This window comes from Catellatospora aurea (genome assembly GCF_042663325.1).
GTDB classification, from domain to species: domain Bacteria; phylum Actinomycetota; class Actinomycetes; order Mycobacteriales; family Micromonosporaceae; genus Catellatospora; species Catellatospora aurea.
Window position 1 is genome coordinate 1 of the sequence record NZ_JBHTAC010000003.1, and the last position, 57,671, is coordinate 57,671.

The following is a 57,671-nucleotide window of genomic DNA, read 5'->3' on the forward strand; positions in this document are numbered from 1 at the left end:
GGCGTCGCCGGTCCGGCGGGCCTGCGCCCCGCCGCGCCCGTGTCCGGCGGCAGCCGGACCGCGTTCGCCGAGGACGAGGTGTTCGCCGGGCCGCCGCCGCGTCTCACGCCGTGACGGTCCGGGCGGGGTGGTGGCGGCTCAGCGGGATGACCATCGGGGTGCCGGTGACGGGGTCGGGCACGACCTGGCAGTCCAGCCCGAACACCTCGGTGACCAGCTCCGCCGTCACCACCGCGCACGGGTCGCCCTCGGCGGCGATCCGCCCGTCGCGCATCACCACGAGGTGGTCGGCGTACCGGCAGGCCTGGTTGAGGTCGTGCAGCACCATCACCACGGTGCGGCCGTCGCGCCGGTTCAGGTCGGTGACGGGCCGGTGGGCGTGCTCGGTCATGCCAGTGGCCGCGAGCGCCGCGGCGACGGCCTGCTCGTCGGCGGCGCAGGTCGAGCACCGGGAGCGGGGTCACGTCCACCTCATGGCCGTCATCTTAAGTGAGCTTGCCTTACCGTACGACCGGGCACTAGCTGGGCAAAAGCGGTGAATCTTGAAATTAGGTTAGCCTTACTTTACCATCCCCTCAGTTGTCCGTCCGCAGCCGAGGGGATAGTCATGTCCACCCTGCCGAAGCAAACCGGCGCACGTCGTGTGTGGCCGGTCGCCGGCCGGCTGACCGCGGCGCTCGCCGTGGCCGCGCTGGCCCTCACCGCGTGTGGCGGTGACCCGGCCGCGACCCCCGCGCCCGGCGGTTCCGCAGCTCAGGGCGCAGCGTTCCCCGTCACCGTGTCGCACAAGTCATGAGCCAGGAGCAGTGCACCAAGATCACCCAGATCGCGCCGACCGTGGCGCAGGTCAAGGGCTACGACGACTACAGCGCGCCCTGGCAGGAGATGACCATGCACGCGGGCCGCGCCCTGGGCCAGTCCGCCAAGGCCGCCCAGCTGATCGCCGACATCGACAAGCGGCTGGCCGACCTGAAGGCCAGGAACCCGCAGTTCGCGGGCAAGACCGTCGCGGTCGTCGAGCCGTACGAGCCGGGCAAGTACGCCGTGTTCGCCCCCAGCGACCCGAAGGTCGTGCTGATGACGCAGCTCGGCTTCACCGTGCCCGACGCCACGCTCAAGTTCGCCAAGGAGAACCGGGCCGTGTTCCTGCCCTACGAGACGCCGCCGCTCGGCGCCCCGCTGTCCTTCGGCACCGTGCTGAGCATCCCGTACGCGCTGGACCAGCTGGTCCCGCTGCTCGGCTGAGCCCGCCCCACCGCCACCACCACCGCGCCACCCGTACCGCCCCCGAAAGGTGTCTCCTCGTGACCGAGACCGTGTCCCAGCCCGTATCGGACTCCGAGCTGCACCGCATCCTCGTGGCGTGGAACGACACCGCCTGCGGGCAACCGCCCGCGACCTGGCCGGAGCTGTTCGCCGGGCAGGTCGCGGCGCGGCGGGACGCGATCGCGCTGGTGTACGAGCAGATCAGCCTCACCTACGGCCAGCTCGACGCGGCCGCGAACCGGCTCGCGCACACGCTGATCGCCCGCGGCGCGGGCCCGGAGCGCGTCGTCGGACTGTGCCTGCCCCGCTCCGCGGAGATGATCGTCGCGCAGGTGGCCGTGCTCAAGGCCGGCGCGGCCTACCTGCCACTCGACCCCGACTACCCGGCCGACCGCATCGCGTACATGGTCGACGACGCGCGCCCGGTGTGCCTGGTCACGACGACGGACCTCGCGTTCGTCCTGCCGCGACATACCGACCCGGCGGCCGCGCTGCCGGACGGGACCGCCCCGGCGCCGGTGCCGGCCCCGGCCGCGGTGCTGGTGCTCGACGACGCCGCGACCCCGGCCGAGCTGGCCGCGGCCCCGGAGACCGCACCCTCCGATGAGGACCGGGGCGGGCCGCTGAGCCCGCTCGGCGGGGCATACGTGATCTACACCTCCGGCTCGACCGGGCGGCCCAAGGGGGTCGTCGTGTCCCACGCCGGAGTGGTGAAACTGCTGGCCACGGCGACCGAGCGGCTCGGCGTCGGGCCGGACAGCCGGGTGCTGCAGTTCGCCTCGCCCAGCTTCGACGTGGCGTTCTTCGACCTGTGCCTGGGCCTGCTCACCGGGGCGCGGCTGGTCGTCGTGCCCGCCGAGCGGCGAGTGCCGGGGCCGGAGCTGACCGAGTACGCCCGCGCCCACGGCATCACCTTCATGATCCTGCCCCCGGCGCTGCTGGCCGCCCTGCCCGAGGGCTGCGACCTGCCCGAGGGGGCGACGCTGCTGGCGGGCACCGAGCGCATCTCGACCGCGTTGGTGGCCCGCTTCGCCCGCGGCCGGCAGATGTTCAACGCGTACGGCCCCACCGAGGCGACCGTTAACTCGACCCTGGGCCTGTGCGACTCCGACATGGACCCGCTGGCCAGCGTGCCCATCGGCGTGCCCGACCCGGGCACCCGCTGCTACGTGCTCGACGCGCGGCTGCGCCCGGTGCCCGTCGGCGAGCTCGGCGAGCTGTACCTCGGCGGCCCCGGCCTCGCCCGCGGCTACCTCAACCGGCCCAGCCTGACCGCGACCCGGTTCGTCGCCGACCCGTTCGGCGCGCCCGGCGAGCGCCTCTACCGCACCGGTGACCTGGTGCGCTGGCTGCCCGACGGGCGGCTCGACTTCACCGGCCGCACCGACGACCAGGTGAAGATCCGCGGGTACCGGGTCGAGCTGGGCGAGGTCGAGTCGGTGCTGCTGCAGCACGACGCCGTCGGGCAGGCCGTCGCGGTGGTCCGGCAGGACCGGCCGGGCGACACCAGGCTCGTCGCGTACCTGGTGGGCCGCGACGGGCAGGCCGTCACGCCGGCCGAGGTGCGCGCGTACGCCCAGGGCTTCCTGCCCGAGCACATGGTGCCCGCGGCCGTGGTGGTGCTGGACCGGCTGCCCGTGACGACCAGCGGCAAGCTCGACCGGGCCGCGCTGCCCGCGCCCGACTTCACGGCGATGACCGGCGGGCAGGCCGCCCGCGACGACCGCGAGCGGCTGCTGTGCGACCTGTACGGCCAGGTGCTCGGCCTGACCGGGGTCGGCGTCGACGACGACTTCTTCGCCCTCGGCGGCGACAGCATCGTGTCCATCCAGCTCGTCATCGCGGCCCGCCGCGCCGGGCTGACCGTCACCCCGCGGCAGGTCTTCGAGCAGCGCACCGTCGCTCGGCTCGCGCTGGTCGCGGTCGCCGCCGACCCGGCCCGCGCCGACGACCCGCTCGCCGGGGTCGGCGAGCTGCCGCTGACGCCGATCATGTCCTGGCTGGACGGCTGCGGCGGCGACATCGACGCGTTCAGCCAGTGGCTCGCCGTACGCGTGCCCGCCGGTGCGACTCGCGCCACCCTGGCCGCCGCGCTGCAGGCCGTCACCGACCGCCACGACGTGCTGCGCTCCCGCCTGGACCGGGCCGCCCCGGGCCGGGCCGGACGGCTCGTCGTCACCGCACCGGGAACCGTCGCCGCGGCCGACCTGCTCCACCGCATCGACGGCACACCGGACCCCGAGACGCTGCGCGAGCGGCTGGACACGGCCGCGCACGAGGCCGGGCAGCGGATCGACCCGACCGGCGGCGTGATGTTCCAGGCGGTATGGCTCGATGCCGGAGCCGACGCCCCCGGGCACCTGCTGGTCATGCTGCACCACCTGATCGTCGACGGGGTGACCTGGCGCATCCTGCTGCCCGACCTGGCCGCCGCGTACGCCGACGCCGCCGCGGGCCGCCTGCCCCGGCTCGCCCCGATCGGGACCCCGCTGCGCACCTGGGCCCAGCAGCTCACGGCCGCCGCCGAGCACCCCGACCGGCTCGCCGAACTCGACCTGTGGACCGGCCTGCTCGACGGCGGCGACCCGGCCCTGTCGCACCGGGCCCTCGACCCGGTCGCCGACCTGGCCTCCGTCCGCCACCTCACCCTGCACCTGCCCGCCGCCGCGACCGCACCGCTGCTGACCACGGTGCCCGCCGCCTGGCACGCGGGCGTCAACGACGTGCTGCTCACCGCGCTGGCCACAACCGTCAACCGGTGGCGGGCCGCCCGGGACATGCCGACCCCGCCCGTGCTGGTGGCCCTCGAAGGCCACGGGCGCGAGGAGGAGATCGTGCCCGGCGCCGACCTGTCCCGCACCCTCGGCTGGTTCACCAGCATCTTCCCGGTGCGGCTCGATCTCGGCCCGGACCCCGACGACCTGGGCGCGGCGTTGAAGCACGTCAAGGAGCGGCTGCGCGCCCTGCCCGACCACGGCGTCGGCTACGGCCTGCTGCGCCACGTGAACCCGGAGACCGCACCGCTGCTGGCCGCTCTGCCGCAGCCGCAGCTCAGCTTCAACTACCTGGGCCGGTTCGGCGTCGACGAGGCCGGCGACTTCACGGCACTGCCCGCCGTCGGCATGCTGGCCGGCGGGTACGACGCGGCGATGCCGGTCGCGCCGTACACGCTGGAGGTCAACGCGTTCGCGCAGGAGGGCCCGGACGGGCCGGCGCTCGGGGTGACCTGGGCGTTCCCGGCGGACCTGCTGACCGAGGACGCGGTGCGGGAGCTGGCCGAGGGCTGGTTCGCGGCGCTCGGCGAGCTGGCCGAGGCCGCTGCGGTGCCGGGCGCGGGCGGGCACACCCCGTCGGACTTCCCGCTGGTCGAGCTGGTCCAGGCCGACGTGGACGCGCTCGCGGCGCTGGTGCCGGGGCTCGACGACGTGCTGCCGCTGTCGCCCCTGCAGGAGGGGCTGCTGTTCCACGCGTACACCGGGGACGGCAGCTACCAGGTGCAGCAGGTCGTCGAGCTGCACGGGCCCGTCGACGCCGACGCGGTCCGCCGGGCCGTGGACACGATCGTGGCCCGGCACGCGCCGCTGCGCGCGTCGTTCCACGAGCTGGCCGACGGGCGGCTCGTGCAGGCGGTGTCGGGGACGGCGACCGCGCCGTGGCGGCAGGTGGACCTGTCGCGCATGGAGACCGCGTCGTCGGCGGAGCTGCACGCGCAGATCCTCGCCGACGAGAAGGCGGCCGTGTTCGACCCGGCCGTCGCGCCGCTGGTGCGCCACCTGCTGGTCGACCACGGCGGCGACCGGCACACGCTGGTGTTCACGCACCACCACATCGTCACCGACGGCTGGTCGGCCACGGTCGCGCTGCGGGAGCTGATGGCGCTGTACGCCACCGGCGACGTTCGGCTGCCCGCCGTGACGCCGTACCGCGAGCACCTGCGCCGCCTGGCGGCCCGCGACCAGACGGTGGCCGAGGGCGCGTGGCGTTCGGCGATGTCCGGGGTGGACGGCCCGACCCTGGTCGCCGGACCGGTGGCCGAGGACGCCTCCGGCGAGGTCCGGCTGGTGCCCGTGGCCGTGCCCGACGGCACCGGCGCACGGCTGTCCGCCGCCGCACGCGCGTACGGCGTGACCGCGAGCACCCTGCTGTACGGCGTGTGGGGCCTGCTGCTGGGCCGCCTCACCGGCCGCCGGGACGTGCTGTTCGGCAGCACCGTGTCCGGCCGCGACGGCGACACCCCCGGCGTCGAGTCGATGATCGGCCTGTTCATCAACACCGTCCCGGTCCGCGTGAGCTGGGCCCCGTACGAGCCGCTGCGCGAGGTCCTGTCCCGGCTCGCGGCGGCGCAGACCGCGCTGCTGGACCACCAGCACCTGGGCCTGACCGCGATCACCCGCCTCGCGGGCGGCGGCGAGCTGTTCGACAGCCTCGTCACCGTGGAGAACCTGCCCGCCGACGGCGACCTGCGCGACGCCTCCGGCGCGGTCCGCGTCGCGGACGTGTCCTACCGCGAGGCCACCCACTACCCGGTGAGCCTGCTCGCCACCCCCGGCGACGAGCTGTCGCTGGTCATCGAGCACGACCCGGCGCGCCTTCCCGCGGCGACCCTGGCCCGGCTGCGCACCGGGCTGCCCGCGCTGCTCGACGCCGTGCTCACCGCACCGGATGTGCCCGCGGGCGCGATCGACCTCGGCGACGCGCCCGCGCCGCTGCGCGGCGAGTCCACCGCCGATCCGCTGCACGAAGGGCCTCCGGTCCCCGGCGCACATGGCACCGGCTTGGCCGGGTTCGTCGCCGCGCAGGCCGCCCGCACCCCGCAGGCGACCGCTGTCATCGCCGCCGACGAGCAGCTCAGCTATGCCACGCTGACCGCCCGCGCAGCCGCGCTGGCGGCGCGCCTGGCCGCCCGGGGCGCCGGTCCGGAGCAGGTCGTCGCCGTCGCGCTGCCGCGCTCGGCCCGGCAGGTCACCGCCATGCTCGGCGTGCTGTACAGCGGGGCCGCCTACGTGCCGGTCGACCCGGCGTCGCCGAACCTCGACGCGGTGCTCGCCGACGCCGGGGTCGCCACCGTGGTCACCACCCCGGACCTGCTGTCCCGGCTGCCCCGCCGGGCCGGGCTGTCCTACGTGCTCGCCGGGACCGACGAGGCCGCGGGCACGCCGGCACCCGTGGACCCCGAGCACCCCGCGTACGTCATCTACACCTCCGGCTCCACCGGGCGGCCCAAGGGCGTGCTGGTCACGCACCGGGCGATCGGCAACCAGCTGGCGTGGTCGCAGCGCACGTTCGGGCTGCACGAAGGCGACCGGATGCTGCAGCTCGCCCCGGCCACGTTCGACACCTCCGTGTGGGAGCTGTTCTGGCCGCTGACCGCCGGTGCGGCCGTGGTGCTGCCGGAGCCCGGCGCGCAGCACGACCCGGCCGAGCTGGCCGCGCTCATGCGGGCGCACCGGGTCAGCGCCGCGACGTTCGTGCCGTCCATGGTGGAGGCGTTCCTGCTCGCCGACGACCTGCTCGCCGATTGCTCGTGGGCCCGCGACCTGCGCTGGGTCTCCTGCGGTGGCGAGGCGCTGAGCGGTGACCTGGCCCGGCGCTGGGAGTCGGCGACCGGCACCCGCCTGGACAACTTCTACGGCCCGACCGAGACCGCCGTGCAGGTCACCTGGTGGCCCAACGGCGGGGAGCATGGCCCGGCCGTGCCGATCGGCGGCCCCGTCGCCGACACCGGCCTGCACGTGCTCGACGACTGCCTGCGCCCGGTGCCCGTGGGCGTGCCCGGCGAGCTGTACGTCTCCGGCGCGCAGCTGGCCCGCGGCTACCTCGGCCGCGCCGCGCTGACCGCGTCCCGGTTCGTCGCCGACCCGGCCGGCGCGCCCGGCGAGCGCATGTACCGCACCGGCGACCTCGTCGTCCGCGCCGCCGACGGCACGCTCACCTACCTGGCCCGCACCGACCACGAGATCAAGATCCGGGGTGTACGCATCGACCCGGCCGACGTCGAGTCGTGGCTGACCAGCCGCCCGGACGTGGCCCAGTCCGCCGTCATCGCCCGCACCGACGGCCCCGGCGGCATCCAGCTCGTCGCCTACGCGGTTCCGGCCTCCGGTCGCGTCCTCGACCCGGCCGCGCTCCGTGAGGCGGCCACGTCCGCGCTGCCCCCGGCCCTGGTCCCGGCCGCGTTCGTCGTCCTCGACACCCTCCCGCGCACCTTCAGCGGCAAACTCGACCGCGCCGCCCTGCCCGCCCCCCGCCAGACCGCCCCCGGTCACCCGGCGCCGCTTGATCACCCGACTTGCCAGGTATGTGGGCGAAAGCACGGTCAAGATACGCACGAGTGCCAGGCAGGTCGGACGATCACCGGCGAGGCCGCGACCGGACCGGTCGCGGTGCTGTGCGAGATCGTGGGGGCGGTCCTCGGGACCGCGCCGGTCGGGCCGGACGACGACTTCTTCACCCTCGGCGGGGACAGCATCCTGTCCATCGGCGTGTCCAGCCGTGCCCGGCGCGCGGGGCTGCCGATCAGCCCGCGCGACGTGCTCGCCGCCCGCACCCCGCGCCGCCTGGCCGACCTCGCCGCGGCGGCAGGTGCTCCGCGGTCGCACCACATCGAAAATGATGTGGCCACATCAATAAAGCTGTACTCGCCCACCGGGATGTCCTCCGCTGCGCCGGAGACCGGTCCGGCTGGTGCCGGATCGGCAGGCCCGGCGTCGGCCGCTGCCGTGGCCGGGGCAGCGGTGACCTCGGGCGACGGGGTAGGGGACGTGCCGCTGCTGCCGATCGTGCACTGGCTGCGCGACACCGGCGCGGCGATCGACCGGTTCACGATGCCGATGCTGCTCGTCACCCCTGCGAGGGCCGATGAGCGGTCCATCGCCGCGACGCTGCAGAGCGTGCTCGACCACCACGACGGCCTGCGGCTACGCCTGCAGCGCATCGCGTCGGTGCTGTGGACCCTGCGCACCGAGCCGACCGGCATGCTCGCCGCCGACCTGCTGGCGCGCGTGGACGTGTCCGGCGTGGACGAGGCGGCGCTGCCGGAGCTGCTGGCCGAGCACGCCGCCGCGGCGACCGCGCTGCTTGCCCCCGACGCGGGCAGCATGCTGCGCGCCGTCTGGTTCGACGCCGGCGACCGGCCGGGCCGCCTGCTGCTGGCCGCGCACCACCTGGCCGTCGACGGCGTGTCCTGGCGCATCCTGTTCGAGGACTTCGCCGCCGCGTGGCACGCCGCCACGTCGGGCACCGCCCCGGCGCTGCCGCCCGTGGACACGTCGCTGCGCAGGTTCGCCCAGGCCGTGACCGCCCAGGCGCAGCAGCCGCAGCGCCTCGGCGAACTGGAGCACTGGGCGAAGACGCTCGCCCCCGGCGCGGACCTGCTGCCCGGTGCGGTCGCCGCCGACGCCGCCATCAGCCGGATCACCTCGCTGCCCGCTGAGGTGACCGCGCGGCTGCTGTCGGCCGTGCCCGCACTGGGTGGCGAGATCACCGATGGGCTGCTGGCCGCAATGGCCACGGCGGTACGGGGCTGGCAGGAACGCCACGGCCGGGCCGCCGGGGAACTGCTCGTGGACGTCGAGCGCCACGGCCGGGAACAGCTCGAACCCGACCTGGACCTGTCCCGTACCGTCGGCTGGTTCACCAGCGTGCAGCCGGTTCGGCTGCCGGTCGCGGACGCCGACCCGGTCGCGCTGATCGCGGCGGTCGGCGAGCGGGTGCGGGCGGTGCCCGACGGCGGCATCGGCCACGGCATGCTGCGCCATCTGAACGCGCAGACCGCGCCGCTGCTGGCCCGCCTGGCGACGCCGCAGGTGCTGTTCAACTACTTCGGCCGCTTCCCGGCCGCGACCGGGGCCGCGTGGACGCCCGCCCCGGAGTCCGCCGCGATCACCCTGGTCAACGGCGGCCTGCCCGCCACACACCTGCTGCAACTCGACGTCGTGGCCGCCGAGGGCCCGCACGGCACCACCCTCACCACCACCTGGACCTGGCCGGATGGCCTACTTGCCGCCACCGACCTCGACGAGCTGGCCGACCTGTGGCACCAGGCACTGATCGCCCTCGCGGCAGCGGCGCCCGCGCGGCGGGACACCCCGACGGGTCCGCTGCTGGAGCTGACCTCGGACGAGCTGGAGCGGCTGGCCGCGGTCAGTCCGGGGCCGGTGTCGGACGTGTGGCCGCTGTCGCCGCTGCAGGAAGGCCTGTTCTTCCACGCCGGCTACGACACCGCGACGCTGGACGTCTACACCGGACAGGACGCGTTCGACCTCGGCTACCGCGTGGACGTGGAGCGGCTGCGGCGGGCGGGGCGGGTGCTGCTGGCGCGCAACACGGCGATGCGGGCCGGGTTCACCAGTGAGGGGCTGTCCAGGCCGGCTCAGTTCGTCGCCGACGGGCTGGACCTGCCGGTGAGCGTTGCCGACCTGGCGGAGCTGAGCGACGAGCAGGCCGCGGCGCGTACCGCCGAGCTGATGGCCGCCGACCGGGTGGCCCGGTTCGACCTGGCCCGGCCGCCGTTGTGCCGGATGCTGCTGATCCGGATGCCGAGCGGCCGCGACCGCCTGGTCATCACGCATCACCTGATCCTGTGGGACGGCTGGTCCGAGGAGCTGTTCGTCGAGCAGCTGTTCACCCTGTACGAGCGCGACGGCGACGCGACCGGGCTGCCCGTGCCGGGCTCCTACCGCGATCACCTGGCCTGGCTGGGCGCGCAGGACGAGCAGGAGGCCGCCGCCGCGTGGCGGGAGTCCCTGGTGGGACTGGCCGAGCCGACGTTGATCGGCCCGGCGGACCGCACCCCGGCCCCGGCCGTGCCGCAGCGGGTCGAGGCGCGGCTGCCCGAGCAGGTCGGCGACCGGGTCCGGCAGGTGGCGCGGGAGCAGGGGCTGACCCTGAACACGGTGCTGACCACCGCTTGGGGCCTGACCCTGGGCGCGCTGACCGGCCGCCCGGACGCGGTGTTCGGCATGACCGTCGCCGGACGGCACAGCGAGGTCGAAGGGGTCGAGGACGTCATCGGCCTGTTCCTGAACACCGTCGCGATGCGGATCGCGCCGCAGGCGGGTGAGCGGGTCGGCGACCTGCTGCGCCGCGTGCAGGAGCAGCGCCTGGCGCTGATGCCGTACGACCACGTCGGCCTGGGGCAGGTGCAGCGCGACAGCGGGCACGCGACCCTGTTCGACACGCTGTACGTGCTGCAGAACTTCGTGGACGAGGACGGCAGCGCCGACCTGCGCGCCCGGCACGGCATCGAGGCCGTCGACGGCGTCGACGCCACCCACTACCCGCTGACGCTGGTGGTGACCCCGCAGCGGGCGATCCGGTTGGCGCTGGACCACCGACCCGACATCGTGGACGGCCCCGCCGCCCAGGCGGTCCTGGACCGGCTGCTGGCCGTGCTGGACCGGCTGGTGTCCGACATGGACTTGCCGGTGCGGGAGCTGGACCTGCTGCTGGCCGGCGAGCGCGACGCGCAGACCGCCGAGTGGGCGCGCACCGAGCACGGCATCGGCGAGCTGACCGTCGCGGACCTGCTCGCCGAGCAGGCGGCCCGGACACCGGACGTCACGGCGCTGGTCGACGGGGCGCTGACGCTGACGTACGCCGAGTTCGACGCGCGGATCAACCGGATGGCGCGGCTGCTGCTGGCGCGGGGCGCGGGCCCGGAGACCGTGGTCGGGCTGGCCCTGCCGCGGACCGTGGACATGGTGGTGGCGCTGTTCGCGGTGCTGCGCACCGGTGCGGCATACCTGCCGCTGGAGCTGGACCTGCCCGCCGAGCGCCTGGGCTTCATGATCGAGGACACCGCGCCGATGTGCGTGCTCAGCACGTCGGCGGTCGCCGGCCGGCTGCCCGGCGGCCTGGCGAACCTGGTGCTGCTGGACGACGTGGTCACCCGGGCCGAGCTGGCCGCGTACTCCGGCGAGGGCCTGGCCGACGCGGAACGGCCGCTGTTCGCGCCCGGGGTGGCGGGGCGGCTGGACCACCCCGCGTACCTGATCTTCACCTCGGGCTCGACGGGCCGCCCGAAGGGCGTCGTGACGGCGTACCGCGGCCTCACTAATATGCAGCTCAACCACCGGGAGGCGATCTTCAACCCGGTGATCGAGGCCGCGGGCGGGCGCCGCCTGAAGGTCGCGCACACCGTGTCGTTCGCGTTCGACATGTCGTGGGAGGAGCTGCTCTGGCTCGTCGAGGGCCACGAGGTGCACGTCTGCGACGAGCAGCTCCGACGCGACGCGCCCGCGCTCGTCGCGTACTGCGACCGCCACGGCGTCGACGTCGTCAACGTGACCCCGACGTACGCCCAGCACCTGATCGAGGAAGGCCTGCTCGAAGACGGGCCGGGCCGGCACCGGCCGCCGCTGGTGCTGCTCGGCGGCGAGGCCGTCTCCGACGCGGTCTGGGCCGCACTCCGCGACACTCCCGGCACGCTGGGCTACAACCTGTACGGGCCGACCGAGTACACGATCAACACGCTCGGCGGGGGCACGCTGGACAGCGACACCCCGACCGTCGGCGCGCCGATCTGGAACACCCGCGCGTACGTGCTCGACGCGATGCTGCGCGAGGTGCCGCCCGGCTCGCCCGGTGAGCTGTACATCGCGGGCATCGGCCTGGCCCGGGGCTACCACCTGCGCCCCGACCTGACCGCCGAGCGCTTCGTCGCCGACCCGTTCGGCGCGCCGGGCGAGCGCATGTACCGCACCGGTGACCTGGTGCGCCGCCGTGCCGACGGGAACATCGACTTCCTCGGCCGCACCGACGACCAGGTGAAGATCCGCGGTTACCGGGTCGAGCTGGGCGAGATCGAGTCGGCGCTGGGCGCCCACCCGGCCGTCGCGCACGCGGCGGTGATCGTGGACAGCTCCGGCGACGGCGCGAAGCGGCTGGCCGGCTACGTCGTACGCGGCCCCGGCTGGGACGGCGCGGACGAGACGGTGTTGCCCGCGCTGCGTGAGCACCTCAAGCGCACCCTGCCCGACTACATGGTGCCCGCGGCCCTGACGGCCGTGGACCGGCTGCCGCTGACCGTCAACGGCAAGCTCGACGTGCGCGCCCTGCCCAAGGCGACCGTGCTCACCGGCGCGGCGAGCCGTCCCCCGGCGACCCCGGCCGAGGAGACGCTGTGCGAGCTGTTCGCGCAGCTGCTCGGGGTGCCCGCGGTCGGTGTGGACGACAGCTTCTTCGAGCTGGGCGGCCACTCGCTGCTGGCGATCCGCCTGGTCAGCCGGGCCCGCACCGCGCTGGGCGCGACGCTGTCCATCCGGGACCTGTTCGAGGCCCCGACCGTGGCGCAGCTGGCCGCCCGGATCGACCCTGCCGCCTCGACGGCACGGGCCGAGCTGGTGGCCCGTCCCCGCGAGGGCGAGCTGCCGCTGTCGGCGGCCCAGCAGCGGCTGTGGCTGCTGGAGCAGCTCGCGGGGCCGTCGGCGGCGTACAACTTCCCGCTGGTCGTCCGCCTGCGCGGGCCGCTGGACCGGGCCGCGCTGCACGACGCCCTGCACGACGTGGTCGCCCGGCACGAGTCCCTGCGCACCGTGTTCACCGCGGTCGAGGGCGAGCCGTCGCAGCGCATCCTGCCCGCCGACCAGGCCCGCCCGGTGCTCGACCTGGTCATGGCGGCGGACGTCGCCCGGCGCGGGCTGCCCGGCGGTGACGCTCTGACGCAGCTGGTCGACGAGGTGCTGGCGCGCCCGTTCGACCTGGCGAGCGAGCTGCCCGTGCGGGGCACGCTGATCGAGGCCGGGCCGGACGAGCACGTGCTCGCGCTGCTGCTGCACCACATCGCCACCGACGAGTGGTCCGACGGGCCGTTCCTGCGCGACCTGACCACGGCGTACGAAGCACGCCTGGCGGGGCATGCCCCGGACTGGACGCCCCTGCCGGTGCAGTACGCCGACTACACGCTCTGGCAGCGTGACCTGCTCGGCGACCCGGCCGACCCGGACAGCCTCGCCGCGCGGCAGCTCGCGTACTGGACGAAGGCCCTGGCCGGAGCACCGGAGGAGCTGGCCCTGCCGACCGACCGGGCCCGCCCGGCGACGCCGGACGCCCGTGGCGGCGCGGTGAGCCTGACCCTGCCCGCCGCGACCGGAGCCCGCCTGCGCGAGCTGGCGTCGTCGTCCGGGGCGAGCCTGTTCATGGCCGCGCACGCGCTGGCCGCGACCCTGCTGCACCGCCTCGGCGCGGGCGACGACCTCCCGCTCGGCGCACCCATCGCCGGCCGTGGCGAGGAGGGCCTCGACGACCTGGTCGGCTTCTTCGTCAACACGCTGGTGCTGCGCACCGACCTGTCCGGGTCACCGTCGTTCACCGAGCTGCTGGCCCGGGTACGCGAGACGGACCTGGCCGCGTTCGCCAACGCCGACGTGCCGTTCGACGCGGTCGTCGAGGCGGTCAACCCGGCCCGCTCGCCGGGCCGCAACCCGCTGTTCCAGGTCATGGTCGTGCACCGCAACCACGCCGCGGACTGGGCCGGGCTGTCCGGCCTGGACTGCTCGGATGAACCGCTGGAGACCACCACGGCCCGGTTCGACCTGGTGGTGGAGGTCCTCGAAGGCGCGGGCGACGAGCTGGAGTGCCTGCTGACGTACCGCAGCGCGCTGTTCGACCGGGCCACGGTCGAGCTGCTCGGGCGGCGGCTGGCGCGGCTGGCCGACGCGGTCTGCGCCGAGCCGGACCGGCCGCTGGCCGACCTGGACCTGCTCGTCGAGGGCGAGCTGGACCAGGTGCTGCGCGGGTTCAACGAGACCGCGCGGCCGGTGGCCGAGCTGACCCTGCCCGAGGCGTTCGCGCTGCGGGTGGCCCGTGCTCCGGAAGCGGTCGCGGTCGTCGACGGGGAGCGCGAGGTGTCCTACGTGGAGCTGGCGGCGCGCGCCGGGCGGCTCGCGCGGGTCCTGGCCCATCAGGGCGTACGCCCCGAGAGCGTGGTCGGCGTCGCCGTGCCCCGCTCGCTGGAGACCATCGTGACCGTGCTCGCCGTCAACCGGCTGGGCGCCGCGTTCCTGCCGCTGGACCTCAACCACCCGGCCGACCGCCTCGCGTACATGATCGAAGATTCGGGGGCGGCGCTGGTGGTGACCACGGGCAAGGCCAAGGGCCTGCTGCCCGAGACGGACACCCCGGTCCTGGTGCTGGACGACGTCACCGACACGGCCCCGGTCCGCCCGGTGCTGCCCGCGCCGACGGGCCTGGACCACGCCGCGTACGTCATCTACACCTCCGGCTCCACCGGCCGCCCCAAGGGCGTGACGGTGTCGCACGAGGGCATCGGCAGCCTGGTCGAGACCGCGGTCGACCCGATGGGCGTCACCGCGGACAGCCGGGTGCTGCAGTTCGCCTCGATCGGCTTCGACGTGTTTGCGTTCGAGGTGTCGATGGCGCTGTGCACCGGGGCCGCGCTGGTCATCACCCCGGACGAGGCCCGCACCCCGGGCGCGGCGCTGTCCGAGCTGCTGTACGCGCACGGGGTCACCCACGCGATCCTGCCGCCGTCGCTGGTGTCCATCCTGCCGCCCGACGCCGACCTGCCCGAGGGCCTGTGCGTGCTGGTCGGCACGGAGACCGTGCCGGCCGGCCTGATCAACCGCTGGGCCGGCCACCTGAAACTGTTCGCCGCGTACGGCCTCACCGAGGCCACGGTCAACTCGACCCTGTGGCGGGCCGTGCCGGAGTGGGACGCGCCGGTGCCGATCGGCCGCCCCGACCCGAACACGGTGACCTACATCCTCGACGAGCGGCTGCGACCGGTGCCGGTCGGCGTCGTCGGCGAGCTGTACGTCGGCGGCCGCGGCCTGGCCCGGGGTTACCTCGGCAAGCCGGGGCTGTCCGCGTTGCGCTTCGTCGCCGACCCGTTCGCCGGGCCGGGGGCGCGCATGTACCGCACCGGCGACCGGGCTCGCTGGAAGGCCGACGGCAACATCGACTTCCTGGGCCGGGCCGACAACCAGGTCAAGATCCGCGGCTTCCGGATCGAACCGGGCGAGATCGAGGCGGTGCTCGCCGGCCACGACACGGTCCGGCAGGCCGCCGTCGTCGCCGACCGCACCGGCGACACGACCAGGCTCGTCGCGTACGTCTCCCCGGACGGGGCGGCGGACCCGGCGGTGCTGCGCGCGCACGTCGGCGCGGTGCTGCCCGAGTACATGGTGCCGTCGCTGGTCGTGGTGCTCGACGGCCCGCTGCCGGTCAACCCGAACGGCAAGGTGGACCGCAAGGCGCTGCCCGCGCCGGACTGGGGTTCGCTGGCCGGCGACGCCAAGCCGGCCACGGCCCGGCAGCACCAGTTGGCGGAACTGTTCGCGGAGGTCCTCGGCCTGCCCGAGGTCGGCGTCCACGACAACTTCTTCTACCTGGGCGGCCACTCCATGGCCTCGATGCGCCTGATCGGCCGCGTGCGCACCGCGCTCGGCGCGGACCTCGCGATCCGCGACGTCTTCGACGCCCCGACCGTCGCGGAGCTGGCCGAACGCTTGGATCGTGCAGCCGCGGGCGACCGCCCGCAGCTCGTCCGCACCAGCGCCGCCGACCAGGCGGCCCGCGGCGCGATGGCGGAGTCCGGCGGCGACCTGGCCGACCGGCTCGCGCCGGTGCAGCTGCACCCGTGGCGGCTGCACCGGGCCGTCGACCGGCCCGGCTGGGACATCGCGTTCGCGGTGCCCGCGTCCGACCTGGACGCCGTCGCCCTGGACGCGGCCCTGCGCGACGTGATCACCCGGCATCAACCGCTGCACACGGTGGCCGGCGCCGACGGCGCGCTGCGCCGCTCGCTGGGGGAGCGGGTGCTCGAACCGGTCGCCGACGACGGCACGCCGCTGGCGTTGCGCCTCGACGCGCTGGCCCGGGAGACGATCGACCTGGGCGAGCAGCCGCCGCTGCGGGCCCGCCTGGTCATCGGCTCCGACGAGCACGGCACGCCCCGGCGCACGCTGCTGCTCACCACGCACCACCTGGGCGTGGACGAGTGGTCCGTGGTCCCGCTGCTGCGCGACCTGGCCACCGCCTACGCGGCCCGGAGCGCGGGGCTCGCCCCGGCGTGGCAGCCGCTGCCGGTCGACTACGCCGACTACACGCGCTGGGCGTACACCCTGCTCGGTGACCCGGAAGACCCGGCGAGCCGGCACGCGCGGCAGCTGGCGTACTGGACGCGGACCCTGGCGGGCATGCCCGACCTGGACCTGCCCGCCGACCGCGCGCGCGACGGCGTCGTGTCGCGGCGCGGCGAGACGGTCGAGTTCCTGCTCGACACCGGCCTGCACCGCGGCGTCGACGAGCTCGCCAGGCGCACCGGCACCAGCATGTTCATGGTGGTGCAGGCCGCGTTCGCGACCCTGCTCACCGGGTACGGCTGCGGCACGGACCTGCCGATCGGCAGCCTCGTCGCGGGCCGCACCGAGGAGGCGCTGACCGACCTGGCCGGCTGCTTCTACAACACCGTCGTCATGCGCACCGACACCTCCGGCGACCCGGCGTTCACCACGCTGCTCGACCGGGTCCGGGCCGCCGACCTGGCCGCGCTCGACCACCAGGACGTGCCGTTCGCGGCGGTGCTCGACGCCGCCGCGCCGGGCCTGGACGGGCCGCGGGTGATGGTGGTGCACCACGAGGAGGCCCGCCTCGGCGACGGCGTGCTGCGCTTCGACCAGATCCCGACCGGCACGGTACGTGCCGAGCTGACCGTCAGCTTCTACGAGCCCGCCGGGGACACCCCGGTGCACGTGGAGCTGGAGTACGCCACGGCCCGCTTCGACCGGGCCACCGCCGACCGGATCGCTGCGGACCTGGTGAGCGTGCTCACCGCCGCGGTGGCCCGACCGGATTCGACCCTGTCCGGGCTCGTCCCGGCGACCGTAAACCCGCCGGCTCAGGCCAGCGCTGATGTTCAGGAGAAGTCATGACCAACCCGTTCGAAGACGCCGACGGCCGCTACCTCGTGCTCGTCAACGACGAGGACCAGCACTCGCTGTGGCCCGCCTTCGCGGCCGTCCCGGCGGGCTGGCACACCGTGTTCGGCGAGGACACCCGCGAGGCCTGCCTCGCCTACGTCGAGACCAACTGGACCGACCTGCGCCCCCGCACCCTGCGCGAGCGCATGGCGGCCGCCGCGGCCTGACCGCCCCACCCCAAGATCGTCCGACTTGCCAGGCACCTGTGCGTATCTTGCACGTCGATTCGCGCAGGTGCCCGGCAAGTTCGGCGATCACCGCGGTACGCCCGGCGCGGGCGGCGGCTCCGTCGGAGCGTGCTTCAATCGGGTCATGGGCCTCGGTGAACTGCGCGCGTTGCTGGATCGGCACGCCCGGCCCGACATGACCACCGCCATCGACGGCGTGCTGATCTCGAAGGTCGACCGGCAGAGCCGGCCCGCGCCGTCGATGACCGGCAGCGTCATGGCGCTCATCGCGCAGGGCGCGAAACGCATCGCGCTCGGCGACCGGGTGTACGAGTACCACGCCGGGCAGTACCTCGTCGCGTCCGTGGACCTGCCGGTCACCGGCAACTTCACCAAGGCCGGCCCGGACGAGCCGGCGCTGGGCTTCGGCCTCGTCCTGCACCCGCCGACCGTCGCCGAGCTGCTGCTGCAGGCCGCGCCTGGCGACGTGCCGCCCACCGGTGCCGCCGCGCCGTCCGCGATGGTCGTCAGCGACGCGCCCGCCGAACTCGTCGACGCCGTCGTCCGGCTGCTGCGCCTGCTCGACCGGAAGCGGGACGCGGCGGTGCTCGCGCCGCTGATCAAGCGGGAGATCGTGTGGCGGCTCGTCACCGGCGAGCAGGGCGCCGTCGTACGCCAGCTCGGCCTGGCCGACAGCAGCCTCACCCACGTCGCGCGGGCGGTGCGCTGGATCCGCGAGCACTACGCGCAGACGTTCCGGGTCGAGGACGTCGCGAAACTGGCCGGGATGAGCGTTTCCGCGTTCTACCGCAACTTCCAGGCCGTCACGGCGATGAGCCCGATCCAGTTCCAGAAGCAGATCCGGCTGCAGGAGGCGCGGCTGCTGCTGGCCACGCACCCCAACGACGTCACCGGCGTGGGCCTGCGCGTCGGCTACGACAGCGCGTCGCAGTTCAGCCGCGAGTACCGCCGCCAGTTCGGCGCGCCGCCCAGCCAGGACGCGGCCCGGCTGCGCGACTCGCCGCTCGGCACGGCCTCGGCCCTGGTGTGACACGGCGTCCCGCGACGCCGCGCCACACCGGCGGATCACAGGTTGTATCCGCCCGCGACCTCGATGTTCTGCGCGGTGACCCAGCGGCCCTCCTCGCCGAGCAGCGCCGCGATCAGCAGGCCGATGTCGTCGGGCTCGCCCATCCGGCCGAGCGCCGTCCTGGCCTCGATCGAGGCGACCGCCTCGGCATACAGGCTCCAGTCGGCGATGGCGGTGCGGGTCGGGCCGGGGGAGACCACGTTGACCCGGATGCCGCGGGTGCTCAGCTCCTTGGCCAGGTACTTCGTCAGCACGATGAGGCCGCCCTTCATCGACCCGTACGCGGAGTAGCCGGGCTCCATTCCGGACGGCATCGCCGAGTTGCTGGCCACGTTGACGATCGCGCCGCCGTCGGCCAGTAGCGGCAGCAGAGTCTGGGTCAGGAAGTAGGGCCCTTTGAGCAGCACCCGCATGAACCGGTCGAACAGCTCCTCGGACGTGTCGGCGAACATCGACATCTGCCCGAAGCCCGCGTTGTTGACCAGATGATCGAACGTGTCCCGCTGCCAGGTGTCGCGCAGCGCCGCGACGACCGACGCGCGGAACGCGGGGAAGCTCGCGCTGTCGCCCATGTCCAGGGGCAGCGCGACGGCCGTGCCGCCCTCCTTCTCGATGCTCGCCACGGTGTCCAGCGCCCCGGCCGGGTTGCCCCGGTAGGTCAGGATCACGCCCGAGCCGCGCTTGGCGGTCTGGACGGCGACACTCTGCCCGATTCCGGAGCTGGCCCCGGTGACGATCGCGATCTGCATGGTTCCGCCTCATTGATTCGCGGAGCACTCTCGCACCCCTGAGATATCGACAAGACCAGCTAACCAGCGTGAGCAGGGCGGACGTTAGAACCATGCTCGCTACCTCTTGCCTGATCCTACTAACCACGCGAATCGGTGGGTCCGAAGCCAGGGCGGCCGCCGTCGGTGCCCGAGGCCGCAACGCGTTGATCGGCGGGGACACGGGCTGGCAGGATGATCGACATGACGGGACGCGCGGTGTTGGTGACGGGGGCCTCGCGGGGCATCGGAAAGGCCGTGGCGGAGGCGTTCGCGGCCGGCGGTGACCGGGTGGCGATCCACTGCAGAGCGTCGGTGCGCTCCGCGGAGCAACTGCGGGACACACTGCCCGGCGACGGTCACGTCGTCGTCCAGGCCGACCTGGCCGACCCGGCGGCGGTACGCGCCATGGTCGACGGCGCGGCCGCGGCGCTGGGCGGGCTCGACGTGCTCGTCAACAACGCCGGAGTGTTCACCCCGCACCCGATCTTCGACACCTCCTACGAGGACTGGCAGCAGCAGTGGCGGGCCACCCTCGACACGAACCTGGTCGGCGCGGCCAACGCGATCTGGTGCGCCGCACGGCACATGCGCGGGCGCGGCGGCCGGATTGTCAACGTGTCCTCGCGCGGGGCGTTCCGCGGCGAACCCGGCCAGGTCGCGTACGGCGCGAGCAAGGCGGGGCTGAACTCGCTGACGCAGTCGCTGGCGGTCGCGCTCGCCCCGCACGGCATCGCCGTCGCCGCGGTCGCGCCGGGTTTCGTCGAGACGGACATGGTCAGCGAGCACCTCAAGTCCGACCGGGCCGACGAGATCCGCGCGCAGAGCCCGTTCGGCCGGGTCGCGCAGCCGGAGGAGGTCGCCGCCGCGGTGCACTGGCTGGCCTCGCCGCAGGCGGAATGGGCGTCGGGCACGATCATCGACCTCAACGGCGCGTCGTACCTGCGCACCTGATCCACCGATCTGCCGCGGTCACCGCGGCAGCGGTATGTAGAGGCAAGCCCCGGTAGGGGCCTGCCGTCCCCCGGACAACGGCCGCGAGATCCTGATCTTCACGGTGTCCACGGCGTCGTTGTCGAGCGGCAGCGTGAGCACCCGGCGGTGCCTGCCCTTCGGCACGGTGAACGTGGTGGCCCCGGGCGGGTTGAGCGGGGCCAGCAGCGCGGTCAGCCCGCGCAGGTACGGCGCCGAACCCGCCGCCGCGGTCGGCGGCCCCACGGACGGCAGGACCACGCCGCGGCAGTGCAGGATCCGGTCGTCGTGCACGGTCAGGTCCAGTGCCAGCTCGACGATGGGTGTCGCGCTCGCGGAGAGGCCGACCCGGCGCTGCTCCACCCGCAGACTCAGGCCGAACCCGCGGACCGGGGCGTCGCCGGCCAGCGTCGTCACGGCCTTGGCGTCGAGACCGCCTTGCACGGTCTGGCCCGTGGGCTGCGTCCACAGCACCGGGTGGGCCCCGTCCGTGCCGGCCAGGAGCGCGGTCTGCACCTCGCTGTACAGGGCTGTCAGCTCCTGCAGTTCGCGCTGCAGGGTGTCGGCTGCCTTGCCTGCCGCGTCGAGGTCGCGCTGACTGATCAGGTTGCGGTCGGCGGCGCGGGTCAGCCAGCTCGTCACCGAGCCGTCCTGGGTGAACTTGGCCTCGTGCAGCATGCGCCAGCGGTATGCGGCTCCGGAGGTGTCGATGGCTTCGATGGCCCCTTCCAGTGCCGCCGTCGCGCGGTCGAGCGCCATCGCGGCGTCCGCGGGCGCGGCGAGCAGCGCGTCGCACTTGGCGACGGCGTACTCCGCGTTGGCCACCAGCATCGGCACCTCCATCGCCTCCGCCGCCGAGGCCGCGGCGACGAGCTGCGCGCGGGCCAGGTGGAGCCGGTCGGTGCGCAGGGTGGGGCCCAGGTGCGCCTCGGCGAGATAGCGGTGGCCGGCGGCCATGGCCTGCTTGTAGTCCCTGATGTCGAGCTTCTCGGCCAGCTCCAGCACTTTGAGCAGCACCGGATCGGTGGGCGACGCGGTGCGCAGCAGCCCGCCCAGCACGGTGGAGACGACGTCGGCGCCGAGCTTGCGGTCCAGATCCTCGCCCGCGAAAGCAGCTTTGAACAGCAGCAGCACGGTGCTCAGCACGGTAAGTTCCACCACTCGGTCATCATCGGTCCGGCCTGCTCGGCGCACCACCGCCCGGGAGGCTGAAACTTCCCGCTGGGCGGGGCGGCGGCCACGGTCCATCATGGACGGTGACTGAGGAGGATGCCCATGCAGCCACACCCGGACGGCCTACACGACCCGGCGGCACGGACGACGATCGAACTCGACCACCACGGCGCGGACTACCGCGACCGCTGGCAGGAGATCTCCGACGGCAACGTCGAGTCCTGCCCGGTCGCGCACACCGCCGCCCACGGCGGGACCTGGGTCGTCTCCGGGTACGAGCACGTGGTGGAGGCCCTGCGCGACCACGCCGTGTTCTCCTCGTACCAGGATCACACCGACCCGGCCGGGCCGATGCGCGGCACCAGCAACCCGCCGATCCCGGCCCTGAACGTGCCGCAGGAACTGGACCCGCCGCTGCACACCGTCTACCGCCGGCTGCTCAACGGCCCGCTGTCGCCGGAGCAGTCCCGCCGCCGCGAGCCGTTCATCCGTCAGGTCACCGCCGCCTGTCTGGACCGGTTCTCCGAGAAGGGCCAGGCCGACCTGGTCGCCGAGCTGACCAACCCCGTTCCGGCGATCGTCACCCTCGGCATCCTCGGCGTGCCGCTGACGGAATGGGAGCGGTACGCCGGGCCGATCCACCTGCTGACCTACTCGCCGCCCGGCAGCGCGACGTGGACGGAGGCGATGAGCGCGGTCGGCGAGATGATGGCGGTGCTGGGCGCGCTGGTCGTGGCCCGCCGGGCCGAGCCCACCGACGACCTGATCAGCGTGCTGGCCACCGCGACCGGCGACGACGGCGAACTGCTCCCGCTGGACCACGTCATCGCGACCGCGGGGCTCGTCGTCGCCGGGGGAGTGGACACCACCACGGCCCTGGTCTCGCACGCCCTGCACTGGCTGCACCGCAACCCCGCCGAACGCGACCGGCTGATCGCCGACCCGGGGCTGCTGCCCACGGCCGTGGACGAGTTCCTGCGGGTGCTGGCCCCGGTGCAGTTCATGTCGCGTACGGCGACCCGGGACACGGTGCTCGGCGGTCAGCGCATCGCGGCCGGGGAGCGGGTGATGCTGGCATTCGCCGCCGCCAACCGCGATCCGGCGGCCTTCGACTGCCCGGCCGAGATGCGGCTGGACCGCACACCGAACCGGCACGTCGCGTTCGGTTCGGGCGTGCACCGCTGCGTCGGCGCGCACCTGGCGAAGGTGGAGGCGGTGGTGATGCTGGACGAGATCCTGCGCCGCATCCCCGACTACGTCGTCGACGAGCAGGCCGCGTTGCGTTATCCGTCGATCGGCGCGATCAACGGTTACATCGGCATGCCTGCGACGTTCACCCCGACCCCGGCGGTCGGCGCGGTCTTCCCCGCATCGGAGTCCGTTTGAGCTGGTGTCCGGAATAGATGACGGACGGCGATCGCCGCGACCACGTATAGTCCCGCCGCGATGATCTATCTTGGGCGAGGAGCTGTATAGGTGAGAAGGCGTGCAGTAGGTGCCATGGCCGTGCTGGCGGCTGCGGCGATCGGGTTGTCGGGCTGCGGCTCGGACGGCGACGCCGCCCCGGCGACGTCGGCGCCCCCGGCGTCGGCCGAGGAGCAGTTCGCGAAGGCTTCACTCGCCTTGACGACCCAGCCGGTCCAGTTCTCGATGGAGGTGGGCGGCCAGGTCGCGGCGAACGGGTGGCTGGACGTGACCGGTCGCCAGGCCACCGTCGTGGCCTCGCTGCCGTTCGGCGGCAAGACCACCGAGATGAACGCGCTGATGATCGGTGACGACGTCTGGCTGAAGGTGAAGGCCAACCCGCGGCTGGCGAAGTGGATGCACACGACGGCTGCCGACGTCGCGGGCACCACGTTCGACATGGCGAACCCGAAGAACCCGGGTGGGGTGCTGGGCCTGGTCAACGCCGTCAACAAGGTGCAGCTCGCCGGGCCTGGACTGTTCCAGGGCACGGTGGACATGACCACCTCGCCGACGTATGACCCGAGCAAGGTCGGTGCGCACGCCGAGAAACTGCGGGCAGTGCCCTTCGTCGCGAGCACCGACGGTGAGGGCCGGCTGACCAGCTTCGAGGTCGACCTGTCGCAGTTCGTGCCGGGTATGGTGATGGCGGCGACGTACAGCTACGTCACCCCGGTCACGGTGAGCGCGCCGCCTGCGGACGAGGTCACGGCGATGCCGGCCGACCTGCTGGCGGCGATCCGCGGCTGACGGCAGCCGGGCCATCCGTTGCCGGCGGACGGCCCGGCCTTCGCGGCAGGTCAGCCGTAGCGGGCGGCTACCACGGCGGGCGGCGGGGGATTCGGTCCGGGGCCGGGTGGCGTGCTAGGCTGCGGACTGGTCGGCGTCTGGGGCGGGGCGCTCGGCTTGGCCTTGCTGCCGTTGCTGACCTCGATCACCACGATGCCGTTCTTGATGGTGCGGCCCGACGGGTTCGTGCCGGACGCGGTGCCCTTCGGGCAGTCCGAGTCGACCTGCTTCGGCGCGATCTCGACCTTGAAGCCCTTGCCGTTGAGGATCGACCGGGCCTGCGGCACCGTGCGGCACTTGACCGCCGGGATGGCGACCTGCGAACCGGTGACCAGCCGCAGGTTGCTGGGCCGCTGGAACTGTATCGACTCCTTGCCCTTCATCGCGTCGCGCAGCGCGTACTGCACCGCCGGGTTGATGACGCGGTGCGACATGGCGTGGTTGACCTGCGCCCAGTCGGGGTCGGTCTGGAAACCGGAGATCGCCAGCTGCTTGGTGGTGATGGTGAGCGTCACCGACTTGGAGTTGTCGGTGGTGCCGGTCTTGCCGGCGATGTGCTTGCCGATGATCTCGCGGGAATCGCGGGCCGTGGCGCCCTGGCACTTGCCGTACAGCGAGCGGTCGCCGACCGGGCACCGGGCCGCGTCGATCGCGGCGCGGGCCACGTCCACCGGGATGTTCTGCTTGCAGCGCCGGTCGCCGACGGCCAGCCTCTCGCCCTTGCTGGTGGTGATCGACTCGACGGGGATCGGCTCGCAGTAGACGCCGTCGGCGGCCAGGGTGGCGAACGCGTTGGCGATCTGCAGCGGCGTGTGGTCGGACGCGCCGAGCGTGAACGGCCCCCAGCCGTCGGCTGCCTGGGTGGAGTAGTAGTAGTCGTCGAGGGTCGAGCGCGGGTTGTCGTAGAAGGTCAGGCCCATGCGCTTGGCGGTGTCGATGACCCGCGCGCCGCCGGTCATCTCGAACAGCGGCACGAAGAACGTGTTGATGGAGCTGCCGAAGCCGTTCCACATGTTCTGCGGGCCGAAGTTGCGCCCGCCCGAGTTGGTCGGGCACCAGTAGCCGCCGCAGTTCGGGGTGCCGGTGATCCGGGTCCGGGAGACGTACGGCGCGCGGGTGTTGATGACCGTGGACAGCGGGTAGCCCCGCTCCAGCGCCGCCACCATGGTGAAGATCTTCATGACCGAGCCGGGCTGGTATCCGCCGATGTCGGGTCCGCCGGTCAGCAGCGGGTTGGTGGTGTTCGGGTAGCTGCCCCGGATGCCGCGGCGGGCCAGCGCCGGGTTGGACGCCTTGCCGTTCTGCGGTTTGGTCTTGCTGTCGATCCGAAAGTTGCGGTTGGCGGCCAGGCCGCGCACCTTGCCGCTGCCCGGCTCGACGGCCGCCAGCAGGACCGCGTCGGACTTGTACTTCCACTTACCACCGGGCAGGTCCGGGTTCTTGTTCACCGAGCGGTCGATGCTGCGGTCCATCGCGGACTGCGCGGTGAGGTCCAGCGAGGTCACGATGCGGAAGCCACCCGACTTCAGCGAGCGCTCGCGGTCGTACGGGGTGACCCCGAACACCGGCTGCTGGTTCCACCAGCGCTGGAAGAAGTCGCAGAAGAAGCCCCACTTGATGTTGGTGCTCTGCACGCAGCCGTTGGGGGTGAACTTGCCGGTCACCTTCAGTGGCTCGTTCTTGGCCACCGCGCCCTGCTGCGCGGTGAGCGCGCCGGTCCCGACCATCTCGTCGAGCACGTAGTCGCGCCGGGCGACGGCGAGCGCCTGGCCCTTGAGACTGATCACGTCGAAGTCGCCGGGGAACTTCACCAGCGCGGCCAGGAACGCGGCCTCGGCGGCGGTCAGCGTCTTGGGCTCCTTGCCGAAGTACACCTGCGCGGCGGCGAAGATGCCGTACGCCCGGTTGCCGAAGTAGGCGGTGTTGAGGTAGCCCTCGAGGATGTCGTCCTTGGTCATACGCTGCTCGATGGCCATGGCGTAGCGCATTTCGCGGATCTTGCGTTTGGCGGTGTCCTCGGTGGCGTCGACGACCTCCTGCGCGGTGTCGGCCGAGTACGAGATGGACAGCCGGACGAACTGCATGGTCAGCGTCGAAGCGCCCTGCTCCACGTCGCCGGCCCTCTTGTTGGCGATGTACGCGCGGGCGATGCCCTTGATGTCGACGCCGTTGTGCTCGTAGAACTTCTGGTCCTCGGCGGCGAGCACGGCCTGGCGCACGATCAGCGGCACGTCGGCCAGCGGCAGGTCGCGCCGGTTCTCGTCGTACATCGTGGCGAGCAGGGTCTTGCCGTCGGACGCGTAGAGGTAACTCAGCTGGGGCGAGCGTTTGACGATCAGCTCGTCGGGCAGCTTGCCGAAGGCGTCGCCGCCGACGACCGCGGCCATGCCGGACAGCGCCACCGCGGGGAAGACCCCGGCGGCGACGACGACCCCGGCGAGCAGGCCGCAGACGAGCATGGACGCGATGTTGACCAGTGGGTTGCGGTAGCGCGAGCTCATCAGGTCACCGCCTCACATCAGGTGCGTTGGCCCGAGCCCCCGCAAACCACTTCAGATCGGGCGATCATCGGGCAGTGCGGTCATGCCGTCAAGGGGATCCGCGCGCCACCCGCGATCACCTTGAGGATGGGCCTGTGACGCAAGCCGCACAAGGGCTTTCGGCGGGTCGTCGGCGACCGGATGCCACTAGGCTGAACGCCCGCTTGAGACGGCATAACGCTTCGGCATGGGCCCGCTGCCCTGAGTTGTGCGGAGCCGCCCGGCGCAGGCATGATCTGCAGTGCGCTAGAGGAAACCGTATTCATCGCCGACCTGCCGCACGAGACGTAAGGGAATCCATGTTCGCCGCTGCCTCCGTGCCGACCCAGCCGCGGGGACCGGCCCGGCTGACCCGGCTGCGGGTGCTGCTGGTCGAGGACGACGAAGGCGACGCGTTCCTGGTCGAGGAGCTGCTGCGCGAGCAGGACGCGGCGATTCAGCTCACCGTCGCGCGCACGCTGCGTGACGCCCGGGACCAGATGGGTGAGGTCGACTGCATCCTGCTGGACCTGGGCCTACCGGACGCGCAGGGCATCGACGGCCTGCGCCGGGTGCTCGCGGCCGCGCCCGGCACCGCGGTCTGCGTGCTCACCGGCCAGCAGGACGCCCACATCGGCATCACCGCGGTCGCCGAGGGCGCGCAGGACTACCTGGTCAAAGGCCAGGTCGACGGGGCGCTGCTGGAGCGCTCGGTGCAGTACGCCGTCGAGCGCAAGTACGCCGAGGAGAACGCGCGCCGGCTGCGTGAGGTCGAGCTGCGCCAGGCCGAGTCGGCCCGGCTGGAGCGCGGCCTGCTGCCCCAGCCGCTGATGACCACGGACCGGCTGGCCGTGCACACGTTCTACCGGCCCGGCCGCTACGAGGCGCTGCTCGGCGGGGACTTCTTCGACGTGGTGCAGACCAGCCCGGAGCTGGTGCACGTGATGATCGGCGATGTGAGCGGCCACGACGTCGACGGCGCGGCGCTGGGCGTCGAGCTGCGGGTGGCCTGGCGGGCGCTGACCCTGGCCGGTGTCGCGCCCGAGCAGACGCTGACCGCGATGGAGCAGGTGCTGTGCAGCGAGCGCAGCCATCCGAGCACCTTCGCGACGATGGCGGTGCTGCGGATCGACCTGGCCGCCGCGCGGGCGTCGTGCTGGCTGGCCGGGCACCCGCCGCCGCTGCTGCTGTCCGGCGGCCGGGCCGTGCCGGTCGAGGTGCCGTACGGGCTGCTGCTCGGCGTGGGCGACGCGCCCCGCGAGCGGGCCGACGTCGAGCTGCCCGAGGACTGGTCGCTGCTGCTCTACACCGACGGGCTGGTCGAGGGGCGGCTGGGCGACAGCCCCGACCGGCTCGGCGACGAGGGCCTGGTCGGGCTGTGCGCCACCAGGCTCGGCCGCGGTGACACCATGGAACGGCTGCCGGCGAGCCTGGTCGAGTCGGCCGAAACGCTCAACGGCGGTCCGCTGGCCGACGACGTCGCGATCGTCCTGCTGAGTAAGGAACCGAACTCTTGATCAAGGGTATGACGTTCACCCACCCGCGGACCTGGTCGCTGCGCGCCCGGGTGACGGCGCTGGCCACGACCACCGCCGCGCTGCTGGCCGTGCTCGCCGTCAGCGCCGCCCTGCTCGCCACGGCGAACCTGGACCAGCTCGACGTGGTGCTCAACAAGACCGGCGTGCTGCGCCTGTCGGGCGAGCAGCTGGGCATGGCGCTGGTCGACCAGGAGACCGGGGTACGCGGCTACGCGCTCAGCGGCGACGCCGCCGACCTCGGCCCGTACCGGACCGGCCGGGAGGCCGAGGAGCGGCTGTACACGACGATGATCCCGCTACTGGCCGACCAGCCGGAGATCCGGGCGCAGCTGGAGCGGGCCCGTGCGGCGGCCACCACCTGGCGCACCGGGGTGGCCGAACCGGGCATCACGGAGACCCGCGACCACGGCCCTGCGGCCGGGCAGCAGCTGCTCAACCAGGTCGGTGGCCGGGAACGCTTTGACCAGGCACGCGAGCAGGTCGCGCGGCTGCAGGAGGAAATCGTCACGCTGCGTAACGCGGCCGTGGCGGCGGTCCAGTCGACCAGTGAGAGCCTGGTCGTGCTGCTCGTGGTGGCGGGCCTGGTGGTGGTCGTGATGGGCACCGCCCTGGTGGTGCTGATCAACCGGATGGTCACCGTGCCGGTGACGAAACTCGCGGAGCAGGTGCGCCACGTGGCCCGCGGCGCGTACGACACGGAGATCGTCGCGACGGGCTCGCCGGAGTTGGCGCGGCTGGGCCGCGACATCGACGGGATGCGCCGCCAGATCGCCGCCGACCTGAGCGAGGTCCGCGAGGCCAGGCAGGCCGTCGAGGTGATCAACCAGCAGCTGCAGCTGCAGGCGTCCGAGCTGACCCGCTCGAACCGTGACCTGGAGCAGTTCGCCTACGTCGCCTCGCACGACCTGCAGGAGCCGCTGCGCAAGGTGGCCAGCTTCTGCCAGCTGCTGCAGCGCCGCTACGCCGGGCAGCTCGACGAGCGCGCCGACCAGTACATCCTGTTCGCGGTCGACGGCGCGCAGCGGATGCAGCGGCTGATCAACGACCTGCTGGCCTTCTCCCGGATCGGCCGCAACACCAGCGGCTTCCAGCAGGTCTCGCTGGACACCGTGATGAGCGACGTCGCCGAGCAGCTCAATGTCGAGGAGAAGTACGGCGCGGACGCCGTCACCTGGCACGACCTGCCGACGGTGGCGGGCGAGCAGGCGCTGCTGGAGACGCTGCTGGCGAACCTCGTCGGCAATTCGCTCAAGTTCCGCCGCACCGACGTGCCGGTGCGCATCGAGGTCAGCGCCGTGCGCACGGACGACTCCTGGGACATCACGGTCAGCGACAACGGCATCGGCATCGAGGCCGAGTTCGCCGAGAAGATCTTCATCATCTTCCAGCGGCTGCACGCCAAGGACGCCTACCCGGGCACCGGCATGGGATTGGCCATCGCCAAGAAGATCGTGGAGTATCACGACGGGCGCATCTGGGTGGACGACTCCCGGACCGACGGTGCGGCCATCACGTTCTCGCTGCCGATCAGCGAGAACCCCGGCGCGGCGACCCTGCCCGCCGTGCCGACCCAGCACAAGGAGCTGACCGCATGATCGACGACAAGGGTGGCCGGCCCATCGAGGTGCTGCTCGTCGAGGACGACCCGGGCGACGTGCTCATGACGCGCGAGGCGTTCGAGGAGTACAAGATGCGCAACACCCTGCACGTCGTCAGCGACGGCGTGGAGGCGCTCGCGTACCTGCGCAAGGAGGGGGAGTTCGCCGAGGCCAACACCCCCGACCTGATCCTGCTGGACCTCAACCTGCCGCGCCGCGACGGCCGCGAGGTGCTCCGCGAGATCAAGAACGATCCGGACCTGTGCCGCGTGCCGGTCGTGGTGCTGACCACCTCGCAGGCCGAGGAGGACGTGCTGCGCAGCTACCAGCTGCACGCCAACGCGTACGTCGCCAAGCCGGTCGACTTCGAGCGCTTCATCTCGGTCGTCAAGCAGATCGACGACTTCTTTGTCAGCGTGGTGCGCCTGCCGAGCCGCCACTGACCCGTCGGCTGATCCTGCTCACCAGGGCGTCCGCGGCCAGCGCCACCGCCAGCCCGGCGGCGGCGTCGGCCGTGTAGTGGTAGCGCGTGTACACCACCGACACCGTGAGCAGGATCGTCGGCAGCAGCAGACGGAGGAATACGGCCCGCCCCCAGATCCGGCGGGCCGCCAGCACGACCGCCCACGCCCCGGCGACGTGCGCCGACGGGAAGCAGGTGCCGACCGGGTCGGCGTGCGCCATCAGCCACTGCTGTGCCGGTGCCAGGACGTAGCTACGGTGCGCGTGGGCCCGGCGTTCACGAGTGGCGGTTCGGGCCGCGTCGTACATGGTGGCCACGGTTCGACCGTACCCGCATAACGACGCAACAAACGACGCAACGTGAGCCAGAAAAGCGGTAAAGAGTGCGGTTAACGGTAGACCGGGCGCAAACCTCCGCCCGCTTCGCGCGGGATCCGCAATGGACAGACGGCCCTCGGCTCGGTCGCGGGCATGGGCTAGGGTCGCGCCCGTGGCGAACTGCGTACAGTGCTCGAACGAGGCCGTCGTCGACGACCGGTGCCTGGTGCACCACCTCGAAAGCCGCCCGACCGACGAGCAGGGCCGCCGCGTGCTCGCCGACCTCGATCTCAGCGGCCTGCGACTCGACGACGTGCACCTCGCCGACCTGGCTATCACCGGGGACCTGCGGTGCACCCGCACAGTCTTCGACGGGCCCCTTCGGATCAGGCACATCGAGGTCGCCGGAAACGTGATCTTCGATGACGCGGCCATGTATGGCTTCGTGGCGATCGCCGGACTCAGTGTCGGCGGCATGCTGCGCCTGCGCGACGCGACCCTCAACCGCGACGTGGAGATCACCGACGTCACCTGCGCCGGCACGGTGTCGCTGGCCCGCGCCACGCTCGCCGGCTCCGTCGAGGTCAGCGGCCTGCGCACACCCCATCTCGACCTGCGCCGCACCACGTTCCAGCACCGGGCCCTGATCGAACTCGGCGACGTCGACCGCGCCAACCTGCACCGGGCCGGCTTCCACCGCGGCGTACGCCTCACCTGCGCCGGCCCCACCCGGCTTGACCTGCTCGAAGTCGACCTCGGCGGGCCGTCCGCGATCGCCGCCGCCGCCTCGACCGTCGAAGCGTGGCGGATGCAGGACCGGCCGGTGCTCGGGCGCACGCTCGGCACCGACCTGAGCCAGCTGCGGCTGTCGTACGTGGACCTGTCCGAGTGCTCCTTCGCGGGCGCGCACCACCTGGACAAACTGACCGTCGACGACTGGCACAGCTGGCGCACCTCGCCCCGCGACCTGTGGGTCACCCACCGCGTCACCCTCGCCGACGAGCACCGCGTCCGCGGCCACGCCCGGTGGGCGCTGCCCGGCGACGCGACCCGGGAAGCGCCCTCGGTCGACAGCGTGCAGGCCGACTATCACGCGCTGCGCAGCATGATGCAGGACCGCAAGGACCAGCGGGCCGCGTCCGACTTCTACTACGGCGAGATGGAGATGCGCCGCATCGGCCTGCGCCGCGCCGTGCGCGCCGGGCTCAACGCCCGGGACTGGCGGGCGGCGGTGAGCACCCTCGGCGAGTGGCTGCTGCTGTGCCTGTACTGGCTGCTGTCCGGCTACGGCCAGCGGGCCTGGCGGGCCTTCGTGACCCTCGGCGTGGTCGTCGCCGCCGCGAGCGCCGCCCTGGCCCGCTGGGGCTTCCAGACCCCCACCGGGTACGCCGACTCGCTGCGCTACACCCTGCGCGCCGCGTCCACGCTGCTGCGGGGCTCGGACGTGGCGCTCACGCCCACCGGTGACTGGATCGAGCTCGTGCTGCGCCTGATCGCACCGCTGCTGCTGGCGCTGGGCCTGCTCGCCATCCGGGAACGGGTACGGCGTTAGCGCTCCCTCAATCAATTGCCTTACATCTATCTGTCCTCATCGGAACGCCTCAGATATACAAGGGCATCAGTGCATTGCCGGCACTGTCATGTCTTCGGGGAGGAATTCCATGAGAGGCAACCTCACCACGACCCTCGTCGTTGCCCTGGCGGTCGCCACGGCCGCGGCGATCACGAGTCCGGCGGGCGCGGCCGGCGACCCCGTCCGCGCCGCCGACTCCACCACGGCCGCGCTGGCCGCGCTCGGCGCACGGCCCGACGGCTCGTCGCCGGACGGCGGGGCGTACACCGTCTCGCGCACCGTCACCGACCCTGACGGGCGCACGCATCTGCGCCTGCGGCGCACCCTGCACGGGCTGCCCGTGCGCGGCGGCGACGTCGTCGTGCACCTGGACCGGGCTCACCGCGTGACGGGCGCCGACGGCCTCACCCCGGTCGCGCCGCATACGCTCACGCCGCAGGTGAGCGCCGCCGACGCCACCCGGTCCGCCAAGGCCGCGTTCAGCGGCACCGTCACCGGCGTCGGCACGCCGCAGCTGGTCGTCGACGCCGCCGACGGCGGCCGCCTGGCCTGGGAGACCGTGGTACGCGGCTGGGCGCCCGACGGGCAGACGCCGTCGCGGCTGCACGTGCTCGCCGACGCGGCGACCGGGGCCGTCTACGCCACCGACGACGAGGTCAAGACCGTGCTCGGCACCGGGCGGGCGATCTACGCCGGACCGGTGCGCATCGACACCACGCTGTCGGGCACCGCGTACCAGATGATCGATCCGTCGCACGGCGGCAACCGCACCTGCGACATGCGCAACACCACCTCCGGGCCGTGCGTGCTCTTCGTCGACGCCGACAACCTGTGGGGCAACTACGCCACCACCGACCGGGCCAGCGCCGCCGCCGACGCCCACTTCGCCTCGGCCAAGACCTACGACTACTTCAAGTTCGTGCACAACCGCTCCGGACGCACCGGGACCGGTGCCGGGATCACGTCGCGGGTCCACTACGGCAACAACTACGTCAACGCCTTCTACGACGGCACGCAGCTCACCTTCGGCGACGGGCTCGGCAACATCCACCCGCTGACCTCGATCGACATCCTCGCCCACGAGCTCGGCCACGGCTACACCGACGCCCTGGTCGGGCTCGTCTACAGCGGCGAGTCCGGCGGCATCGACGAGGCCAGCAGCGACATCTGGGGCGCGATGGTCGAGTTCTACGCCGCCGCGCCCGGCGACCCCGGCGACTACCTGATCGGCGAGGAGGCCGACATCCTCGGCACCGGCGAGCCGTTCGGCAACCTGTTCGACCCGTCGCTGGACGGCTCGTCGCACAGCTGCTTCGGTCCGGGCACCCCCGGGGCCCCACCGCACGTGTCGGCCGGTGTCGGCAAGCACTTCTTCTTCAACCTCGCCGAAGGCACCGGCGCGACCGCGTACGGCTACAGCCCGCTCTGCGGGGACGTCGCCGACGTCGTCGGCATCGGCCGGGCCAAGGCGGAGAAGATCTGGTACCGGGCGCTGAACGTGTACGCGGTGTCCACCACGACGTACACGAACATGCGGGCGTACACGCTGGCGGCGGCGGCCGACTCTACGGCAGCTGCTCGATCGAGCACAAGACCGTGCAGGCGGCCTGGAAGGCGGTCAATGTCGCAGGCGTCACGGTCTGCGGCGGCCCGTGAGCAAGCAAGTCACGGCAGCCGGCACCCGCTAACCTGTGCGCATGTCCGAGCCCCTCGACCTGCACTTTCCGCCAAGCCCCGCGCGCTGGATCCTGCACGCCCCAGTCGATCCGTGGGGAGACGGGTACGTGGCGCGGGTGCAGGTCGAGATCCGGGACAGCGGGCTGCGTGCCGAGACCGGGACCTCGATGTCCATCCCACCGGCTGCCAGGACTGGGACCTGGTCGCGTATGTGCAAGGGCTAGCCGACGGTCGGCAGGGCTGGACCGGTACGCGTACCTGGCGGTCGCTGGACGACGACCTGCGCCTCGACGCCGTCCACGACGGCAGGGGCCACGTCACCCTGGGAGTCACGCTGCGACCGAAACGTGACGACGGCTGGCAGGCGCGGGTCGCGCTCGTGGTGGAAGCAGGCGAACAGCTCAACCGGCTCGCCCAGGATCTTCGATCGCACCTGGCCCTCCAGCGTATCCAGCGGTCTTAGCCCGGAGGCAAGCCCGATCACGTGTCACAACAATGGCGGCGCGGAGAATGGAGGGCGGGCCCGCAAGCCGCTGGGAGATGGATTTGCGAGCCCGCCCGGCACTCGTCGTCGCAGCACTGTCGGCAGTACGTCGGCGAGGCCACCCGTTTATTCACGTCGACCAAGGCGCGGATATCCAGGCGACCAGGGCGGACGTGTCGATGGTCCGCATCCGGTGGCCCGGCGGGACATGTCGTACGCGACCCCGGCATGTGATCGGATGGCCTGGTGAGCGATGAGAAGGGCCTTCCCGCCGCGCAGGTGGCGCGTCGGTCGACGTCGTACGACGGCCTGTCGGCCTGGGGCGATCGCCTGCACTGGCTGGAGGCGCTGCCTGCCAGCGGTGACCTGGTCCTGGCCACGTGGACAGCCGAGCATGGGGTGACACTCGACGGGCTGCCCATCGGAAACAGCGTGCACGCGTACGGAGGCGGTTCGATCGTCGCCAATGATGTGGGCACATGGGTCGTCGGCGCGTCCGATGGGCAGATCCGAAGGGCAGACAATGGTGTCGCATGCACGGACTCACCCCATCCGCACGGTGATCTCGCCTTCGGCGACGGCCTTCTGGTGTGTGTGCGGGAGACCGAGTCGGGTGATCAGCTGCTTGCCATCAGCCCGCAGACGGGGAAGGAACAGGTGCTTCGGCGAGCGCCCTTTCTGGCTTCTCCAGGCTTGACCGCCGGTCGGCTCACCTGGTCGCAGTGGGGCTCCGATGCCATGCCGTGGGATTGCTGCGAGGTTTGGGTCGCGGACTACGACGGCCGACGGATCGGCGGTGCGCGGCGGGTGGCCGGCGGTCTGACTGAGTCGGCCGTCCAGCCGCGATGGGGCCCGGACGGGTACCTGTACTTCATTTCCGACCGGACCGGTTGGTGGAATCTCTACCGCGATCGTGCAGGGAGGGCGGAACCCGTCGCGCCGGTGCAGGCCGAATGCGCGGCCGCGCCGTGGGAGCTGGGCTACGCCAACTACGCCTTCTTGCCGGATGAACGAGTCGCGATGACGGTCCAGCAGGGCCCGTCATGCCGCTTAGCCGTGGCAGAACCCGGTTGGCCCGTACGAACGGTCGAGCTTCCTTACACCTCGTTGAAGCCCTACCTGGCTGTGGTCGGCGACCGGGTGGCAACCATCGGCAGCTCGCCGAACCGTGCACCTGAGGTGGCGCTGGTGGCTGTCGACGGCTCCGGAGAGGTCGAGATTCTGCGCTGTCCGGAGCTGAAGGACCAGTCCGTGGACCTTGCTCTGCCCGAGGTGATGCGGGTTTGCTCCGCAGGCGGCGAGGTGACGGTGTTGTTCTACCCGCCCGCCGGGCATGCCTCCGGACCTGTCCCGATGATCCTCCGGCCGCATGCCGGGCCGACCCACCACAGCGACCTGCGTCTTGACTGGCAGGTGCAGTACTTCACCAGCCGCGGCTTCGCCGTGGTGGACGTCGACTACCGAGGTAGCACCGGATACGGGCGACCGTTCCGTCAGGCGCTCGACGGACAGTGGGGCATCAGGGACGTCGAGGACTGCCGCAACGTGGCATGGCATCTGCTGGCCATCGGCCGGGCCGCGCCGGGCGCGGTCTTCATCTCCGGAGCCAGTGCGGGCGGCTACACGGCGCTGCGCGCGGTGTGCGAGGACGGGCCCTTTGCACTGGCGGTGGCCCGCTCCGCGATCATCGACCCGGTGCGCTGGACGACGACAGCACCACGTTTCCAGCGTGCGCACGCCGCCTGCCTGGCCCACGCCGGGTCGGCCGTGCGGGCCCACGAGTTCAAGGCTCCTGCCCTGCTTATCCACGGCGAACGGGACGAGGTCGCGCCGATCGGCGACGTGCTGGCACTGGCGCACAGCCTCCGTCGGCACGATCGGCTGGCCGGCCTGATCAGCCTTCCCGGCGTCGGCCACTCCCTGTCGAGTTCGGCGGCGTTGGTATCGGCTCTGGAGGCGGAGTTGGGCGCTTACCGAGCCGTGCTCGACGGCCGGTGGACGGTCGCATAGGCAGCCGGGCTCAGGTCCGCGGAGCGGGCGAAGGCATACTCGGCGACCTCGTGCACGGCGGGTAGGTCCCGGTGCCTGTGCAGTTCGGCCAGCATCATGGCGACCCGGTGTGCGGCCCGGAAGGATGCCGTCCTGACAGCGAGGTCGACAGCGTGCCGTGCCTGCACACATGCCTGTTCGAGGTCGCCTGCGCGGGCGAGCGCCGACGCGAGCAGTGCGGTGTCGATGCCGAGGCGCCGCACACGGCACGGGTTCAGCAGGGCGACGGCCCGCGTGGCTTCACGCTGAGCCGGTTCGTACCATCCGAGGTCGAAGAAGCAGTGTGCCTTCTCGTCAGCGACCTCGGCTTCGCCGAAGTAGCTGATCCAGGCGGGTTCGTCGGCCGGATCGCGCCGTGCCAGGTCCGCGTCGGCTTGTAGCAGCGCGGTGCAGCAGGCGGCCTTGTCGCCGCGGCGGGCGTGTGCGCGGGCCAGCACGAGCCGGAAAGCAGCACTGACACCGGGGCTGGCGAGTGATGCGGAGCCGCGCAGCGCGGCTGTTGCCAATCTGGCCGCCTGTTGGGCGTCGCCGCAGTGCAGGGCCAGATGACCGAGGCTGACTGCGATGAGGTATCCGCCATAAAGCCGTTGGCCGGAAGCGACGGCCAGGTCCAGGGCCCGGAGATAGTGCAGCTGGGCGACTCCGTCGGCACCGAGGTCGACAGCTTGGTAACCGGCCAGTTCGAGGGCGCCTCCGACCAAGTCGGTGTCGTCGGTGTCGAGCAGGTTGATCACGTCGGAGTAGGTCGCACCACCGCCTTCTGCGTGGTCGCGCTGGCGGAGCTGCGCAAGCGCATGAACACCCGGCAGGGCGGATCCACTGGTTGTGGCGGCTGGCCGCAGGTGGCGGGGCTCGAACAGCAACCAGTCCAGCACGCTGCGGTCGGCTGCCTCCGACCGGTACACCATCGCGTCGTTCGCCGATCGTAGGCTGCGTTCGCGCTCCAACATCGGCCACATGCCGAGCAACGCGCCGTGAGCGTCCAGCACCTCGTCGCATCGCTCGACGAACTCCTTCGTCGGCATGCGTTCCGCCGCCTCGATCTTGCGAACGAGATCCCGGTGCTGAAACAGCATCCTGCCCAGCGCGGCCTGCGAAAGCCCGAGCAGGCAACGCCTGCGGCGTACCTCGGCCCCGAAGAAGTGCAGAAGCGAAACCGTCGGGTCGAGATCCCTGGGCGATTGACCCACCTCATGCCTCCCAGCCGCCGGAGAACGACCTGCAATAGAAGTCTCGGTACGTGGGGCAGCAGGGGCAACACCTCGCCAAACGGTGATGAGGACATGCTGGCGGTCCGCATGTGCTCGCTGGCGGTCCTGGCGGTGATGCCATCTGATCGAGGCATGGATGACCGACAGTCATTGATGGAAGGCGGCCAGGCTGTGGCCGTGCCTACGTTCGGGCCGCAGTGGTTCGTCGCCGATGGAAGCCGCGTAGTGATCGGGAGCAAGGTCCGCACCGACTTCGGACCGCATGCGTTCGGGACGGTGACTGGTGTCGACGCCGACCACGGACTGCCGATCGTACGGCTCGACGCAGGTCTGCTCGCGGGTCAGGAGCACAGGCTTTGGCCAGGCCAGCTGTTCAGCGTACGCAGCTGAACCGTGCGCCCCTGGCCTGGCCGTCTGCAGTACCCGGGAAACTGATGAGCCCGCGCCATGTACACCACGATGGACGTGGCATGAGTATAGGCGAGGTGCACCGGGACGATCTGCTCGACGCTCGTAACGGCGTCGCAGTTGACGCAGGCTGAGGAGAGATGTCGTGCGTCAATTGAACGCGGACCTGCAACTGCGGTTCGAACGCACATTTCAGCCGTGGATGTACACCGCGTCTCACCGCACACTCGTGCTGCGCAGCCACGGCCGGGCCGATCCCGGCCATGAATCGGCTGAGTTCGCGGAGGCGATCGACGTCATGTTCGTGAACGTGATCGCCATGAGCACCCGGGTTCGCTACCGGCCGCTGCTCATCGCCGCCCTGAGCGACCTCACTGAGGTCGAGGGCTTCCCGGAGGTGCCGGAACGGCTTCGGGCCGGATTCGTGTATCTGTCGGTGTCCGACGGAACGCACGACGGTTTCGTGGTCTGCGGCAACCTCCAGGTGGACACGACCGGCGAGCTGGGCCTGCGCTGGGCGGCCCGGATCAAGAGTTAGGAAGGGCACCTTCTACAACGCGGAGCGTTGTAGAAGGTGCCCTTCCTTTGTCCTTACTGGAAGCGGGTGCCGGTGGTGGGGCTCCAGGCGCCGTCGACGATGACGGGGGCGGCGGGCTGGGGCGTGAGGGACTGGGCGGTGAAGGCGCCCGCAGGGGCGATGGGGAGGTTGAGGACGGTGCCGGCGAGGTCGATGGTGGCGGTGGCGCCGGTGGAGTGGGCCGTGACGAACTCGGGGTCGGTGAGGGTCAGGACCAGGCCGAGGCGGTGGCCGGCGGGGATGACCTGGTCGATGGGGCGCAGCTTCCAGGTGATCGTGTAGTAGGTGCTGGTGTTCATGGCGGTGGTGCTGGTCAGCGAGTCGCGGTGCTGGCCGTCCATCCAGCCGCGGGACAGCACCTGGTATGCCGCGCTGGACACGACCTTCGCCGTGTTCTTGTAGCAGGCGTCGTCGGTGCTGGACGAGGAGCCCCAGCAGGACTCGGTGCTCAGGGTGCTGATGCCCTCGCCTGACGCGCGGTAGTTGACCCGGGTGGCGGTGCCGTACGTGACGAGTTTCGCGGTCAGGGTGGTGGTCGCCTTGCTGGAGCGGACCCGCAGGGTGATCGTCGGGGTGCCGGAGATGCGCAGGTCAGAGGTCAGCACGGGGGTCTGGTAGACCTTGCGGCCGGTGCGGGCGGTCGTCGGCGAGCTGACCGCGTTGGCTTCGCTGAGTGACGGCGCGTCGGTCAGCGACAGGCTGCCCGAGCCCGCGCCGGACGTGGTGAGCACGCCCGGGTTGCCGGTGCCCTGCAGCACGTAGTTGGCCGTGGCGGTGCCTGCGGGCGGCCATACGGTGCTGGTCTGCCACACGTCGGCGGCCCGTTCGACGTCGGCCATCGGCTCGCTCATGATGCCGTTGTCGATGCCTTTGAGCCAGTAGTCGAACCAGCGGTGCAGCGTGTCCACCCAGGCGGCGCGGCGGAAGTCGAACGGGTCGACGTGGCCCTCCTGGGACAGCCAGATCTTGCGCGGCACGTTGTTGGCGGCGAGCGCGTCCCACCACTGTCCGAAGTGCACGCCCTGCACGTTGAGGTCGTTCATGCCGTGTACGACGAAGACGCTGGCGTGCACGGAGGCCGCGGAGGTGACGTAGTTGCGGGCGGCCCAGAACGAGTTGTAGTTGCCGTTGCTGACGGCTCCGCTGCTCAGGGCGCTGGACACGGCGGTGCAGGTGCCCGACGGGCGGCCGTTGACGGTGTTGTGCAGGCTCGGCACGGAGCTGACCTTCGGGTTGACCATGCCGTTGGCCCGGTTGTAGTCGTACCAGCTGGAGATCGCGCCGATCGGCACGATGGTCTCCAGGCCCTGCACGCCCGTGGCGGCGACGGCGTTGGCGACGGTGCCGTCCCACGACTTGCCGATCATGCCGACCTTGCCGGTGGTCCAGGTCGTCGCGTTGACCACGGCGCCGCTCGCGGTACGCCCGACGGCCCGGCCGTTGAGCCAGTCGATCACCGCCTTGGCGCCCTGCACCTCCTCGGTGCCGCCGACGTCCTCGCAGCCGGTGGAGCGGCTGGTGCCGGCCAGGTCGGCGGCGATGAACGCGAAGCCGCGCGGCACGAAGAAGTTGTCGTAGTACAGCGGGAACTTCGACACGGTGCCGTCGGCGGCGTACACCTTCTTCTCGGACTCGTTGCCGCGCCCGCAGCACTGGTAGTAGGGCGAGGCGTCCATGATGACGGGCACCTTCACCCCGGCGGTGGCGGCCTCGCGCGGCCGGATGATGTCCGCGACGACCTTGTCGGGGGTGCCGTTGCCGTCGTTGTCGAGGGTCGTCTCGACGTACACCGTCTCGCGGATGGCGGTGGTGTAGTCGTAGGCCGGGTCGCTGAGCGGGGCGACAGGTGCCGCTGAGGCGGGTGCGGCCAGCGCGGTGGTGCCGAGCATGGCGAGCACGCACAGAAGGGGTATGCGACGCATCGACACATGGTGTCATTGCCATGTATCACTGTCCATGCTCGTTCCTGCATCTCAGGCCGAGGCCATGCACTTCGCGCCGGAGATGCCGATGGCCAGCTCGGCGCCCGAGGCGGCCAGCACGGTGACGGCGTTCACGTCCCCGGTGTAGGCGACCTCGGCGGCGGACTCGCAGAACCGGAGGGCCGCCGTGGCGGCGTCGTCGCCCAGGGTCGTGGTGATCACTACCGAGGTGCACTGGCCGTTCACGGCGACCGAGCTGACCTCGGCGCTGTTCAGATGGTCCTTCACCCGGTCGCCTGCCCCGCCGCAGGAGTCCGGCGGCGCGGCGGCCGAGGTGCCGGCCACTGCCGGTGGCACCGGGTCCGCCTCGTCGCCGCAGGCGGTCAGGCCGAGGGTCAGGCCGAGGATCGTCGACGCGAGCAGGGAGATGCTTCGGCTGCGGGTTCTCATGTGGTCTACCGTTCTGGAGGAGTAGGACGTGCTCGAAGAAGTGGGCTCGGGAGGCGTCACGGTGCCGTCGCGGTGATGAGCCAGAGTCCGACCGGGAGCCGGTAGCCGGTCCCGGGTCCGTGGAACCGGTCGAGCAGCCTGGCCGTAGCAGCACGGGCGGCCGCCTGCTGCGGAGCCGGGGCGGCCCGGTAGGCGGCTCCGGCGGGTCCGATCTCGATCAGCCACTCGGCCGTCGTGTCGGGGTCGCCGGGTGCGGTCATGACCACGTCGTGCGGTTCGATGGTGATCCCGTCGAAGCCCGCCGTGTCGAGGATCCGCCGCACCCGGGCCGGGTCGGCGAACGCGAACGGGCCGGGCTCGTCGCCGACGGGAAGCGGCGGCAGTGCCGCCACGTGCGGCGCGGCACCGACCACCGCGAGCGTCAGCCACGGGTTGGCCTGGCCGTCCCGGAATACGGTCGCGGCCAGCCGTCCGCCGGCACGCAGCGCGCGCCGGACGTTGGCGCAGCCGGCGACCGGGTCGGCCAGCAGCATGAGCGTCATCCTGGAGTACGCCGCGTCGAACGGCGCTCCCGGCAGGTCACCGGTGGTCTCCACGTCGGTGGCGGTGAACCGCAGACCAGGGTGGCGGTCGGCGGGAAACCGGGCGGCCGCTGCCTCCACCATCGACTCCGCCAGGTCCACGCCGAGCACGGCGCCCGTCGGTCCGACCGCTGCCGCCAATTCCGCGGTGGTGCCGCCGCAGCCGCAGCCGACGTCGAGGACGCGCTCGCCGGGACGCGGACTCAGCCGGGCCATCGCGACCGCGCCCAGTGGGCTGCCGAGTTCGTCCTGGCGGTCGGCGTGCCGGATCCAGCCGGGCGCTGCCTGCGTCCAGAACGCGGTGTTGCGGGCACGCAGCCCGGCGGTGTCGGCCATCAGAACGGCAGTTCCGCGCCGTCGACGGTCATCGCCCGGAATCCGGCGCTCTTGCCGGCGTCGAAGCCGTCCGACTGGGCGGCCAGGCCCGCGGCCCGCACCAGCCGCTCGGACTGGAAGCGCCGGAACGCCGCCTCGTCCTGCCACACGTTGATGATCCGCCAGCCGTCCTCGGTCGGCCCGGCGACGTGCGCCAGCAGGCCCGGCGGCCGGTCCGGGCCGAGATGCTGCTCGACCAGCCGGTATTCGGCCTCGCTCACGCCGGGCATCTCCTGGAGCACACCGAACGGCATACGATCACATCCTTTGGATAGAGTGACACTCTAACCAATAGAGCACTACAGTGAGGCGGTGGCTGTCAAGAGGCGGTACGAGTCGGAGCGGCGACAGGAGCAGGCCCGCCAGACCCGCCGCGCCATCCTGGACGCGGCCGGGCGGCTGTTCGTCGAGTCCGGATACGCCGCCACACCGCTGACCGCGGTCGCCACCGAGGCGGGCGTCGCGGTGCAGACCGTCTACGCGGTGTTCGGCAGCAAACGCCAGTTGCTGTCCGATCTGGTCGACGTGACCACGGCCGGCGACGACGAGCCGGTGGCGCTGCCCGACCGCGCCTTCGTCGCCGAGATCCGGGCGCTGGCCGACCCGCGGGCGAAACTCGTCCGCTACGCCCGCCAGCTCACCGAGGTGCACGAGCGCAACGCCGGGGTGATGATCGCGCTGGCGGGTGCGGCGACGGCCGACGCCGACGCCGCCGCGATCTGGTCCAAGAGCGTTGAGGAACGGCGGCGCGGCATGGGCATGTTCGCCGCCGAACTCGTCGCGACCGGCGGGGTGCGCCCCGAGCACGACGCCGGCAGCGTCGCCGACGTGCTGTGGCTGGCGATGGACGCCCGCAACTACGACTGGCTGGTGCGCACCCGCGGCTGGTCCGCCGAACGCTTCCAGCGCTGGTACGTCGACACCGTGAGCGCCGCCGTGCTGGCGTGACCCGCATGGGGCCGTGTCAACGCGGTGACCGGCGCAAGCGCGTGTAGTCCGGCAAGTCGATCTTCTCGGCCGGTGGGGACAGCACGTGCCCGGCGACCCGCTGCACGGCGGGCTTCGCGGCCGTGGCCAGCAGCGTGTTGAGGACAGCGATCCCGGCCCGGCTGCGCGGATGGGCGATGCGCGGCACGAACGGCGGGAGGTGCTGCGCCTGCGTGACGTACGGTCGCATGATCCGCTCGTAGGACCGGAACGCGGCGCGATGACCGTCGTGCGAGGCCAGCTCACCCGCCAGCACGTACGCCCCCACCAGGGCCAGGCTGGTGCCCATGCCGCTGATGGGCGAGGCGCAGTAGCCGGCGTCACCGAGCAGCGCGACCCTGCCGCTGCTCCAGCGCGGGGCGCGCACCTGGCCCACGAGTTCGAAGTAGAACTCCCTGGTGGCGTCCAGCTCGCCCAGCACCCGCGGCGTCTCCCAGCCGACGCCGGTGAAGACGTGGCGCAGCAGGTCTTTCTGTTCGGCGACCGCGAGCCGCTCGAAGCCGCGGGGCGGGCACAGGAACGACATCAGCGCCCTGGTCGTGCCGAGGTTGTCCGGGCGCAGTGCGAGGACCCGGCCGCCGGGTGCGTTGTGCCAGCGCGCCCACGACCCGTCCGACGCGGCGCGGGGGATGGTGAGGTAGGCCGTGTAGAGCCCGAGCGGTGTCACCCGCGCCTCTTCGCCGAACACCAGCGCGCGCGTCGTGGAGCCGATGCCGTCGGCCGCGACGACCAGGTCGAAGGCCTGATCGGGACGGTGCGCGAAGGAGACCCGGACCTCGTCGTCGCGGTCGTCGAGGGCGGTGATGCGGTCGCCGAAGACGTAATCGGTGTGCTCGCGGGTGCGCTCGTGCAGCAGCCGGGCCAGCTCGCCGCGCAGGATCTCCAGCTCGGCGACGAAGCCCTCCCCGCCGAACGCGTCGGCGGCGAACGCGGCCCGGACGCGGTCGCGCGCGTCGACGAAGGCGACCCCGTCCTCCCCGGTGGAGGCGGCCCGGACGGCATCCTCGACGCCCATCCGCCGGGCGACGGTGCGTCCTGCCCCGCGCAGGTCGACGGTCTGCCCGCCGAGACGTATGCCCTCGTGGCGCTCGACCACCACCGCCGTCATGCCGTACTCGTGCAGCCAGTGGGCGAGGGAGGGACCCGCGATGCTCGCGCCCGAGATCAGGACCCGGCGACCGGCCGTCCACGCTGTGCCCACATCCTGCGCAACGAGAGCCGGGTGGGCCGGCAACGGCCGGCTCAGCCGATGTCGATGAAGCCGTCGACCTGCCTGGCGATCCGGATCGCCGTACGCATGTGATCGGCGCGTTCCAGCAGCTGGGTCAGCGGCTACGGGTCCTGCCCGCCATCCTCGTCCGGCGGTGGATAGAGGCGTCGCCACTCCGCGACGAGCTGATCGAGTTCGCGCTCCAGCGCGTCCAGGCCCGCGCCCTCGACCTGCACACCGTGGGTGAACCCGACCTCGTACAGCGACGCCAGGATCGGCCGAGACGCTCGGCATGATCGGACCAGTGGTCGCCGATCGCCCAGTTCGCGCCCAGGAACTCGTCGAAGACCGTCAGGTCCGCACGGTCTGCCATCCATGCGTACAGCGCCCCGATATCCGTCGGCGGCCGCTCCTTCAAGAGCTCGCGGTCGGCGATGCGGTACACCGAGATGTGAAATGTCATGCGGTCATCCTGCCGCCCGGCGGGGCAGGGACGCCGTCGCGCCGAGGACAGCACCAGGCGGCACCGGCCGCGGCGGCGGGGACTACCGTTGCCGGGTGAACCCTGATCAGCGCGCACTCATGGACGGCGACCTCGACCAGCGCGAGGAGCACCTGTCCCGGCTCCTCAACCGTGTGAAGGAAGGCGGCGACGATTCCGCGCTGGAGGCGCTGCGCGCGCTCGTCGGCGACTACCCGCACTACCACCGCTCGCTCTACTGCCGGGCGCTGAACCACGCCGCCGTATTCGTCGACGACTCCCTGGCGGAGCCGTTGCTCGCCGCGCTGGCCGACACCCGCTACAACTGTCAGGCCTGGGCCGCGATGGGCTGTTCGGAACTGCGTCTTCGGGCCGCGGTGCCGGGCCTGCTGGCACTGCTGGAACGTGGCGACTGGATGGGCCAGGAGCACGCCGTACGCGCGCTCGGCCGGATCGGCGACGAGTCCTCGGTGCCCGCGCTGGCCGAGGTGCTGTGGTCCGAACCCGAGTGGCTGCGCGAGCGTGCGGCCGACGCGCTGGCCGCGATCGGTGGCGACGAGGCGCTCGCGGCCCTGTGGGACGCGTTCGAGCATCGGGGCTACACCCGGATCGGCTACCTCGCGAGCGCCCTGTCGAAGTTCGCGCCGGACGTCCTTCCCCGGCTGCTCGCGGCCGCCGAGGACGACGACCCGGACCTGCGGTACTGGGCGGCCGTCGCGCTCGGCTCGACCGGCGACGAGAGCGTGGTGCCGACGCTGGAACGGCTGATGGCGCAGGACAAGGGCCAGACGGTCTTCGACGGCTGGGTCAGCGTCGCGGCGAAGAAGGCCCTGCGCACGCAGCGCCGTATCCAGGCCGCGGTCGCCGCCCGCTCCGGGCAGGACGCCGGGCAGCACGACGGCGGTGATGACGCGCGGGCGTCGTGATCCGAGGCCGGGTCAGTCGTCCGGCTCCGTCCCGTCGTCCGCGCGCAGCGGCCAGGCCGCCATCTCGGCGACGCCGGCGCGCACCTTCGCCCAGTCGACGTGCCGGGGTGTCGCCAGGCGCCGGGCGAGCCACTCGGCACGCTGCCCGTGTTCGAGGCGCAGTTGTTCGAGGTCGAGTTCGACGTCCGGGGGAGGGCCGGTCCGCTCCAGTTCGGCGACCCGCTCACCCATCGCGGCGATGAGCCGGCGGTCCAAGTCCGCGACGGCGGCGAAGAACTCCTCTGTCGGCACGGTGACGACCAGCCGTTCCGGGCCCTCGAAGTAGCACTCGCCGGCCGACCGGATGCGCTGGCCGGCGCTTACCAGGTCTTGGCCGTCGGTGATGTGCCGCCAGACCGTCAGGACCGGCGCGTTGGTCAGGTAGCTCAGGTGGAGGCTGTGGTCGCCCTCCAGGTCGATCGCCGCGTCGACGGCGTCGCTCCACTCGTCCGGCCACTCGCGGGGCGGATGCGTGTCGGCGACGAGGTCGATGAGGTCGTCGGGCACCGGCTCGTGCAGCGCCCAGCGGAGCGTCAGCAGGTCTTCCCACAGCCTGACGACGTAGTAGTCCGGGTACGGGCGTTCCAGGTCCCAGCGCGCGACCACCTCGTCCCGGTACCGCAGCAGCTGATGCCCACCGGCCTCGATCCAGTACCAGCCGTCGGTCAGGCCGAACCAGTGCAGGTTGGCCACGTGGCTGCCCCAGGGCCGCACCTCGGCCAGCGGGCGCAGTTCGAACCGGAACCGGAGGGTGTCGCCGCTCATGCGGTGCGGTCGGCGTCGCGGCGGCCGGACCAGGCGCGCCAGAGTTCGGCGTAGCGGCCGTCGGGGGTTTCGCGCAGCTCGTCGTGGGAGCCGCTCTCCACGATGCGGCCCTTGTCGAGCACGACCACGCGGTCGGCGAGCGCCGCCTGGGTGAGCCGGTGCGCGACCAGCAGGCCGGTCCGTCCTTGCAGCGCGGCGACGACCGATGCCTCCAGGACCCGGGCTCCGGCGCTGCCCGCCTCGGCGGTGGCCTCGTCCAGCACGGCGACGGCCGGGTCGGCGAGCACCAGCCGGGCCAGGGCGAGCTGCTGCGCCTGCGCGGCGGTCAGCCGGTGGCCGCCCTCGCCGACCACGGTCGCCAGGCCCTCCGGCAGCGCCGCCGCCCACTCGGCCGCCCCGACCTGCTCCAGGGCGGCGGTCAGCTCGTCATCGGTCGCGTCGGGGCAGGCCAGGCGTAGGTCCTCGGCGAGCGTGCCCGCGAAGACGTACACCTCCTGCGTGATCAGCGCGACGGCCCGGCGGCCGGCCGGGTCGAGGTCGCCGATGCCGACGCCGCCGACCCGGATGCTGCCCGACGTCGGCTCGTGCACGCCCGCGACCAGGCCGGCGAGGGTGCTCTTGCCGGCGCCGCTCGCGCCGACCAGCGCGACCCGCTGCCCGGCGGGCACCGCGATGGTGACCTCGTGCAGTACGGGACGGTCGGCGGTGTAGGAGTGGCTGACCGCGTCGGCGTGCAGGGAGGCGTCCGCGGGCGTACGCGGCGCGGGCGGCGCGGCGGGTTCGGGCAGGTCGGCGACGCCGACGATGCGGACCAGCGCGGCGGTCGCCGACTGCACGTCGTCGATGAGCCCGAGGGCGATGTTGACCGGCGTGAACAGGTTGTGGAAGTACAGCGCCGCGGCGGTGGCCGCGCCGATGCTGACCTCGCCGGAGCGAACCAGCAGGAAGCCGGTGGCCAGCACCGCGGCCAGGCCGATGAACTCGGCCAGGTTGAGCCGGGCGTAGAAGCGGGTGACCAGGTTGACGCCGCGCATGGTCAGGTCGACGGCGTCCTGCGACCGGTCGGTGACCCGGCCCAGGTGCTGCTCGCGGCGGCGCAGCGCGCGCACCGTCGGCGCGCCGCCGATGGTCTCCAGCAGTTGCTGCTGCTGCTCGCCGACGGCGATGCGCTGGCGGGCGTAGAGCGGCAGGGCGCGGCCGCCGTACCACCAGACGGTGTAGAGCTGCACGGGCGCGGCCAGCAGCGCGGCGGCCATGAAGCGCCAGTCGAGCACGGCCAGCCCGGCCAGGGTCAGGAAGATCGCCAGCAGGGACCGGGCCAGCTCGGGCAGCCCGGAGCGGACCACGGACGCGACCGCGTTGAGGTCGTTGCCGGCGCGCGAGGTCAGGTCGCCGGAGCCGGCCCGCTCGACCTGCCCCAGCGGCAGCCGGAGCGCCCGGTTGAGGAAGCGTTCCCGCAGCTCTGCCAGGGCCCCTTCGCCGAGCCGGGCGATGAGCGTCAGGCCCCAGGCGGTGGCCGCGCCGGACAGTACGGCGACCACGGCCAGGGCGACGACCGGGGTGGTGATCGCGGACGCGGGCGCGCCGGTGGTGACGAGGTCGACGACCTGGCCGAGCAGCGGCGCGACGGCCAGGCCGATGGCGGTGGCGGTGGTCAGCACGAGCAGGCCGGCCGCGGCCAGCCACCGGCGCGGGCGCAGCAGCGCGCGCAGTGCCGCGACGGTCTGCCGGCCGGTGGCGGTGGGCAGCAGTTCGCGCTGCTCGGTCATGGGGGTCGCCTCCTGGCCGGTCATGCCAGCACGGTCGTGCGGTAGCCGGTGTGCTCGCGGACGAGCTGCTCGTGGGTGCCGGACGCGGTGAGCGTGCCGTCGGCGGCGAAGTGGACGGTGTCGGCCGCGGCCAGCAGTGCCGGGCTGGTGGTGATGACGATCGTGGTACGGCCTTCGCGCAGGCGGCGTACGCCGTGCACGATGCGCAGCTCGGTGACCGCGTCGACGGCCGTGGTGGGCTCGTGCAGGACCAGCACGGGGGCGTCGGCGGCCAGGGCGCGGGCTAGGGCGACGCGCTGGCGCTGCCCGCCGGACAGGGACCGGCCGCGCTCGGCGAGCACGCCGTCGACGCCGCCGGGCAGGGTCGCGGCGACCTCGTCCGCGCCGGACGCGGCCAGCGCCGTGGCGAGCAGCTCAGCGGCGGGTGAGGTGTTCGAGGCCGCGGTGGGCGGCTGCTCCGGGCTGGACGCCGGCGACGGCGGCGCGGGCGTGTCTCCGGTGCGCTGTTGCGGCAGGGGCAGCGCGTCGGCGGCCGGGCTCAGTACGTTGTCGCGCAGGGTGCCCTCGAACAGGTCGGCGTCATGGGCGGCGACGAGCAGCGCGCCGCGTACCGCCTCGGGGTCGAGGGTGGACAGGTCGTGGCCGTCGACGGTGACCGCGCCGGAGTCGGGTTCGCGTTCGCGGCCGAGCAGGTCGACCAGGGCCTCGGCGTGCGCGGGGTCGGCGGCGACGACGCCGACCAGCTGCCCGGCGGGGACGTCGAGGTCGAGGTCGCGCAGCCCGGCGTGGGTGAGGCCGCGGACGGTGAGGCGGCCGGTGACGGGGCCGGGCAGCGGCGCGTCGCCGCCGACGGCCGGGGGAGACGACAGCACCTCGGCGATGCGTACGGCGCTGCCGCGGCCCTGGGCCAGTTCCCCGTTGACCCAGACCAGCATCGACAGCGGCCCGATCAGGTATTGCGCCATGCCGACCGCGGCGATCAGCGCGCCGACGCTGATCTCCCCGTCGGCGGCCAGCCGCCCGCCGACGAGCGCGACGATCGCCAGGAACAGCCCGTTGACCGCGAGCAGGGTGCCGTCGTGCCAGCTCTTGGCCCGGGCGGCGTGCACGGTCGCGGTGAGCGCGGCGCGGCTGCTGAGCCGGTAGCGCTCGGCGGCGGCCCGCTCCGCCCCGATGCCCTTGAGCACGCGCAGGCCGCCGACCATGTCCGCGGCGAGCCCGGCGGTGTGCGCGATCCGGTCCTGCTCGACCTCGCTGCGCCGCTGCAGGGGACGGCCCAGCAGGTGGGCCAGCCCCATCATGAGCGGGGTGCCGAGCAGCACCAGCAGGCCGAGCGGCAGCGACACCCGCAGCAGCGTGACCGCGCCGACGACCAGGCCCAGGATGCCGGCGATGCCCAGCGGCAGGGCGAGCGCGACCATGCCGACGCGCCCGGCGTCGCTGGTCGCGACGCTGGCCAGCGCGCCGGGCAGCCGCCCGGTGTCGGCCCCGCCGCGCGCGTCGAGGACCCGGTCGGTGAGGCGTACCCGCAGCAGGTGCCCGGCCTGCTCGGCGGCGCGTTCGCCCAGGCGTGCGCCGAAGCGGAAGCTGAACGACAGCGTGACGAACACCGCGCCCAGCACGGCGAGCCACACCAGCAGCTCGGAGCTGGACCCGGTGCCGACGGCGCGGTCCACGACCAGGCCGATCACCACCGGCACCATGGCCTCGCCGGCCTGGTGCCCGGTGCTGAGCACCGCGCTGCCGGTGATTCGGCCCGCCTGCCCACGCAGGGCGTCGCGCAGCACGCGGCCGCCGGTGAGCTGTGGCATGTCTTCTCCTGGTTCGGGGAGGTCAGCGGCAGTGGGCGGCCGCGAGCCGGGTCAGGGTGGCGCTGGCGGTGACGACCTCGGAGATCGGCACATACTCGTCGGGGGCGTGAGCCAGCTCGATCGCGCCGGGTCCGTACTGGACGGTAGGGATACCCGCTCCGACGAGTAGCCGCAGGTCGCTGCCGTATGGCGCGCCCCACTGCTCCGGCCCGACCCCGGTCGCCTCGACCAGTGCCGCGGTGAACGCCGGGTCGGGGTTGCGGCCGGGCAGGAACTGCCCGCCCCACCATTCGACGGTCACCGGGTGCTCGGTCAGCCAGCCGTCCGCCGCGCACGCCTTCGCCACGGCGGCCTCCAGCTCCGCCTTGGCGGCCTGCGGGGACTCGCCGAGCGCGACGCCGTAGCGGCCCTCGGCGACCAGTTCGCCGGGCACCGACGACGACCAGTCGCCCGCGTGCACGGTGCCGATCTCCAGCGCGTACGGGACGTCCCAGCGGCGCATCAGCGGGTCGACGTCGCGGTTGCGAGTTGCCTCCAGCTCGCGCAGCGCGGTGAAGACGGGCAGGAACTTCTCGATGGCGCTGACGCCCGCGGTGCGCCGGGACGCGTGCGCGGACGTGCCGGGCACGCGCAGCCGGAACGTCAGCGCGCCCGCGTTGGCGGGCACCACGGCCAGGCCGGTCGGCTCGGGGATGACGCACGCGTCGGCCCGCCAGCCCCGTTCCAGCAGCCCGTACGTGCCGAGCCCGCCGTCCTCCTCGCCGGCCACGCACGCGATGAGCACGTCGCCGCGGGGGCGGTCGCGCTTCAGCTCGCGGATCGCGAACAGCGCGGCTACCAGGCCGCCCTTCATGTCGCAGGCGCCCCGGCCGTAGAGGCGGTCGCCGTCGACACGGCCGCTGTACGGGTCGTCGGTCCAGGCGGACAGGTCACCGGGCGGCACCACGTCGATGTGCCCGTTGAACATCAGCGACCGGCCGCCGCCGGTGCCGGGCAGCCGGCCGACCAGCCCGTACGCCCTGTCCCGGGGGACCTCCAAACCGGGGAAGGCCGGCTGGGCGGTCAGCTCGGGCAGCGGCAGCTCCCACAGGTCGACGTCCAGGCCCTCGGCGCGCATCCAGTCGGCGAGCACCTCCTGGATGCCGGCCTCGTGCGGGCTGCCGCCGACGCTGGGGATGCGGACCAGGTCGGCCAGCAGCTCGGTCAGTTCCGTCATGCCGGGAAGTGTCCCAGGTAGCCGCCCATGGTCCGGAACAGGTCGGTGGCGGCCAGCTCGGTGCCGTCGTCGAGCCGTACCCGTTCGATGACCAGGCCCTTGCTCCGGCCCCGGCGGGCGTCGGCCCCGGCGACGATCGCGACGCCGTCGCCCTCGCGGTAGAAGACCCGGCCCGGGGTGCCGCCGTAGACGGCCTGCGAGACGGACGCCTTCGTCACCCGGACGCGTTGGCCGCGGTAGTAGGTGTAGGCGTTCGGGTACGGGTCGCACTGGGCGCGGACCAGGCGGTCGAGTTCCTCGGCTGTCCACGTCCAGTCGATGCGCAGGTCCTCGTCGGCGCGCTTGTGGAAGAAGCTGGCCTGCGAGCGGTCCTGCGGCGTCCAGTCGGTGCGGCCCGAGGCGATCAGGCGCAGCCCGTCGACGGTGATCGGCCCGAACAGGGCGAGCGTCTTGTGGAACAGGTCGGCGGTGGTGTCGCGTGGGCCGACCGGCACCGCGCGCTGGAGCACGATGTCGCCGGCGTCGAGGGTGTCGTCCATCATGTGCGCGGTCACGCCGACCTCGGGCTCGTCGTTGAGCAGGGCCCAGATCAGCGGCGAGAAGCCGGCGTACTTCGGCAGCAGCGAGTCGTGGATGTTGAGGGTGCCGTGCCGAGGCAGGGCGAAGACCTGCGGCGGGATCCAGGTGCGCCAGTTGGTGGCCACGATGACGTCGAGGTCGGCTTCCTTGAGCGCGGCCATCAGCTCCTCGTCGTCGGGGCGCTCGCGGATCAGGACGGGCACGCCGTGTTCGGCGGCGAGGTCGGCGACGGAGTCGCTCCAGATGCGCTCGTACGCGTGGTCGCTCTTCGGGTGCGTGACGACGAGGACCACCTCGAGGTCGGGAGCCTCCAGCAGTGCCTGGAGCGTGCGGTGCCCCCAGGTCTGGTAACCGAACATCGCGACCCGCATGGGTGCCCTCCTCTGGACCGGAACGCTGGACCGTCTCGGCCCGCTGGCGCGAACCGAAAGGCAAGGCTTACCTTGCTAAGGTAACCCTAATGTAATCATCGGGGGACGCCCGCGGAAGGGGTCATATGTCCACGTCGGACGCACATCTCCACGATCTCGCAGGGATCGGCTTCGGGCCCTCCAACCTGGCCCTGGCCATCGCGTTACGCGAGCTGGAGCAGCCGGTGGACGCCGTGTTCCTGGAGAAGCAGCCGCGGTTCGGCTGGCACCGGGGGATGCTCATCGAGGGCACCACGATGCACGCCCGGCAGGGCGGCGATCTGGTCACCCGCCGCGCCCGCAACCTGGTCGTCGCCACCGGTCTGGAGGCCCGGATGCCCGACGGCATCCGCCCCGGCCAGCGCGTCTGGCACAGCCGCGACCTGCTGCGCCGCCTGCCCAGCCTGCGCGACCCGCGCCGGGTGCTGGTGATCGGCGCTGGCCAGTCCGGCGCCGAGGTCACCGATCACCTGCACCGGACGTTCCCGCAGGCCGAGGTGTGCGCGGTGTTCGCCAAATACGGCTACACCCCCGCCGACGACAGCCCGTTCGCCAACCGCATCTTCGACCCCGCCGCCGTCGACCACTTCTACGACGCGCCCGAGCAGGTCAAGCGGATGCTGATGGACTACCACGGCTCCACGAACTACTCGGTCGTCGACCTGGACGTCATCCAGGGCCTCTACCGCCGGATGTACCAGGAGAAGGTGCTGGGCCGGGAGCGACTGCGCTTCATGCACGCCTCCCGGGTGGTGGACCTCGTCGAGGACGCGGACCGGGTCCGGGTGACCGTCGAGTTCCTGCCGACCGGTGAGCGCACCGTGCTGGCGGTCGACGCGGTGGTGTGCGCGACCGGTTACCGCAGCAGCGACCCGCTGCAGCTGCTCGGCGAGCTGGGCGAGCACTGCCTGCGCCGCGAGGACGGGCAGCTCCAGGTCGAACGCGACTATCGCGTTGTCACGGGCGGCGACGTGCGGTGCGGCATCTACGTGCAGGGCCCGACCGAGCACACCCACGGCATCAGCTCGACCCTGCTGTCCAACACCGCCGTGCGGGCCGGAGAGATCGCGCGCTCGCTCACCCGTAGCGTGGCCCCGGCCCTCGCCGGATAGACATGTCGCGGCGTGCGGTTACATCTATTTTGATGTGGCCACATCAAAATAGATGTAACCGCCGACCGCGGCGGCCGCCGTTCGGTCGTCACCGACGGTGACGAATCAGCCGGCGGCCGATTGCGCGGGGGCCGGCGCGGTGCGGGCATCGCGACGCCGGCGGCGATCCCCTGGTACGACCATCGGCGTGCCGGTCTGCGGGTCGGTCATCACCTGGCTGGCGACGCCGAAGACGTGCTCGACCAGGTCGGCCGTCATGACCGCCTCGGGCGCCCTGGGCGACGATCTCGCCGCCGCGCATGACGATCAGGTACGAACTGCCTCGCGCGGCTCCCAGGGCACCCCGCTTCCGGCGGCGGCACAGGGCGATGAAGACCGGCGCGCCGAGGAACGCGGTGACGATGCCGACCTGCAGTTCCGACGGGGCGGTCAGCACCCGGCCGAGCATGTCCGCCCCGAGCAGCAGGATCGGGCGGAGCACCACGGCGTAGGCGAGGATCCAGCGGTGGTCGGGGCCGGTGATCAGCCGGGCGATGTACGGCACGGCCAGGCCGAGGAACCAGATCGGGCCGCACGCGGCGGTCGCCGCGCCGCACAGCAGCGTGATCGCGGCGACGCCGAGCAGGCGGATGCGGCCCGGGTGCGCGCCCAGCGCCGTGGCGGCCTCGTCGCCCATGCTCAGCGCGTTGAGCCGGCCGCCCAGGGTCAGCGTGAGCAGGATCCCGGTGACCAGGAACGGCGCGACCCGGAGCAGGGTGTCACCGTCGCGGTCGGCCAGCGAGCCGACGCCCCAGTGCCGGTAGCGGTCGAACGTGCCGCGGTTGGTGACCAGCACCGCCCAGACCGTATTCCGTACTCGCGTTGACGGGCGGTCGCCGCCGGGTAATGGTGATCACATGCCGAAAGACGGTGAGACCCGCGACGGGGTGGCGCTGACCAACCTCGACCAGCCCCTGTTCGACGAGGCCGGCGCGACCAAACGCGACCTGGTGGACTACCTGGACGCGGTACACGAGCGGATCATCCCCGCGCTGCGGGACCGTGCCCTGTCGGTGATCCGGATCCGCCCCGGGCAGCCGGCGTTCATGCAGAAGAACCTGCCCAAGTACACGCCCGACTGGGTGCCCCGGGCCGCGGTCTGGGCCGAGGCCTCCCACCGCGAGGTGACGTATGCCCTGGGCAACGACCGGCGCACGCTGATCTGGTTCGCCAACCAGCGAGCCGTCGAGTATCACGCGGCCCTGTCCCTGGTGCCGTCGCCGCTGTCGCCGACGCACCTGATCCTCGACCTCGACCCGCCCGAGGGCGACGACACCTTCGGCAAGGCCGTGCACGGCGCGCTGCTGGTACGCCAGGCGCTGGCCGACTGCGGGCTCGACGGCGCCGTCAAGACCAGCGGCAGCAAGGGCGTGCACGTCTTCGTGCCGCTCGACGGCAAGGCCGACCCGGAGGAGGTCGCCGCCGCGACCCGGGCCGTGGCCGCGCGTGCCGAACGGCTCGACCCGAAACTCGCCACCACGGCCTTCATCCGCGAGGACCGCCACGGCAAGGTCTTCCTCGACGCCACCCGCTCCGGCGGCGCGACCGTCGTCGCCTGCTACAGCCCCCGCATCCGCCCCGGCCTGCCGGTGTCCTTCCCGGTGGCCTGGCCGGACCTGGAGAGTGTCACACCCGCCGACTTCACCATCCGCACCGTGCCCGACCTGGTCGCCAAGACCGACCCCTGGGCCGACGCCATGCCCGCCCCGCAGGCCCTGCCCGCCGACCTGATCGCCGAGGGCCACACCATCCCCATCGCCCGCGTCCAGGCCATGCACGAGGGCAAACGCCGAGCCAAGGCCCGCCGCGAAGCCGAAGGGCAGGGGTGAGGGTCAGGCGCTGCGCAGGGTGAGTTCGGTGATCTCGCTGGGGGCGAAGACGCGCAGGGGCGGGCCCCAGAAGCCGGTGCCGCGGCTGGTGTAGAGCTGGGTGCGCTCGCCGTGGCGGGTCAGGCCCTGCACGGCGGGCTGGTCCAGGCGCACCAGGTAGTGGAAGGGCCAGATCTGGCCGCCGTGGGTGTGGCCGGAGATCTGCAGGTCCACCCCGTGCGCGACGGCCGCGGTGATCTGCTTGGGCTGGTGGGCGAGCAGCAGCACCGGCAGGTCCGGGTCGGCCCCGGCGAGCGCGGCCGCGTGGTCCATCGAGTGGCCGGTACGCGAGTGGGAGGCGGTGATGTCGTCGACGCCCGCCACGACGAGGCGGTCGCCGCCGCGCTCGACGACCAGGTGCCGGTTGTGCAGGCACTCCCAGCCCAGGTGCTGCATGTGCGCGAGCCAGCCCTCGGCCTCGCCGTAGTACTCGTGGTTGCCGGTCACGTAGGTGCGGGCCAGCTTGGCGCGGATGTCGCCGAGCGGCGCGGCCTGCGCGGTGCGCTGCGCGACGGTGCCGTCGGCGATGTCGCCGGTGTGGCAGACGACGTCGGGGTCCAGCGCGTTGACCGCCCTGGTCACCCCGGCTGACCAGCGCGAGCGCTCGATCGGCCCGTAGTGCGTGTCGGTCAGCAGGACGACCTTGAGGCCGTCGAGCCCCTTGCCGAGCCGGGGCAGGATCACCTCGACCCGGCGTACGCGGGGCACGCGCATCGCTTCGGCGTACCCCCAGACGACCAGGACCAGGGCGACTGCCGCGACCGCCGCCGCCGTGATCCGGGAACGCAGCGGGTCGGCGACGCCGCCGAGCGCCAGCGCGCCCCGCAGCACGTTGCCGAGCACGGCCCACACGAACAGCACCCAGATCACGCCGAGCGTGGTGTCGGCGATCCGGGACGCCCAGTCCTTGCCGCGGGCGTGGCCCTGGAACATGAGGTACGGGAACGCCAGCGCGGCGGCGGCGAACAGGGCGGTGCCGGCGGCGACCACCGGGGTCGGCCAGTGCGCGCCGGACAGCAGCAGCATCCACCAGGGCACGCCGAACAGCAGCCCCAGCACGGTGGTCACGGTCAGGCCGAACAGCAGCGGTCGCAGGGACCGCCGTGCCGGGGCGGCCTGCACGGCCTCGCCAGTCGACACGCGTACTCCTTCAAAGGTCGGACTGCCAAGCATGCCACGCCCGGACCAGCCGCGGCCGATGTCGGGTGCGAGCTTTTTGTCCCGTTGTCCCGATCGCGGTCGCGGGATCTAGGAGAGTTGTGGTCGCTCCAGCGACCACAACTCTCCTAGATCCAGATCCCGGTGGCCGCGTTCGAGGTGGGGGAAGGGGCGGAGTAGAACGGTGTGGTGATGAATCGCGGCGGAGCCGGACGGTGGCGGAAGTGAATCGGGTGCTGGTGACCGGGGCCGCCGGGCGGCTCGGTCGGGCGACGCTCGACCTGCTCGCCCGGGAGGGGGTCGCCGCGACGGCGCTCGACCTGCACGATCCCGGCGAGCTGCCCGCCGCGCGGGTCGTGGTGGGCGACACGGGCGACGCGGCGGTGGTCCGGGAGGCGCTGTCGGGCGTGGACGCGGTCGTGCACTGCGCCGCGATTCCCGCGCCGACGCTCGGCACGGCCGAGGAGGTGTTCTGCGGCAACACCCGCAGCACGTTCGTCGTGCTGGAGCAGGCCGCGCAGGCGGGGGTGACCCGGGCGGTGCTGGCCGGCAGCCAGTCCGCGCTCGGCTTCGCCTGGTCGCCGGAGCCGATCGCGCCGCTGTACCTGCCCGTCGACGAGGCGCACCCGCTGCTGGCGGCGGACCCGTACGCGCTGAGCAAGCAGGTCGACGAGCAGATCGGGCAGATGATGGCCCGCCGTTACGGCATGACCGTGGTGACGCTGCGCTTCCCGCTGCTCGGCGGCCTGACCGAGCGCCTGCCCACGTTCGCCTCGCACTACCGCGCCGACCCGGTGCAGGGGGCCAGGTCGCTGTGGGCCTACCTGGAGGACCGTGACGCGGCGACGGCGAACTGGCTGGCGCTGACCCGGCCGCTGACCGGCGCGCACGAGATCTTCGTGGCCGCCCCGATCACGCTGGCCGCGCTGCCGACCGAGGAGCTGCTCGACCGGTTCCATCCGGGGGTGCCGCGGCGGGTGGAGTTCCCCGGCCGGGCCGTGCCGTTCGACCTGTTCCTGTCCGGCCGCCTGCTGGGCCTGGTCCCGGAGCACCTCTACGCCTGACTTCATGAGGTATGCCTTGCCTAATTCATCGGCGTGGATGAGAATTCCATTCACGACCTGCGCTGAAAGCGGCCCTGTATTGGCAAGCCGAATGGTGTAGGTTAGCCTAACCTAAGTGCTGGCGTGGAGGCTCGCCGGCGATGCTTAGGAACGGAACCGCAATGACAGAGCAATCGTTTGGCGGGGACGTCGTCCATGACATCGTGGGCGTGGGATTCGGTCCGTCCAACCTGGCCCTGGCCATCGCCGCCGCGGAGAGTCCGGCTCCGGTCAGCGCGGTCTTCCTGGAGCGGCAGGCCGCCTTCGGGTGGCACCGCGGCATGCTGCTCGACGACGCCACGATGCAGGTCTCGTTCATGAAAGACCTGGTCACCCTGCGCAACCCGGCCAGCCGGTTCAGCTTCCTGTGCTACCTGCACAGCAGGGGCCGCCTGATCGACTTCATCAACCACAAGAGCCTGTACCCGCTGCGCGTGGAGTTCCACGACTACCTGGAGTGGGCGGCGGCGCAGGTCGGCGGCATGGTGCGCTACGGCCACGAGGTCGTCGACGTGCACCCGGTGTACGAGCGCGGCCGCGCCGACCACCTGATGGTGGTGGCCCAGGGCCCGTGCACCGCGACGGCGCTGCGGGCCCGCAACGTGGTGTTCGCGACCGGCCTGTCCCCGCAGCTGCCCGACGGGGTCACGCCGTCGGCGCGGGTCTGGCACACCCAGGACCTGCTGCACCAGGTCGGGCACTGGTCCGGCGCGAAGCGCTTCGTGGTGGTCGGCGCGGGCCAGAGCGCGGCCGAGGCGACCGCGTTCCTGCACGAGCGCTTCCCCGGGGCCGAAGTCTGCGCGGTCTTCTCCCGGTACGGCTACAGC

At 72.6% G+C, this 57,671-nt stretch carries 41 protein-coding genes (1 of these 41 running past the window's edge); 22 read left to right on the top strand and 19 right to left on the bottom strand.

Annotated elements, in window-relative coordinates; translation table 11 throughout:
- Nucleotides 1–103: 103 nt before the first annotated feature.
- Nucleotides 104–391 carry an ATP-binding cassette domain-containing protein gene (locus ACFQO7_RS03595; protein WP_376805022.1) on the bottom strand — a complete coding sequence of 96 codons (288 nt, stop codon included), beginning with the start codon at nucleotides 389–391 and terminating at the stop codon, nucleotides 104–106.
- Nucleotides 392–607: 216 nt separating this feature from the next.
- Here ACFQO7_RS03595 and ACFQO7_RS03600 point away from each other — a divergent pair, with 216 nt between their 5' ends.
- The 5 genes from ACFQO7_RS03600 (at nucleotide 608) to ACFQO7_RS03620 (ending at nucleotide 18,425) form a co-directional block, all read left to right on the top strand.
- Entirely contained in the window at nucleotides 608–796 is a 189-nt protein-coding gene (locus tag ACFQO7_RS03600; RefSeq protein ID WP_376805023.1) for a hypothetical protein, read from the top strand.
- Entirely contained in the window at nucleotides 793–1,245 is a 453-nt protein-coding gene (locus ACFQO7_RS03605) for an ABC transporter substrate-binding protein (protein WP_376805024.1), read from the top strand. The genes ACFQO7_RS03600 and ACFQO7_RS03605 overlap by 4 nt, the downstream gene beginning before the upstream one ends.
- Nucleotides 1,246–1,304: 59 nt before the next feature.
- The gene (locus ACFQO7_RS03610; protein ID WP_376805025.1) at nucleotides 1,305–17,159 is read left to right on the top strand and encodes an amino acid adenylation domain-containing protein; all 15,855 of its coding nucleotides are present in this window, start codon (nucleotides 1,305–1,307) and stop codon (nucleotides 17,157–17,159) included.
- Nucleotides 17,156–17,374 (top strand): MbtH family protein, encoded by a 219-nt coding sequence (locus ACFQO7_RS03615; RefSeq protein ID WP_361052872.1) that lies wholly within the window; start codon nucleotides 17,156–17,158, stop codon nucleotides 17,372–17,374. The genes ACFQO7_RS03610 and ACFQO7_RS03615 overlap by 4 nt, the downstream gene beginning before the upstream one ends.
- A 145-nt stretch (nucleotides 17,375–17,519) precedes the next feature.
- Nucleotides 17,520–18,425, top strand: a complete 906-nt coding sequence (locus tag ACFQO7_RS03620; protein WP_376805026.1) for an AraC family transcriptional regulator — start codon at nucleotides 17,520–17,522, stop codon at nucleotides 18,423–18,425.
- Between the two features lie 35 nt (nucleotides 18,426–18,460).
- Here the strand turns inward: ACFQO7_RS03620 and ACFQO7_RS03625 are convergent, their stop codons facing one another.
- A complete protein-coding gene (locus ACFQO7_RS03625) occupies nucleotides 18,461–19,213 on the bottom strand; it encodes an SDR family NAD(P)-dependent oxidoreductase (protein ID WP_376805027.1) in 753 nt (250 codons plus the stop codon).
- Between the two features lie 222 nt (nucleotides 19,214–19,435).
- Here ACFQO7_RS03625 and ACFQO7_RS03630 point away from each other — a divergent pair, with 222 nt between their 5' ends.
- Nucleotides 19,436–20,185, top strand: a complete 750-nt coding sequence (locus tag ACFQO7_RS03630) for an SDR family NAD(P)-dependent oxidoreductase (protein ID WP_376805028.1) — start codon at nucleotides 19,436–19,438, stop codon at nucleotides 20,183–20,185.
- 18 nt (nucleotides 20,186–20,203) lie between these two features.
- Here ACFQO7_RS03630 and ACFQO7_RS03635 read toward each other — a convergent pair whose 3' ends face one another.
- A complete protein-coding gene (locus ACFQO7_RS03635; protein ID WP_376805029.1) occupies nucleotides 20,204–21,364 on the bottom strand; it encodes a hypothetical protein in 1,161 nt (386 codons plus the stop codon).
- 114 nt (nucleotides 21,365–21,478) lie between these two features.
- Between ACFQO7_RS03635 and ACFQO7_RS03640 the strand changes: the two genes are divergently transcribed.
- Together ACFQO7_RS03640 and ACFQO7_RS03645 are read left to right on the top strand one after the other, a co-directional pair.
- Entirely contained in the window at nucleotides 21,479–22,762 is a 1,284-nt protein-coding gene (locus ACFQO7_RS03640; protein WP_376805030.1) for a cytochrome P450, read from the top strand.
- Nucleotides 22,763–22,876: 114 nt separating this feature from the next.
- Nucleotides 22,877–23,590, top strand: a complete 714-nt coding sequence (locus ACFQO7_RS03645; protein WP_376805031.1) for a hypothetical protein — start codon at nucleotides 22,877–22,879, stop codon at nucleotides 23,588–23,590.
- A gap of 50 nt (nucleotides 23,591–23,640) precedes the next feature.
- On the opposite strand, the gene ACFQO7_RS03650 is transcribed toward ACFQO7_RS03645, so the two are convergent.
- Entirely contained in the window at nucleotides 23,641–26,130 is a 2,490-nt protein-coding gene (locus tag ACFQO7_RS03650; protein WP_376805032.1) for a transglycosylase domain-containing protein, read from the bottom strand.
- Nucleotides 26,131–26,468: 338 nt separating this feature from the next.
- Between ACFQO7_RS03650 and ACFQO7_RS03655 the strand changes: the two genes are divergently transcribed.
- From ACFQO7_RS03655 to ACFQO7_RS03665, 3 genes are read left to right on the top strand one after another with little or no spacing between them, the layout of a single operon-like run.
- Nucleotides 26,469–27,665: a PP2C family protein-serine/threonine phosphatase gene (locus tag ACFQO7_RS03655; RefSeq protein WP_360525535.1), complete on the top strand. Its 1,197-nt coding sequence runs from the start codon at nucleotides 26,469–26,471 to the stop codon at nucleotides 27,663–27,665.
- The gene (locus ACFQO7_RS03660; RefSeq protein WP_376805033.1) at nucleotides 27,662–29,281 is read left to right on the top strand and encodes a sensor histidine kinase; all 1,620 of its coding nucleotides are present in this window, start codon (nucleotides 27,662–27,664) and stop codon (nucleotides 29,279–29,281) included. The genes ACFQO7_RS03655 and ACFQO7_RS03660 overlap by 4 nt, the downstream gene beginning before the upstream one ends.
- The gene (locus ACFQO7_RS03665; RefSeq protein WP_376805034.1) at nucleotides 29,278–29,727 is read left to right on the top strand and encodes a response regulator; all 450 of its coding nucleotides are present in this window, start codon (nucleotides 29,278–29,280) and stop codon (nucleotides 29,725–29,727) included. The genes ACFQO7_RS03660 and ACFQO7_RS03665 overlap by 4 nt, the downstream gene beginning before the upstream one ends.
- Here the strand turns inward: ACFQO7_RS03665 and ACFQO7_RS03670 are convergent.
- A complete protein-coding gene (locus ACFQO7_RS03670) occupies nucleotides 29,696–30,055 on the bottom strand; it encodes a phosphatase PAP2 family protein (RefSeq protein WP_376805317.1) in 360 nt (119 codons plus the stop codon). The two genes, ACFQO7_RS03665 and ACFQO7_RS03670, sit on opposite strands and share 32 nt — an antisense overlap.
- Nucleotides 30,056–30,236: 181 nt before the next feature.
- Between ACFQO7_RS03670 and ACFQO7_RS03675 the strand changes: the two genes are divergently transcribed.
- The 3 genes from ACFQO7_RS03675 to ACFQO7_RS03685 all read left to right on the top strand — a co-directional run bounded on the left by ACFQO7_RS03675 (nucleotide 30,237) and on the right by ACFQO7_RS03685 (nucleotide 35,808).
- Nucleotides 30,237–31,616 (top strand): hypothetical protein, encoded by a 1,380-nt coding sequence (locus tag ACFQO7_RS03675; RefSeq protein ID WP_376805035.1) that lies wholly within the window; start codon nucleotides 30,237–30,239, stop codon nucleotides 31,614–31,616.
- A gap of 109 nt (nucleotides 31,617–31,725) precedes the next feature.
- Nucleotides 31,726–33,777 (top strand): DUF6228 family protein, encoded by a 2,052-nt coding sequence (locus tag ACFQO7_RS03680; RefSeq protein WP_376805036.1) that lies wholly within the window; start codon nucleotides 31,726–31,728, stop codon nucleotides 33,775–33,777.
- A gap of 267 nt (nucleotides 33,778–34,044) precedes the next feature.
- Nucleotides 34,045–35,808, top strand: coding sequence for a S9 family peptidase (locus ACFQO7_RS03685; RefSeq protein ID WP_376805037.1), 1,764 nt, complete (start codon nucleotides 34,045–34,047; stop codon nucleotides 35,806–35,808).
- Here the strand turns inward: ACFQO7_RS03685 and ACFQO7_RS03690 are convergent.
- The gene (locus ACFQO7_RS03690; RefSeq protein ID WP_376805038.1) at nucleotides 35,769–37,037 is read right to left on the bottom strand and encodes a helix-turn-helix domain-containing protein; all 1,269 of its coding nucleotides are present in this window, start codon (nucleotides 37,035–37,037) and stop codon (nucleotides 35,769–35,771) included. The genes ACFQO7_RS03685 and ACFQO7_RS03690 overlap by 40 nt on opposite strands.
- A gap of 93 nt (nucleotides 37,038–37,130) precedes the next feature.
- On the opposite strand from ACFQO7_RS03690, the gene ACFQO7_RS03695 reads away from it, so the two are divergent.
- Entirely contained in the window at nucleotides 37,131–37,448 is a 318-nt protein-coding gene (locus tag ACFQO7_RS03695; protein ID WP_376805039.1) for a hypothetical protein, read from the top strand.
- Between the two features lie 163 nt (nucleotides 37,449–37,611).
- Complete coding sequence (locus tag ACFQO7_RS03700; protein WP_376805040.1) at nucleotides 37,612–38,004, top strand: hypothetical protein; 393 nt, start codon at nucleotides 37,612–37,614, stop codon at nucleotides 38,002–38,004.
- 53 nt (nucleotides 38,005–38,057) lie between these two features.
- Here the strand turns inward: ACFQO7_RS03700 and ACFQO7_RS03705 are convergent, their stop codons facing one another.
- Genes ACFQO7_RS03705 through ACFQO7_RS03720 form a run of 4 tightly spaced genes read right to left on the bottom strand, consistent with a single transcriptional unit; the run spans nucleotide 38,058 to nucleotide 41,625 of the window.
- Nucleotides 38,058–39,965 carry a Xaa-Pro dipeptidyl-peptidase gene (locus ACFQO7_RS03705; RefSeq protein ID WP_376805041.1) on the bottom strand — a complete coding sequence of 636 codons (1,908 nt, stop codon included), beginning with the start codon at nucleotides 39,963–39,965 and terminating at the stop codon, nucleotides 38,058–38,060.
- A 51-nt stretch (nucleotides 39,966–40,016) separates the two neighbouring features.
- Entirely contained in the window at nucleotides 40,017–40,415 is a 399-nt protein-coding gene (locus tag ACFQO7_RS03710; protein WP_376805042.1) for a hypothetical protein, read from the bottom strand.
- A 56-nt stretch (nucleotides 40,416–40,471) separates the two neighbouring features.
- A complete protein-coding gene (locus ACFQO7_RS03715) occupies nucleotides 40,472–41,332 on the bottom strand; it encodes a class I SAM-dependent methyltransferase (RefSeq protein WP_376805043.1) in 861 nt (286 codons plus the stop codon).
- Complete coding sequence (locus tag ACFQO7_RS03720; RefSeq protein WP_360525497.1) at nucleotides 41,332–41,625, bottom strand: hypothetical protein; 294 nt, start codon at nucleotides 41,623–41,625, stop codon at nucleotides 41,332–41,334. Before ACFQO7_RS03720 ends, ACFQO7_RS03715 begins: the two co-directional genes overlap by 1 nt.
- A gap of 58 nt (nucleotides 41,626–41,683) precedes the next feature.
- Here ACFQO7_RS03720 and ACFQO7_RS03725 point away from each other — a divergent pair, with 58 nt between their 5' ends.
- Nucleotides 41,684–42,319 carry a TetR/AcrR family transcriptional regulator gene (locus ACFQO7_RS03725; RefSeq protein WP_376805044.1) on the top strand — a complete coding sequence of 212 codons (636 nt, stop codon included), beginning with the start codon at nucleotides 41,684–41,686 and terminating at the stop codon, nucleotides 42,317–42,319.
- Nucleotides 42,320–42,335: 16 nt separating this feature from the next.
- Here ACFQO7_RS03725 and ACFQO7_RS03730 read toward each other — a convergent pair whose 3' ends face one another.
- Both ACFQO7_RS03730 and ACFQO7_RS03735 read right to left on the bottom strand, forming a co-directional pair.
- Nucleotides 42,336–43,559 carry an FAD-dependent monooxygenase gene (locus ACFQO7_RS03730; RefSeq protein WP_376805045.1) on the bottom strand — a complete coding sequence of 408 codons (1,224 nt, stop codon included), beginning with the start codon at nucleotides 43,557–43,559 and terminating at the stop codon, nucleotides 42,336–42,338.
- A gap of 124 nt (nucleotides 43,560–43,683) precedes the next feature.
- A complete protein-coding gene (locus ACFQO7_RS03735) occupies nucleotides 43,684–44,031 on the bottom strand; it encodes a hypothetical protein (RefSeq protein ID WP_376805046.1) in 348 nt (115 codons plus the stop codon).
- Nucleotides 44,032–44,126: 95 nt separating this feature from the next.
- On the opposite strand from ACFQO7_RS03735, the gene ACFQO7_RS03740 reads away from it, so the two are divergent.
- Nucleotides 44,127–44,975 carry a HEAT repeat domain-containing protein gene (locus ACFQO7_RS03740; protein ID WP_376805047.1) on the top strand — a complete coding sequence of 283 codons (849 nt, stop codon included), beginning with the start codon at nucleotides 44,127–44,129 and terminating at the stop codon, nucleotides 44,973–44,975.
- 12 nt (nucleotides 44,976–44,987) lie between these two features.
- Here the strand turns inward: ACFQO7_RS03740 and ACFQO7_RS03745 are convergent, their stop codons facing one another.
- The 5 genes from ACFQO7_RS03745 to ACFQO7_RS03765 are packed head-to-tail and all read right to left on the bottom strand — an operon-like array spanning nucleotide 44,988 to nucleotide 51,525.
- Nucleotides 44,988–45,779, bottom strand: a complete 792-nt coding sequence (locus tag ACFQO7_RS03745) for a DUF5984 family protein (protein WP_376805048.1) — start codon at nucleotides 45,777–45,779, stop codon at nucleotides 44,988–44,990.
- Nucleotides 45,776–47,572 (bottom strand): ABC transporter ATP-binding protein, encoded by a 1,797-nt coding sequence (locus ACFQO7_RS03750; RefSeq protein ID WP_376805049.1) that lies wholly within the window; start codon nucleotides 47,570–47,572, stop codon nucleotides 45,776–45,778. The genes ACFQO7_RS03745 and ACFQO7_RS03750 overlap by 4 nt, the downstream gene beginning before the upstream one ends.
- Entirely contained in the window at nucleotides 47,569–49,359 is a 1,791-nt protein-coding gene (locus tag ACFQO7_RS03755) for an ABC transporter ATP-binding protein (RefSeq protein ID WP_376805050.1), read from the bottom strand. The genes ACFQO7_RS03750 and ACFQO7_RS03755 overlap by 4 nt, the downstream gene beginning before the upstream one ends.
- Nucleotides 49,360–49,381: 22 nt before the next feature.
- Nucleotides 49,382–50,575 carry an ArgE/DapE family deacylase gene (locus ACFQO7_RS03760; RefSeq protein ID WP_376805051.1) on the bottom strand — a complete coding sequence of 398 codons (1,194 nt, stop codon included), beginning with the start codon at nucleotides 50,573–50,575 and terminating at the stop codon, nucleotides 49,382–49,384.
- The gene (locus ACFQO7_RS03765) at nucleotides 50,572–51,525 is read right to left on the bottom strand and encodes a methionyl-tRNA formyltransferase (protein WP_376805052.1); all 954 of its coding nucleotides are present in this window, start codon (nucleotides 51,523–51,525) and stop codon (nucleotides 50,572–50,574) included. Before ACFQO7_RS03765 ends, ACFQO7_RS03760 begins: the two co-directional genes overlap by 4 nt.
- Nucleotides 51,526–51,650: 125 nt before the next feature.
- Between ACFQO7_RS03765 and ACFQO7_RS03770 the strand changes: the two genes are divergently transcribed.
- Nucleotides 51,651–52,676 (top strand): SidA/IucD/PvdA family monooxygenase, encoded by a 1,026-nt coding sequence (locus tag ACFQO7_RS03770; protein ID WP_376805053.1) that lies wholly within the window; start codon nucleotides 51,651–51,653, stop codon nucleotides 52,674–52,676.
- 88 nt (nucleotides 52,677–52,764) lie between these two features.
- Here ACFQO7_RS03770 and ACFQO7_RS03775 read toward each other — a convergent pair whose 3' ends face one another.
- Nucleotides 52,765–53,511, bottom strand: coding sequence for a FecCD family ABC transporter permease (locus ACFQO7_RS03775; RefSeq protein WP_376805054.1), 747 nt, complete (start codon nucleotides 53,509–53,511; stop codon nucleotides 52,765–52,767).
- Nucleotides 53,512–53,572: 61 nt separating this feature from the next.
- On the opposite strand from ACFQO7_RS03775, the gene ACFQO7_RS03780 reads away from it, so the two are divergent.
- A complete protein-coding gene (locus tag ACFQO7_RS03780; protein WP_376805055.1) occupies nucleotides 53,573–54,544 on the top strand; it encodes a DNA polymerase domain-containing protein in 972 nt (323 codons plus the stop codon).
- Between the two features lie 3 nt (nucleotides 54,545–54,547).
- Here the strand turns inward: ACFQO7_RS03780 and ACFQO7_RS03785 are convergent, their stop codons facing one another.
- Entirely contained in the window at nucleotides 54,548–55,723 is a 1,176-nt protein-coding gene (locus ACFQO7_RS03785; RefSeq protein ID WP_376805056.1) for a metallophosphoesterase, read from the bottom strand.
- A gap of 233 nt (nucleotides 55,724–55,956) precedes the next feature.
- On the opposite strand from ACFQO7_RS03785, the gene ACFQO7_RS03790 reads away from it, so the two are divergent.
- Nucleotides 55,957–56,805, top strand: a complete 849-nt coding sequence (locus ACFQO7_RS03790; RefSeq protein ID WP_376805057.1) for an NAD-dependent epimerase/dehydratase family protein — start codon at nucleotides 55,957–55,959, stop codon at nucleotides 56,803–56,805.
- Nucleotides 56,806–56,966: 161 nt separating this feature from the next.
- Nucleotides 56,967–57,671, top strand: partial view of a lysine N(6)-hydroxylase/L-ornithine N(5)-oxygenase family protein gene (locus ACFQO7_RS03795; RefSeq protein ID WP_376805058.1) — the 5' portion only. It continues 660 nt past the right edge of the window; the window shows 705 of its 1,365 coding nt (coding positions 1–705); it begins with the start codon at nucleotides 56,967–56,969; its stop codon lies beyond the right edge, outside the window.

Coding starts and splice junctions, on each gene's coding strand:
- ACFQO7_RS03760 (WP_376805051.1), bottom strand. CDS start 50,575: ATGACGGAACTGACCGAGCTGCTGGCCGACCTGGTCCGCATCCCCAGC.
- ACFQO7_RS03615 (WP_361052872.1), top strand. CDS start 17,156: ATGACCAACCCGTTCGAAGACGCCGACGGCCGCTACCTCGTGCTCGTC.
- ACFQO7_RS03605 (WP_376805024.1), top strand. CDS start 793: ATGAGCCAGGAGCAGTGCACCAAGATCACCCAGATCGCGCCGACCGTG.
- ACFQO7_RS03765 (WP_376805052.1), bottom strand. CDS start 51,525: ATGCGGGTCGCGATGTTCGGTTACCAGACCTGGGGGCACCGCACGCTC.
- ACFQO7_RS03625 (WP_376805027.1), bottom strand. CDS start 19,213: ATGCAGATCGCGATCGTCACCGGGGCCAGCTCCGGAATCGGGCAGAGT.
- ACFQO7_RS03780 (WP_376805055.1), top strand. CDS start 53,573: ATGCCGAAAGACGGTGAGACCCGCGACGGGGTGGCGCTGACCAACCTC.
- ACFQO7_RS03755 (WP_376805050.1), bottom strand. CDS start 49,359: ATGCCACAGCTCACCGGCGGCCGCGTGCTGCGCGACGCCCTGCGTGGG.
- ACFQO7_RS03645 (WP_376805031.1), top strand. CDS start 22,877: ATGGCCGTGCTGGCGGCTGCGGCGATCGGGTTGTCGGGCTGCGGCTCG.
- ACFQO7_RS03640 (WP_376805030.1), top strand. CDS start 21,479: ATGCAGCCACACCCGGACGGCCTACACGACCCGGCGGCACGGACGACG.
- ACFQO7_RS03655 (WP_360525535.1), top strand. CDS start 26,469: ATGTTCGCCGCTGCCTCCGTGCCGACCCAGCCGCGGGGACCGGCCCGG.
- ACFQO7_RS03695 (WP_376805039.1), top strand. CDS start 37,131: ATGCTGGCGGTCCGCATGTGCTCGCTGGCGGTCCTGGCGGTGATGCCA.
- ACFQO7_RS03720 (WP_360525497.1), bottom strand. CDS start 41,625: ATGCCGTTCGGTGTGCTCCAGGAGATGCCCGGCGTGAGCGAGGCCGAA.
- ACFQO7_RS03670 (WP_376805317.1), bottom strand. CDS start 30,055: ATGTACGACGCGGCCCGAACCGCCACTCGTGAACGCCGGGCCCACGCG.
- ACFQO7_RS03680 (WP_376805036.1), top strand. CDS start 31,726: ATGAGAGGCAACCTCACCACGACCCTCGTCGTTGCCCTGGCGGTCGCC.
- ACFQO7_RS03600 (WP_376805023.1), top strand. CDS start 608: ATGTCCACCCTGCCGAAGCAAACCGGCGCACGTCGTGTGTGGCCGGTC.
- ACFQO7_RS03705 (WP_376805041.1), bottom strand. CDS start 39,965: ATGCGTCGCATACCCCTTCTGTGCGTGCTCGCCATGCTCGGCACCACC.
- ACFQO7_RS03630 (WP_376805028.1), top strand. CDS start 19,436: ATGACGGGACGCGCGGTGTTGGTGACGGGGGCCTCGCGGGGCATCGGA.
- ACFQO7_RS03715 (WP_376805043.1), bottom strand. CDS start 41,332: ATGGCCGACACCGCCGGGCTGCGTGCCCGCAACACCGCGTTCTGGACG.
- ACFQO7_RS03770 (WP_376805053.1), top strand. CDS start 51,651: ATGTCCACGTCGGACGCACATCTCCACGATCTCGCAGGGATCGGCTTC.
- ACFQO7_RS03745 (WP_376805048.1), bottom strand. CDS start 45,779: ATGAGCGGCGACACCCTCCGGTTCCGGTTCGAACTGCGCCCGCTGGCC.
- ACFQO7_RS03735 (WP_376805046.1), bottom strand. CDS start 44,031: ATGACATTTCACATCTCGGTGTACCGCATCGCCGACCGCGAGCTCTTG.
- ACFQO7_RS03650 (WP_376805032.1), bottom strand. CDS start 26,130: ATGAGCTCGCGCTACCGCAACCCACTGGTCAACATCGCGTCCATGCTC.
- ACFQO7_RS03595 (WP_376805022.1), bottom strand. CDS start 391: ATGACCGAGCACGCCCACCGGCCCGTCACCGACCTGAACCGGCGCGAC.
- ACFQO7_RS03665 (WP_376805034.1), top strand. CDS start 29,278: ATGATCGACGACAAGGGTGGCCGGCCCATCGAGGTGCTGCTCGTCGAG.
- ACFQO7_RS03710 (WP_376805042.1), bottom strand. CDS start 40,415: ATGAGAACCCGCAGCCGAAGCATCTCCCTGCTCGCGTCGACGATCCTC.
- ACFQO7_RS03750 (WP_376805049.1), bottom strand. CDS start 47,572: ATGACCGGCCAGGAGGCGACCCCCATGACCGAGCAGCGCGAACTGCTG.
- ACFQO7_RS03620 (WP_376805026.1), top strand. CDS start 17,520: ATGGGCCTCGGTGAACTGCGCGCGTTGCTGGATCGGCACGCCCGGCCC.